Source organism: Pseudoxanthomonas sacheonensis (assembly GCF_031455975.1).
GTDB lineage: Bacteria > Pseudomonadota > Gammaproteobacteria > Xanthomonadales > Xanthomonadaceae > Pseudoxanthomonas_A > Pseudoxanthomonas_A sacheonensis_A.
Genome location: NZ_JAVDTT010000003.1, coordinates 338,163 through 391,849 on the forward strand (window position 1 = coordinate 338,163; position 53,687 = coordinate 391,849).

At 63.6% G+C, this 53,687-nt stretch carries 61 protein-coding genes (2 of these 61 cut by a window edge); 27 read left to right on the forward strand and 34 right to left on the reverse strand.

Annotated features, from left to right (window positions below):
• Positions 1-448 carry the 3' end of a M4 family metallopeptidase gene (locus J2W94_RS13770; RefSeq protein ID WP_310094887.1) on the forward strand. The gene continues 1,151 nt to the left of window position 1, outside the view, so only the last 448 of its 1,599 coding nucleotides appear in the window; its start codon lies beyond the left edge, outside the window; the stop codon is at positions 446-448.
• Positions 449-550: 102 nt separating this feature from the next.
• Here J2W94_RS13770 and J2W94_RS13775 read toward each other — a convergent pair whose 3' ends face one another.
• A complete protein-coding gene (locus J2W94_RS13775) occupies positions 551-1,804 on the reverse strand; it encodes a DUF418 domain-containing protein (protein WP_310094889.1) in 1,254 nt (417 codons plus the stop codon).
• A gap of 122 nt (positions 1,805-1,926) precedes the next feature.
• Positions 1,927-2,406, reverse strand: a complete 480-nt coding sequence (locus tag J2W94_RS13780; RefSeq protein WP_310094491.1) for an FKBP-type peptidyl-prolyl cis-trans isomerase — start codon at positions 2,404-2,406, stop codon at positions 1,927-1,929.
• Positions 2,407-2,501: 95 nt separating this feature from the next.
• Between J2W94_RS13780 and J2W94_RS13785 the strand changes: the two genes are divergently transcribed.
• Positions 2,502-3,083: a C40 family peptidase gene (locus J2W94_RS13785; RefSeq protein ID WP_310094493.1), complete on the forward strand. Its 582-nt coding sequence runs from the start codon at positions 2,502-2,504 to the stop codon at positions 3,081-3,083.
• Positions 3,084-3,191: 108 nt separating this feature from the next.
• Complete coding sequence (locus tag J2W94_RS13790) at positions 3,192-4,022, forward strand: C40 family peptidase (RefSeq protein WP_430540610.1); 831 nt, start codon at positions 3,192-3,194, stop codon at positions 4,020-4,022.
• 37 nt (positions 4,023-4,059) lie between these two features.
• Here the strand turns inward: J2W94_RS13790 and J2W94_RS13795 are convergent, their stop codons facing one another.
• Entirely contained in the window at positions 4,060-4,575 is a 516-nt protein-coding gene (locus tag J2W94_RS13795; RefSeq protein WP_310094495.1) for an acyl-CoA thioesterase, read from the reverse strand.
• Between the two features lie 94 nt (positions 4,576-4,669).
• Between J2W94_RS13795 and J2W94_RS13800 the strand changes: the two genes are divergently transcribed.
• From J2W94_RS13800 to J2W94_RS13810, 3 genes are all read left to right on the forward strand, one after another.
• Complete coding sequence (locus tag J2W94_RS13800; protein WP_310094497.1) at positions 4,670-5,092, forward strand: hypothetical protein; 423 nt, start codon at positions 4,670-4,672, stop codon at positions 5,090-5,092.
• Between the two features lie 55 nt (positions 5,093-5,147).
• Positions 5,148-6,014, forward strand: a complete 867-nt coding sequence (locus tag J2W94_RS13805) for a bile acid:sodium symporter family protein (protein WP_310094500.1) — start codon at positions 5,148-5,150, stop codon at positions 6,012-6,014.
• Between the two features lie 78 nt (positions 6,015-6,092).
• Positions 6,093-6,500 (forward strand): hypothetical protein, encoded by a 408-nt coding sequence (locus tag J2W94_RS13810; RefSeq protein ID WP_310094502.1) that lies wholly within the window; start codon positions 6,093-6,095, stop codon positions 6,498-6,500.
• 34 nt (positions 6,501-6,534) lie between these two features.
• Here the strand turns inward: J2W94_RS13810 and J2W94_RS13815 are convergent, their stop codons facing one another.
• Both J2W94_RS13815 and J2W94_RS13820 read right to left on the reverse strand, forming a co-directional pair.
• Positions 6,535-6,957, reverse strand: a complete 423-nt coding sequence (locus tag J2W94_RS13815) for a GNAT family N-acetyltransferase (protein ID WP_310094504.1) — start codon at positions 6,955-6,957, stop codon at positions 6,535-6,537.
• Positions 6,954-8,294, reverse strand: a complete 1,341-nt coding sequence (locus J2W94_RS13820; protein ID WP_310094507.1) for a dicarboxylate/amino acid:cation symporter — start codon at positions 8,292-8,294, stop codon at positions 6,954-6,956. Before J2W94_RS13820 ends, J2W94_RS13815 begins: the two co-directional genes overlap by 4 nt.
• A 138-nt stretch (positions 8,295-8,432) precedes the next feature.
• On the opposite strand from J2W94_RS13820, the gene J2W94_RS13825 reads away from it, so the two are divergent.
• Positions 8,433-10,121, forward strand: coding sequence for an alkaline phosphatase (locus J2W94_RS13825; RefSeq protein WP_310094508.1), 1,689 nt, complete (start codon positions 8,433-8,435; stop codon positions 10,119-10,121).
• A 136-nt stretch (positions 10,122-10,257) separates the two neighbouring features.
• Here the strand turns inward: J2W94_RS13825 and J2W94_RS13830 are convergent, their stop codons facing one another.
• Entirely contained in the window at positions 10,258-10,674 is a 417-nt protein-coding gene (locus J2W94_RS13830; protein WP_310094510.1) for a CopD family protein, read from the reverse strand.
• Positions 10,675-10,780: 106 nt separating this feature from the next.
• On the opposite strand from J2W94_RS13830, the gene J2W94_RS13835 reads away from it, so the two are divergent.
• The gene (locus J2W94_RS13835; protein ID WP_310094512.1) at positions 10,781-11,374 is read left to right on the forward strand and encodes a class I SAM-dependent DNA methyltransferase; all 594 of its coding nucleotides are present in this window, start codon (positions 10,781-10,783) and stop codon (positions 11,372-11,374) included.
• 70 nt (positions 11,375-11,444) lie between these two features.
• Complete coding sequence (locus J2W94_RS13840; RefSeq protein WP_310094892.1) at positions 11,445-12,689, forward strand: polyhydroxyalkanoate depolymerase; 1,245 nt, start codon at positions 11,445-11,447, stop codon at positions 12,687-12,689.
• Between the two features lie 92 nt (positions 12,690-12,781).
• On the opposite strand, the gene J2W94_RS13845 is transcribed toward J2W94_RS13840, so the two are convergent.
• The 3 genes from J2W94_RS13845 to J2W94_RS13855 all read right to left on the reverse strand — a co-directional run bounded on the left by J2W94_RS13845 (position 12,782) and on the right by J2W94_RS13855 (position 14,691).
• Positions 12,782-13,000 (reverse strand): DUF6289 family protein, encoded by a 219-nt coding sequence (locus J2W94_RS13845; protein WP_310094514.1) that lies wholly within the window; start codon positions 12,998-13,000, stop codon positions 12,782-12,784.
• Positions 13,001-13,420: 420 nt separating this feature from the next.
• Entirely contained in the window at positions 13,421-14,329 is a 909-nt protein-coding gene (locus J2W94_RS13850; protein WP_310094516.1) for a sensor domain-containing protein, read from the reverse strand.
• A complete protein-coding gene (locus J2W94_RS13855; protein ID WP_310094518.1) occupies positions 14,326-14,691 on the reverse strand; it encodes a PadR family transcriptional regulator in 366 nt (121 codons plus the stop codon). Before J2W94_RS13855 ends, J2W94_RS13850 begins: the two co-directional genes overlap by 4 nt.
• 147 nt (positions 14,692-14,838) lie before the next feature.
• Here J2W94_RS13855 and J2W94_RS13860 point away from each other — a divergent pair, with 147 nt between their 5' ends.
• Complete coding sequence (locus J2W94_RS13860) at positions 14,839-15,765, forward strand: peptidylprolyl isomerase (RefSeq protein ID WP_310094520.1); 927 nt, start codon at positions 14,839-14,841, stop codon at positions 15,763-15,765.
• Positions 15,766-15,878: 113 nt separating this feature from the next.
• On the opposite strand, the gene J2W94_RS13865 is transcribed toward J2W94_RS13860, so the two are convergent.
• Together J2W94_RS13865 and J2W94_RS13870 are read right to left on the reverse strand one after the other, a co-directional pair.
• Entirely contained in the window at positions 15,879-16,109 is a 231-nt protein-coding gene (locus J2W94_RS13865) for a cyclase (RefSeq protein ID WP_310094522.1), read from the reverse strand.
• Positions 16,106-17,011 (reverse strand): DMT family transporter, encoded by a 906-nt coding sequence (locus tag J2W94_RS13870; protein ID WP_310094524.1) that lies wholly within the window; start codon positions 17,009-17,011, stop codon positions 16,106-16,108. The genes J2W94_RS13865 and J2W94_RS13870 overlap by 4 nt, the downstream gene beginning before the upstream one ends.
• 112 nt (positions 17,012-17,123) lie before the next feature.
• Here J2W94_RS13870 and J2W94_RS13875 point away from each other — a divergent pair, with 112 nt between their 5' ends.
• Positions 17,124-18,050 carry a LysR substrate-binding domain-containing protein gene (locus J2W94_RS13875; RefSeq protein WP_310094526.1) on the forward strand — a complete coding sequence of 309 codons (927 nt, stop codon included), beginning with the start codon at positions 17,124-17,126 and terminating at the stop codon, positions 18,048-18,050.
• A 56-nt stretch (positions 18,051-18,106) separates the two neighbouring features.
• Here the strand turns inward: J2W94_RS13875 and J2W94_RS13880 are convergent, their stop codons facing one another.
• Entirely contained in the window at positions 18,107-19,027 is a 921-nt protein-coding gene (locus tag J2W94_RS13880) for a DUF2785 domain-containing protein (RefSeq protein ID WP_310094528.1), read from the reverse strand.
• Positions 19,024-19,374 carry a GFA family protein gene (locus J2W94_RS13885; RefSeq protein WP_310094530.1) on the reverse strand — a complete coding sequence of 117 codons (351 nt, stop codon included), beginning with the start codon at positions 19,372-19,374 and terminating at the stop codon, positions 19,024-19,026. Before J2W94_RS13885 ends, J2W94_RS13880 begins: the two co-directional genes overlap by 4 nt.
• A 120-nt stretch (positions 19,375-19,494) precedes the next feature.
• Here J2W94_RS13885 and J2W94_RS13890 point away from each other — a divergent pair, with 120 nt between their 5' ends.
• Complete coding sequence (locus tag J2W94_RS13890; RefSeq protein ID WP_310094532.1) at positions 19,495-21,306, forward strand: DUF885 domain-containing protein; 1,812 nt, start codon at positions 19,495-19,497, stop codon at positions 21,304-21,306.
• 146 nt (positions 21,307-21,452) lie between these two features.
• On the opposite strand, the gene J2W94_RS13895 is transcribed toward J2W94_RS13890, so the two are convergent.
• The 3 genes from J2W94_RS13895 to J2W94_RS13905 form a co-directional block, all read right to left on the reverse strand.
• Positions 21,453-23,285, reverse strand: coding sequence for an ABC transporter ATP-binding protein (locus J2W94_RS13895; RefSeq protein WP_310094893.1), 1,833 nt, complete (start codon positions 23,283-23,285; stop codon positions 21,453-21,455).
• A 115-nt stretch (positions 23,286-23,400) separates the two neighbouring features.
• Positions 23,401-23,880, reverse strand: coding sequence for a ribonuclease E activity regulator RraA (rraA, locus tag J2W94_RS13900; RefSeq protein ID WP_310094534.1), 480 nt, complete (start codon positions 23,878-23,880; stop codon positions 23,401-23,403).
• A gap of 30 nt (positions 23,881-23,910) precedes the next feature.
• On the reverse strand, positions 23,911-24,942 hold the full coding sequence (locus tag J2W94_RS13905; RefSeq protein WP_310094538.1) for a lipid A deacylase LpxR family protein: 1,032 nt from the start codon (positions 24,940-24,942) through the stop codon (positions 23,911-23,913).
• Positions 24,943-25,125: 183 nt separating this feature from the next.
• Here J2W94_RS13905 and J2W94_RS13910 point away from each other — a divergent pair, with 183 nt between their 5' ends.
• The 3 genes from J2W94_RS13910 (at position 25,126) to J2W94_RS13920 (ending at position 27,307) form a co-directional block, all read left to right on the forward strand.
• Positions 25,126-25,935: a helix-turn-helix domain-containing protein gene (locus J2W94_RS13910; RefSeq protein WP_310094539.1), complete on the forward strand. Its 810-nt coding sequence runs from the start codon at positions 25,126-25,128 to the stop codon at positions 25,933-25,935.
• A gap of 74 nt (positions 25,936-26,009) precedes the next feature.
• Positions 26,010-26,438: a VOC family protein gene (locus J2W94_RS13915; RefSeq protein ID WP_310094542.1), complete on the forward strand. Its 429-nt coding sequence runs from the start codon at positions 26,010-26,012 to the stop codon at positions 26,436-26,438.
• Positions 26,435-27,307 carry a DUF72 domain-containing protein gene (locus tag J2W94_RS13920; RefSeq protein ID WP_310094544.1) on the forward strand — a complete coding sequence of 291 codons (873 nt, stop codon included), beginning with the start codon at positions 26,435-26,437 and terminating at the stop codon, positions 27,305-27,307. Before J2W94_RS13915 ends, J2W94_RS13920 begins: the two co-directional genes overlap by 4 nt.
• On the opposite strand, the gene J2W94_RS13925 is transcribed toward J2W94_RS13920, so the two are convergent.
• Positions 27,304-27,705: a TfoX/Sxy family protein gene (locus tag J2W94_RS13925; RefSeq protein WP_310094546.1), complete on the reverse strand. Its 402-nt coding sequence runs from the start codon at positions 27,703-27,705 to the stop codon at positions 27,304-27,306. The genes J2W94_RS13920 and J2W94_RS13925 overlap by 4 nt on opposite strands.
• Before the next feature lie 57 nt (positions 27,706-27,762).
• Here J2W94_RS13925 and J2W94_RS13930 point away from each other — a divergent pair, with 57 nt between their 5' ends.
• Positions 27,763-28,710, forward strand: a complete 948-nt coding sequence (locus J2W94_RS13930; protein WP_310094548.1) for a DMT family transporter — start codon at positions 27,763-27,765, stop codon at positions 28,708-28,710.
• A 7-nt stretch (positions 28,711-28,717) separates the two neighbouring features.
• Here the strand turns inward: J2W94_RS13930 and J2W94_RS13935 are convergent, their stop codons facing one another.
• The 6 genes from J2W94_RS13935 to J2W94_RS13960 all read right to left on the reverse strand — a co-directional run bounded on the left by J2W94_RS13935 (position 28,718) and on the right by J2W94_RS13960 (position 34,327).
• Entirely contained in the window at positions 28,718-29,440 is a 723-nt protein-coding gene (locus tag J2W94_RS13935) for a pseudouridine synthase (protein WP_310094552.1), read from the reverse strand.
• Positions 29,441-29,488: 48 nt separating this feature from the next.
• The gene (locus J2W94_RS13940; protein ID WP_310094555.1) at positions 29,489-29,803 is read right to left on the reverse strand and encodes a metalloregulator ArsR/SmtB family transcription factor; all 315 of its coding nucleotides are present in this window, start codon (positions 29,801-29,803) and stop codon (positions 29,489-29,491) included.
• Entirely contained in the window at positions 29,800-30,384 is a 585-nt protein-coding gene (locus J2W94_RS13945) for a hypothetical protein (protein ID WP_310094557.1), read from the reverse strand. Before J2W94_RS13945 ends, J2W94_RS13940 begins: the two co-directional genes overlap by 4 nt.
• A gap of 15 nt (positions 30,385-30,399) precedes the next feature.
• Complete coding sequence (locus J2W94_RS13950) at positions 30,400-30,816, reverse strand: hypothetical protein (RefSeq protein ID WP_310094559.1); 417 nt, start codon at positions 30,814-30,816, stop codon at positions 30,400-30,402.
• A gap of 267 nt (positions 30,817-31,083) precedes the next feature.
• The gene (locus tag J2W94_RS13955) at positions 31,084-33,102 is read right to left on the reverse strand and encodes a DEAD/DEAH box helicase (protein WP_310094562.1); all 2,019 of its coding nucleotides are present in this window, start codon (positions 33,100-33,102) and stop codon (positions 31,084-31,086) included.
• A gap of 199 nt (positions 33,103-33,301) precedes the next feature.
• The gene (locus J2W94_RS13960) at positions 33,302-34,327 is read right to left on the reverse strand and encodes a fatty acid desaturase (RefSeq protein WP_310094565.1); all 1,026 of its coding nucleotides are present in this window, start codon (positions 34,325-34,327) and stop codon (positions 33,302-33,304) included.
• A gap of 206 nt (positions 34,328-34,533) precedes the next feature.
• Between J2W94_RS13960 and J2W94_RS13965 the strand changes: the two genes are divergently transcribed.
• From J2W94_RS13965 to J2W94_RS13990, 6 genes are all read left to right on the forward strand, one after another.
• Complete coding sequence (locus J2W94_RS13965; protein ID WP_310094567.1) at positions 34,534-35,034, forward strand: RNA polymerase sigma factor; 501 nt, start codon at positions 34,534-34,536, stop codon at positions 35,032-35,034.
• A gap of 27 nt (positions 35,035-35,061) precedes the next feature.
• The gene (locus J2W94_RS13970) at positions 35,062-35,718 is read left to right on the forward strand and encodes a hypothetical protein (protein WP_310094570.1); all 657 of its coding nucleotides are present in this window, start codon (positions 35,062-35,064) and stop codon (positions 35,716-35,718) included.
• A 135-nt stretch (positions 35,719-35,853) separates the two neighbouring features.
• Positions 35,854-36,078 (forward strand): RNA-binding S4 domain-containing protein, encoded by a 225-nt coding sequence (locus J2W94_RS13975; protein ID WP_310094573.1) that lies wholly within the window; start codon positions 35,854-35,856, stop codon positions 36,076-36,078.
• Positions 36,079-36,164: 86 nt separating this feature from the next.
• Positions 36,165-36,725 carry a LemA family protein gene (locus tag J2W94_RS13980; RefSeq protein WP_310094576.1) on the forward strand — a complete coding sequence of 187 codons (561 nt, stop codon included), beginning with the start codon at positions 36,165-36,167 and terminating at the stop codon, positions 36,723-36,725.
• The gene (locus J2W94_RS13985) at positions 36,722-38,440 is read left to right on the forward strand and encodes a DUF2207 domain-containing protein (RefSeq protein ID WP_310094579.1); all 1,719 of its coding nucleotides are present in this window, start codon (positions 36,722-36,724) and stop codon (positions 38,438-38,440) included. The genes J2W94_RS13980 and J2W94_RS13985 overlap by 4 nt, the downstream gene beginning before the upstream one ends.
• On the forward strand, positions 38,437-38,748 hold the full coding sequence (locus J2W94_RS13990; protein WP_310094581.1) for a GIY-YIG nuclease family protein: 312 nt from the start codon (positions 38,437-38,439) through the stop codon (positions 38,746-38,748). Before J2W94_RS13985 ends, J2W94_RS13990 begins: the two co-directional genes overlap by 4 nt.
• 28 nt (positions 38,749-38,776) lie before the next feature.
• Here the strand turns inward: J2W94_RS13990 and J2W94_RS13995 are convergent, their stop codons facing one another.
• A complete protein-coding gene (locus tag J2W94_RS13995) occupies positions 38,777-39,844 on the reverse strand; it encodes a hypothetical protein (protein WP_310094583.1) in 1,068 nt (355 codons plus the stop codon).
• A gap of 282 nt (positions 39,845-40,126) precedes the next feature.
• A complete protein-coding gene (locus J2W94_RS14000) occupies positions 40,127-40,636 on the reverse strand; it encodes a DUF1697 domain-containing protein (RefSeq protein ID WP_310094586.1) in 510 nt (169 codons plus the stop codon).
• A gap of 86 nt (positions 40,637-40,722) precedes the next feature.
• Between J2W94_RS14000 and J2W94_RS14005 the strand changes: the two genes are divergently transcribed.
• A complete protein-coding gene (locus J2W94_RS14005) occupies positions 40,723-41,394 on the forward strand; it encodes an NAD-dependent epimerase/dehydratase family protein (RefSeq protein ID WP_310094590.1) in 672 nt (223 codons plus the stop codon).
• Between the two features lie 16 nt (positions 41,395-41,410).
• On the opposite strand, the gene J2W94_RS14010 is transcribed toward J2W94_RS14005, so the two are convergent.
• The 4 genes from J2W94_RS14010 to J2W94_RS14025 all read right to left on the reverse strand — a co-directional run bounded on the left by J2W94_RS14010 (position 41,411) and on the right by J2W94_RS14025 (position 44,525).
• Positions 41,411-42,100, reverse strand: a complete 690-nt coding sequence (locus tag J2W94_RS14010) for a GNAT family N-acetyltransferase (RefSeq protein WP_310094593.1) — start codon at positions 42,098-42,100, stop codon at positions 41,411-41,413.
• A 62-nt stretch (positions 42,101-42,162) separates the two neighbouring features.
• Positions 42,163-43,047, reverse strand: a complete 885-nt coding sequence (bla, locus tag J2W94_RS14015) for a class A beta-lactamase (RefSeq protein ID WP_310094596.1) — start codon at positions 43,045-43,047, stop codon at positions 42,163-42,165.
• An 82-nt stretch (positions 43,048-43,129) separates the two neighbouring features.
• Positions 43,130-43,564, reverse strand: a complete 435-nt coding sequence (locus tag J2W94_RS14020; protein WP_310094599.1) for a VOC family protein — start codon at positions 43,562-43,564, stop codon at positions 43,130-43,132.
• Between the two features lie 166 nt (positions 43,565-43,730).
• Positions 43,731-44,525, reverse strand: coding sequence for an MOSC domain-containing protein (locus J2W94_RS14025; RefSeq protein WP_310094602.1), 795 nt, complete (start codon positions 44,523-44,525; stop codon positions 43,731-43,733).
• A gap of 212 nt (positions 44,526-44,737) precedes the next feature.
• Here J2W94_RS14025 and J2W94_RS14030 point away from each other — a divergent pair, with 212 nt between their 5' ends.
• Complete coding sequence (locus J2W94_RS14030) at positions 44,738-45,112, forward strand: DUF1428 domain-containing protein (RefSeq protein WP_310094605.1); 375 nt, start codon at positions 44,738-44,740, stop codon at positions 45,110-45,112.
• A gap of 52 nt (positions 45,113-45,164) precedes the next feature.
• On the opposite strand, the gene J2W94_RS14035 is transcribed toward J2W94_RS14030, so the two are convergent.
• The 3 genes from J2W94_RS14035 to J2W94_RS14045 form a co-directional block, all read right to left on the reverse strand.
• Complete coding sequence (locus tag J2W94_RS14035) at positions 45,165-46,034, reverse strand: glycoside hydrolase family 16 protein (RefSeq protein ID WP_310094607.1); 870 nt, start codon at positions 46,032-46,034, stop codon at positions 45,165-45,167.
• Between the two features lie 88 nt (positions 46,035-46,122).
• Positions 46,123-46,722, reverse strand: a complete 600-nt coding sequence (locus tag J2W94_RS14040) for a hypothetical protein (protein ID WP_310094610.1) — start codon at positions 46,720-46,722, stop codon at positions 46,123-46,125.
• 348 nt (positions 46,723-47,070) lie between these two features.
• On the reverse strand, positions 47,071-47,928 hold the full coding sequence (locus tag J2W94_RS14045; RefSeq protein WP_310094613.1) for a TolB family protein: 858 nt from the start codon (positions 47,926-47,928) through the stop codon (positions 47,071-47,073).
• 187 nt (positions 47,929-48,115) lie between these two features.
• Between J2W94_RS14045 and J2W94_RS14050 the strand changes: the two genes are divergently transcribed.
• Both J2W94_RS14050 and J2W94_RS14055 read left to right on the forward strand, forming a co-directional pair.
• Positions 48,116-48,562 carry an SRPBCC family protein gene (locus J2W94_RS14050; protein WP_310094617.1) on the forward strand — a complete coding sequence of 149 codons (447 nt, stop codon included), beginning with the start codon at positions 48,116-48,118 and terminating at the stop codon, positions 48,560-48,562.
• A 75-nt stretch (positions 48,563-48,637) separates the two neighbouring features.
• Entirely contained in the window at positions 48,638-49,798 is a 1,161-nt protein-coding gene (locus tag J2W94_RS14055) for a DUF1615 domain-containing protein (protein ID WP_310094619.1), read from the forward strand.
• A gap of 13 nt (positions 49,799-49,811) precedes the next feature.
• Here J2W94_RS14055 and J2W94_RS14060 read toward each other — a convergent pair whose 3' ends face one another.
• The gene (locus J2W94_RS14060) at positions 49,812-51,260 is read right to left on the reverse strand and encodes an MATE family efflux transporter (RefSeq protein ID WP_310094621.1); all 1,449 of its coding nucleotides are present in this window, start codon (positions 51,258-51,260) and stop codon (positions 49,812-49,814) included.
• 320 nt (positions 51,261-51,580) lie between these two features.
• Here J2W94_RS14060 and J2W94_RS14065 point away from each other — a divergent pair, with 320 nt between their 5' ends.
• Positions 51,581-53,218, forward strand: coding sequence for a trehalase family glycosidase (locus J2W94_RS14065; protein ID WP_310094623.1), 1,638 nt, complete (start codon positions 51,581-51,583; stop codon positions 53,216-53,218).
• A 74-nt stretch (positions 53,219-53,292) separates the two neighbouring features.
• On the opposite strand, the gene J2W94_RS14070 is transcribed toward J2W94_RS14065, so the two are convergent.
• Positions 53,293-53,687, reverse strand: the 3' portion of a protein-coding gene (locus J2W94_RS14070) for an SDR family oxidoreductase (protein ID WP_310094624.1). 349 nt of this gene lie beyond the right edge of the window; only the last 395 of its 744 coding nucleotides appear in the window; its start codon lies beyond the right edge, outside the window; the stop codon is at positions 53,293-53,295.

Below are 53,687 nucleotides of genomic sequence, written 5' to 3' on the forward strand. Positions count from 1 at the left end.
CGGCGACTATCTGATTGGCGAGAAGATCTACCGTAGCAATCCCGACGGCAAAAAAGCGTTGCGCTACATGTTCCGTCCGGGCGATGCCGATGCGGGCAAATCCTACAACTGCTATCCGGCCGCCGGGTTCGCCGGTGTGGATCCGCATTACTCGTCCGGCCCGGGCAACCACTTCTACTACCTGCTCGCCGAAGGTGCGGTTTCCCCCGCCGGCTTCGCCTACACACCCAGCCAATTGGTCTGCAATGGCGACACCGGCGTGACCGGCATCGGCCGCGACGCCGCCCAGAAGATCTGGTACCGCGCATTGACCGTGTACATGACCTCCAGCACGACCTATCCGCAGGCCCGCACGGCGACGTTGAACGCAGCGACCGACCTGTACGGCAGCGGCTCGGCGCAGTACAACGCCGTGGCGCGCGCGTGGAGTGCGGTTTCGGTCAACTGATCCGAACCATCTGTAGACCCACAACGGCCCGTATTCGGGCCGTTGTGTTTTCCCCCGCTTTTCAGTTCACCGGAGGCCGAGATGGGGATACCAGCGGACGGCTCAGGCGCTACGTAGTCGCATGGGCTGCGGCTTGAGATAGGTCAGCGAACGCCACAGCCATTCCATCGGACCGAAGCGGAAGCGCCGCAACCACCAACGGCTCAGCAACACCTGCACGCAAAACAACGCCAACACGAAGGGAATCTGCCAGGCCCGCGGCAGTTGTTCGAAGTAACCCAGTCCGTAGCCGTAAAAGACCAACGTGCAGACCAGCGACTGCATCAGATAATTGGTCAGGGCCATGCGGCCGGCCGGTGCCAGCCAAGCCAGCTTGGCCGCCCACGCCGGCGACTGCATGCCGCGTACCACCCACCCGGCATAACCCAGGCACATCAGCGCGCTGCCCGCCATGCTCAGGCAGAACGCGGTCGAAGCGGTCAGGCTGATTTCGGCGGGATCCTGCGTGGGATGCCGGACGAATGAGGTCAGTACCATCGCCAGACCCACCGGCAAGGCCAGCCAGCGCATGCTGCGGAACAGTCGAGGATGGTTTTCCGGATGCGCGATCGCCCCGGTCTTCACGAACCAGGAACCGAGCAGGAACATGCCGAATACCAACGGCCCGATCATCATCAGGTTCGTCAGCGAAAAGCCGAGATCCTTCGCGCGCTGCAGCGTCGCCTGCAGATAGCTGCCGGCGCCGAACGCCTGGCGCTGCCCTTCCAACATGGCCGCGATCATTTTGTCCTGCTTGCCCATGGTCAGCTCCCAGGCCGCCGCCTGCTCGGGCGTCGACTGCATCAGCGACCCCATCAGACCCAGCAACATCATCAGGCCCAGCGGAGCGAGAAACGAGGCGATGGCCAACCACGGCAGCCAACGCCCGGAAACCTCGCGGAACGCCAGCAGCAGCATCGAGAGCAAGGCATAAGTCACCAGGATGTCGCCGGACCAGATCAGCAGCGCGTGCACCAGGCCTATTCCCAGCAGGGTCAGGCTGCGTCGCCAATAAATACCCGCGAACGGACGGTGCGCGGCCTGCGCTCGCTGCGACATCACCGCAAAACCCATGCCGAACAACAGCGAAAACAGGGTGAAGAATTTGCCCTGCACGAAGATATAGATCAGCGCATCGGCCCAGCGGTCGGCGCCGGTCAAGGCCGGATCCAAACCGGTCGTCGCCGAAATCAACGGGCCGACCATGGCCTCGATGTTCATCAGCACGATGCCCAGCAGCGCGAAGCCGCGCACCACGTCCAAGGTATGGATGCGCTCGGCGACAGGAATCGGATTCATAGCCAGCGAGGGCGGCATCGTGCTCATCTTGCTCCTTGGGCGATACGGGTCGGGACCTTGCTTACAGGACGCCGGATACGAAGACGGCCCGCCTGAGCGAGCCGTCCGTATCGATCCGGAGCCTGCATCGACGGCCGGGATCAGTGGTGGTGACCGCCGTCGCCGTGCACGTGGCCGTGTTCCAGTTCCTCGGCGCTGGCTTCGCGCACTTCCACGATTTCCACGTCGAAATGCAGATCCTTGCCGGCCATCGGATGGTTCAGGTCGACGTCGACCACGCTCATGCCGACCTTCTGGATGGTCACCGCGCGCGGACCGAAGTTGGTCTGCAGCACCACCTGCATGCCGGGCTCGAGCTTCTGCGCGCCGAAATGCTTCTTGGGCACGCGCTGGCTAAGGCCGTCGCGCTTTTCGCCGTAGGCATCGGCGGCGGGTACGTCGACGCTGAAGCTGGCGCCGGCTTCGCGGTCCAGCATGGCCGTTTCCAGGCCCGGGATGATGTTGCCGTGGCCGTACAGGATGGCCAGCGGTTCGCGGTCTTTGGAACTTTCCAGCGATTCCTGGCCCACCTCCGATACGGTGTAGTGGAAACGGACCACGCTGTCTTTTGCGATTTTCATGTTCGGCTCTGGCAGGGCTGCATCGCGTTTGGTTAAGCGATCGCAGACGGGAGCGGCTTGTGGGCCACGGGGGATTGCGGTCAATATTGGCCGCAATGAAGGCCGCGCATTATCCCGGCTTGCCGGGTCCCACGCCAGTTGCCGCGCCTAGCGCGGGTGGTCGCGGCGTGGCCTTCCCTTGCGCGGCGTTGATGCTCCTCGCCTTGCTGCTGACCGGCTGCGGCAAGGAGCAAGTGCGTCCGACCCGGCCGGCTGGGGCGACGCAGCGACATTGGCCGCAGGTAATACCGGCCGACCCCGATGCCGCCAATGCGGTGCTGATGCGGGCCATCGGCCTGGTAGGCACGCCCTACACATACGGCGGAAATACCCCGCAATCGGGCTTCGACTGCAGCGGTCTGGTCGCTTATGTCTACCGAGATATGCTGGACCTGCGCCTGCCGCGCACCTCGCGCGAGCTCGCCGGCATTCAGGGGCCGCGCATCGCCCCGGAAAAGCTGGCCGCCGCCGACCTGGTCTTCTTCGGCAGCAAGGGCAGCGTGAGCCATGTGGGGATTTACGTCGGCGAAGGACGCTTCGTGCATGCCCCCAGCACCGGCGGCACGGTTCGGCTGGACTACCTAGATGGTCCTTACTGGCGCGATCACTACTCCGGCGCCAAACGCGTACTGAATTGAAAATGTGACAGGTATCTCGCTGTATTCACGCGACACTAACGAAATTTGAACCATATGAAGGACTTATGACGGCATGATCGGTCCCTGATCCACTCCACAGATTCCCGCGTGACGACCGACGACCTGCAAAAAGGCCTGCCCGCCGCCCGCCGCCCCCTTCGGGGTGTGACCCTTACTCTCTTCAGCACCGCCGCGCTTTGCCTGGCCAGTATTTCGGCCCAGGCCCAGAACGCGCCCGTCGCAGCCCCGCTCGAGGCTGCCCAGCTCAAGCAGGCGTCCTCCCAGTCCCTAGTAGCCGCTACCGCGGATGCCGTAGTGGCCGATGCGCTGGCCTCGACCGCCGTAACGACCACCGACAAGGTCTCTTCTAACAGCGTCCGCGACAAGGCCGCACAGGCCGCCGCCGCTACCCTGACCGCCCTGTTGCCGCGACTCGCCGCCAGCGACACGATGCCGATGCTGGACCGCTCGGCGATGTTCGCCGGCGACTTAAGCCGCCTGCTGGCCAATTACGATCTCAGCCGCACCGGCGTGCTCACGCAACAGGATTCCGGCGGCAAGGTGCAAACCGTACTCCAGCGCGCGTTGACCCTGCTCGGTACGCCCTACCGCTGGGGCGGCACTTCGCCCGACAGCGGTTTCGACTGCAGCGGGCTGGTCGGTTATGTGTTCCGCACCGCGCTGGGCATCGATCTGCCGCGCGTCTCGCGCGACATGGCCCGCAAGTCCGACGCCGAACTGATCAAGAACCGCGAAGACCTGCAGCAAGGCGACCTGGTGTTCTTCGGCCGCAGGGGCCGCGTCAGCCATGTGGGCATTTACGTCGGCGAAGGCCGTTTCCTGCATTCGCCCAGCACCGGCAAGGACGTGCGCGTGGACAGCCTGATCACCGGTTACTGGAGCGCGAAGTTCATGCAGGCCCGCCGCGTGGCGATGTGAACCGCACTGTCCTACGCCAGCACGATCCGAAGGCCGCCTAATCCGCGGCCTTCTTCGTTGTGGGCTGCTGGTAGTGCGCGATGGTCTGCTCGATGCCTTTGCTCAGTTCCATCACCTTGGTCGCGTACTCGGACATGCGGCGGTCGTCGTCGGTTTCGGGCGTCCATGACGGCACCGGCATGGGCTTGCCTTCCACGCCGTCCAACGCCACGAACACGATGATGCAGTGGGTGCACAGGCGGTTCTCGGCCTGGCTGGAATCCAGTCCGGGATCGCGCGCGCGTACGTCGACGGCGAAATGCATGCTGCTGGTGCCGGTATAGACCAAGGTCGCCGTCACCGTGACCAGATCGCTGATGCGGATGGGCGCGACGAAACGGATGCCGCCCACCGCCACAGTCACGCTGTAGTGGCCGCTCCAGCCCACCGCAGCCGCGTAGCCCACCTGGTCGATCCACTTCATCACCACGCCGCCGTGCACCTTGCCCCCGTAGTTCACGTCCGTGGGTTCGGCCAGGAAACGGAAAGTCAGCTCGCGTTGTTCGCCGCTCATGCATCGATCTCCTCTGTCGGGCAGCAGCTTATCCGGTTGCGGCGCGCAAGGCTTGGCGTCATCCTGCGGACAACGGCCGGCAAGGGGAAGGGCAATGCTGCGCAGCGTATCGGGCGTCATCGCGGGGGTGCTGGTGATGTGGCTGGTGGTGGCCGGCATCGAGTTCGCCAGTCACGTGATCTTTCCGCCGCCTGCCGGACTGGATCCGATGCAACCTGCCGACCTGGAGAAGATACTCGCCGCATCGCCCGCTGCCGCACTGGCCATGGTGGTCGCGGCCTGGACGCTGGGCGCTTTCGCCGGCGGCTGGATCGCCGCGAAAATCGCCAGCCATCCTCGCGTGGCGGCGATCCTGGTGGCATTGGCAGTGATGGGCGGTGTGGCGGGAATGATCGCCATGATGCCCCACCATCCCGTGTGGATGAGCACGTTGGGTCTGCTCTTGCCGATCCCGGCGGCGCTGTTGGCTGCGCGCCTGGCCAGACCACGCATGCCTCCGTTGCTGAAGGCGGCTTGATCGGGGTCGCGCCGCTGGTGCGGAGCGCATCGCAGCCGCCGCCAGGAATGCAGTAATGCAGGCTTCATTGCTGACCAACCTGCTGTTGCCGCTGGCGCTGGGCGTGATCATGCTCGGCCTGGGCATGGGGCTGGGCCTGGACGATTTCCGCCGCGTCGCACGCTATCCGCGGGCGGTGCTGACGGGCCTGATCCTGCAGGTAGTGATATTGCCGGCGGTGGCTTTCGCGCTGACACTGGCGTTCGGCCTGCCGCCGGAACTGGCGGTGGGGCTGATGCTGTTGGCCGCATCGCCGGGCGGCGCCACCGCGAATATCTACAGTCACCTGGCGCGCGGCGATGTAGCGCTGAATATCACCCTGACTGCGATCAACAGCCTGCTGTGCCTGCTGACCCTGCCGGTGATCCTCAACCTGTCGCTGGAATATTTCCTGGGCGCTGGCCAGTACGTGCCGCCGCCCGTGCGCAAGGTGATCGAAGTGGCGGCGATCATCGTGCTGCCGGTGGTCATCGACATGGTGGCGCGCGCACAGGCGCCGCGATTGGCGGCGCGCGTGGAGAAACCCCTGCGGCTGCTGTCGGTGCTGGTGCTGGCCTTGCTGGTGGCGGTCGCAGTGGCGCAGGAACGCGACACCCTGGTCGAGTTCTTCGCGGTGGTGGGGCTGGCATGCCTGTCCTTCAACCTGATCAGCATGGGCGTGGGCTACACAGCGCCCATCGCGCTTAAATTGCCGCAGCGTCAGGCGATTGCCATCGCCATGGAGATCGGAATCCACAACGGCACCCTGGCTATCTTCATAGCGCTCAACGTGCTGGGCAACGCCAGGATTTCGGTGCCGGCGGCCGTCTACAGCCTGCTGATGTTCGCGACCGCGGCGGTGTTCGCGTTGCTGCTGAACCGGCGGGCGCGGGAACCGGCATAGCGACCTGCCGGACCGATGGGTTGCGACTTCGTTTTAGTCGCGCCATGCTTGCGACTCGATCCATAGGAGAACAACGCGATGGTACGCACGGTTTTAGGGACTTTTTCTGGCGCGCTGATCGCCAGCCTGGTGCTGATCGGCAGCTGGTATGGCATCGCGCAGATCTATCCGCTGCCGACGAGTACCGATTTCGCCACCCCCGAGTCTCTGTCGGCCTACGCCGCGGCGACTCCCTCCTCCGCTCAGGCTTGCATTCTCGGTGCCTGGGCGCTGGCTGGACTGCTGGGTGGCTGGACTGCAGCCAGCATCTCGAAAGCTCGTCGTGGCGCCGCTGCGCTGGTGATCGGGGGTTTGCTTACCGCGACCGTGATCGTCTACGCCACGCTCATCCCCAATCAGGAATGGATGACCGTGGTCGGCGTGCTGCTGCCGATTCCGTGCGCGGTCCTGGCCGCGCTAGTGGCGATGCCTCGCAACGAAATCTGAAGGCGCGCTGCGGCGAGGGCCGTTGCTATTGTCTTCAGCGCCTGACGGTGTAATCCATCCCCACCGAAACCGGACCGGTCTCGACGAAGCCGTATTGGGCGTAGAGATACCGCGCGTCGCCATCGGCGAACAGCGAGACATTGGAGGAATCCGGGGCATTGGCGCGCAGCCACGCATCGAGTGCGCCCATGATGCGTTTGCCGAGCCCGCGCCGCTGATATTCGGGCTGCACCGCGATATCGACCACCACGAAGAAACAACCGCCGTCGCCGATGATCCGGCCCATGCCGATGGTGTCGTCGCCCAGCACCAGGCTGACTCCATACAGCGTGTTCGCCAGCCCCCGCACGGCGGCCTCCGCCGATTTCGGCGACAAGCCGGCGACGCTGCGCAGGCGACGGTAATCGTCCACGCCGGGAAACTGTTCCACCAGAGCGATCTCGGCAACCGTGCTCACGAAATCTTCTCCGGTACCTTCAAGTCCTCTTCTTCGATGCCGACGTTGGTCGGCGCCGCTTCGTAGATCGCGCGGTCGAGCATTCCGGTCTCCTTCGCCACCAGCACCGGCACCAGCATCTGTCCGGTGACATTGGTCATGGTGCGCATCATGTCCAGCACCCGGTCGATGGCGTACAGATAGCCGATGGTTTCCAGCGGCAGGCCCGCGGCGCTCAGCACCACCGTGGCCATCACCACCGCCGTGCCCGGCACGCCGGCGGTGCCGAAACTTCCCAGCACCGAAGCGATCATCACGATGAAGTATTGGTCCGCACTCAGCGGGTGGCCGGTGTACTGGGAAATGAACACCGCGCACAAAGCCGGATAGATGGCCCCGCAACCGTCCATCTTGATGCTCGCGCCCAACGGCACGGCGAACGAGGCGTAGTCCTTGTTGACGCCCAGGTTGTGGGTGACGCTGCGGATCGCGGCCGGCATCGCCGCGAAACTGGAAGAGCTGACGAACGCGACCTGCATGCCGGCCGCGGCGCCGCGGAAGAACTTGATCGGATTAAGTCCGTGCGCCAGCAGCAGGCCGCTGTAGACGATGACGATGTGCAAGGCGCAAGCGAGATACAGCGCGCCGACGAAACTCAGCAGCGGAAGCAGCTTCTCGAAACCGTAGGCGCCCACCAGCGCCGCGATCAGGCCGAAGGTGCCGATGGGGGTGACCTCCAGCACGAAGCGGGTAACTTGGATCATCACCTCGCTGGCCTCGCCCGCCAGCTTGCGCGCACCGGCCACGCGTTCGCCCAGCTTCACCATGGCGAAGCCCAGCAGCATGGCGAAGAAGATCACCGGCAGGATCGAGCCCTTGCCGGCGGCCAGCACGGTTTCGCCCGCCGCGTTCTTCACCGCACCGATGCCCGTGAGCGCCTGGAACGGATTGGAAGGCACCACATTCAACAGCACCTGGATCGGGCTGGGGACGTCCTTGGGCACATAGTTGGGATCGACCTGCAGCGTGGTCACACCCACGCCCGGCTGCACCACGATGCCCACCGCAAGACCCACGCCCACCGCCAGCACGGCGGTGATCACGAACCACAGGAAGGTGCGCCCGCCCAGCGCGGCGACCGATTTCTGGCCGTGCAGGCTGGATACCGCATTGATCACCGCGAAGAACACCAGCGGTATCGCGATCATCTTGATCAGGGTGACGTAGAGATCGCCCAGCGGACCGAACCAGGTCTCCGCCGAAGGCCCGAACGCCCAGCCTGCCAGCGCGCCCAGCACGAAGCCGGCAACCACGCGTTGCCAGAACGGGATCTTGAACCAGGCTGCCACTAATTTCATTTCATCGACCCAGCATTGCGTGCACGCACGATAGCCCAGTCGGCAAAGGGACGCGACGGCACGACTGGAATTGCGTCATGTCATCGGCAGGACACTGTACTCGCGGCATAATCCGGGATTGCCCGCAAGGACCCCACGATGCTTCGACCGGCCCCCGCTCTGCTCTGCTCTTCCCTGGTTTTGCTTGCCGCCTGCACCGCAGCGCCCACGCGCCACGACAGGCCGGCGACATACTCGATCGAGGTTCCCGAGGTCGCGCATCCCGCAGCCGAAACTCCCGCCTGGTGGTACCGCAGCGGCGCAGCGCGCGCCGCGGGCAATGGCGCGATGAAGGGACGGGCGAAGAACGTGATCCTGTTCCTGGGCGATGGCATGAGTCTGACCACCGTGGCCGCCGCCCGCATCCTGGAAGGCCAGCGCAAAGGCGGCCCGGGCGAAGAGAACCAGCTGTCTTGGGAAACCTTTCCCAACACCGCATTGAGCAAAACCTACAATACCGATTCGCAGACGCCCGACTCTGCCGGCACCATGACCGCCATCACCACCGGCGTGAAGACGCACATGGGCGCGATCGGCGTTACCGCCGGCTCGCGGGGCGACTGCGCCGACAGTCTGCATAAATCCGCGCTTACCTGGCTAGAACTTGCCGACAGCGCAGGCATGGCCACCGGCATCGTTACCACCACCCGTCTTACCCATGCCACGCCCGCGGCGACGTACGCCCATTCCCCCGAACGCAATTGGGAAAACGACACCGACGTGCCAGCGGAGGCGAAGACGCAGGGTTGCAAAGACATAGCGCAGCAGTTGATGACCTCGCGTTTCGGCAAGGGTCCGACGGTGGCGCTGGGCGGGGGTCGCGGCGAATACACCACGGTCGAAGAACGCGACCCCGAATACGATGACAAGGTCGGCCAGCGCCTGGATGGACGCGATCTGGTCGAGGAATGGCGCCGTGCCCATCCACAGGGCGCCTATGCGTGGAACAAGCGCCAACTCGAAGCGGCCGGCGACGCACCGGCGCTGCTCGGGCTGTTCGAACCCGACCACATGCAGTTCGACCACGACCGCGCCAAGGGTCCCGACGGCGAACCCTCGCTGACGGAGATGACCATCGCAGCAATACGCACGCTATCCCGCAATCCGGACGGTTACGTATTGATGGTGGAAGGCGGGCGCATAGACCATGCCAACCACTATGGGAACGCGTTCCGTGCGCTGGACGAAACCATCGCGCTTTCCGACGCGGTGAGAGCCGCGGCCGCGGCCACATCGCCAGAGGACACCCTGATTCTGGTGACCGCGGACCATTCGCATACGCTCAACTTCGTGGGCTACCCGGTACGCGGCAATCCCATGCTGGGCAAGGTCCGCGGAGTGGGCGGCGAAGACGGCAACCGCGACGATTACGCGCGCGACCTCAATGGTTTGCCGTACACCACGCTCAACTATGCCAACGGCCCGGGCTATGTCGGCGCTAGCAACGCGCAGGAAGCCGGTCCGAAAAAGTTCTTGCACGAACCCAGCAGCTCCGAGGCCGCCGATGGCCGTCCCGATCTGACCAGGGTGAATACCGAGGATCCGGATTACCTGCAAGAAGCGACGACGCCCTTGAGGGCCGAAACCCATGGCGGCGAAGACGTCGGCATCTGGGCGCGCGGCCCCGGCAGCGACGCGGTGCGCGGCACGGTGGAACAGAACACCCTCTACCATTTCATCGTGCAGGCCACGCCCCGCTTGCGCGAGCGTCTGTGCGCGGCGAAGACCTGCGATGCCAACGGCGTGCCGGTGGAGTTGCCTAAGCCCAGCGACTTCCAGAAGAAATAGCGCTGGTCGATGTGTCGTAGGAGCGACGTGAGTCGCGAAGGGCCTCGCCGCATAATCCAACGTACTGGAATGAGCGGCACCACGCTGGGTCGCGTTTTCAGTCGCGACTCACGTCGCTCCTACGGCGATTCCGGCGTCAGAACGGCTTGGCCAGCACCAGGTAGACGATTACCACCAGCAGCAGCACCGGCAATTCGTTGAACCAGCGTAAAGCCTTCGACGACGGTAGCGCACGGCCTTTTTCGACGCCCTTCAACCAGCGGCCCGCGACGATGAAATGCGCCAGCATCAGCCCCACCAGGGTCAGCTTGACGTGCAGCCAGCCGCCGCTGATGTGGAAGTAGAACCACAGCACCAGACCCAGGATCAGCGCCAGTCCGAACATGATGTGGCCGAAGCGATAAAGCTTCTTCCCCATCATCAGCAAACGCGCCTGCACGTCGGGCTGGCCACCGCTCTCGGTGAGGTTCACCAGGATCCGCGGCAGATAGAAAACGCCGCCCATCCAGGCCATGACAAAGACGAGATGCGCGGTCTTGACCCAGAAATACATGTGTTTGGCTCCGATTGGCTGACAATAGGATAGCGGAGCGCGCATCGCGGCATCGAATGCGCCTTGCTCCGGTCGCATATCAACTTCCGATTCCGGCGCCACCAACATGACCAAACAATACGACCAGGCCTACTTCCAGCATTGGTACCGCCGCAGCGACATCGGCGGCCCGCAACGGCTTGCGCGCAAGGTCGCGTTGGCGGTGGCCTGCGCCGAGTACTACCTGGAGCGCCCCATCCGCACGGTGCTGGATATCGGCTGCGGGGAAGGCGCGTGGCGCGCGCCCTTGCTGAAATTGCGGCCGAGACTGCGCTATCTGGGATTCGATAGCAGCGAGTTCGCGGTCTCGAAATACGGCCCGCGACGCAATCTGCACTACGCGCATTTCGGCGATTTCTCCCAGCTGCGTCCCTGCCCGCCGGTCGATCTGCTGGTCTGCGCGGATGTGCTGCACTATCTGCCCGCGCGCGAACTGCAACGCGGCTTGCCCGGACTGGCGGAGCTCTGCGGAGGCGTCGCCTTCCTGGAAACCTTCACCCGCGAAGACGAGTTCGAAGGCGACCACATCGGCTTCCAGCCCCGCGCCGCAGGCTGGTACCGCAAGCAGTTCGGCGCTCATGGCCTGCAATCGGTGGGATCGCATTGCTGGCTGTCTCCGGCCCTCAGAGACGAGGCCGCAGCCCTGGAAAAAGCGGATTAAGCCTACCCCTGCCGGATTGCGGTATGCTGCGGCGCAGCAACCCGCTAACCGCCGGACTCCGTACCCGATGATGCTTTACCAATGGCATGAACTGAGCCGCAACTGGATGGCTCCCTGGATCCACCAGGCCGAAGCCAACGCCAAGCTCTTCTCCGATCCCAACAGCTGGCTGTCCACCCTGCCCGGCGCCGACCGCATCTCCGCCGGCAACGAGCTGGTGCACCGTCTGGGCAAGGACTACGAAAAGCCGCCGTGGAATATCCACCAGGTGGAAGTCAACGGTGCCAAGATTCCGGTGGTGGAACAGGAAATCATCGCCACGCCGTTCTGTCGCCTGCTTCGCTTCAAGCGCTACACCGATGAAGTGAAAAGCATCGCGGCGATGAAGAAGGAACCGGCCGTGCTGGTGGTCGCCCCCCTGTCCGGCCATCACGCGACCCTGCTGCGCGATACCGTGCGCACGCTGCTTCAGGACCACAAGGTCTACGTCACCGAATGGATCGATGCGCGTCTGGTGCCGGCGGAAGAAGGCGAGTTCGGCCTGGACGACTACGTCGCCACGATAGAGGACTTCATCCGCCACATCGGCGCCGACAGCCTGCACGTGATCAGCGTCTGCCAGCCGACCGTGCCGGTGCTGGCTGCGGTGTCGCTGATGGCCGCGCGCGGGGAAGCCACGCCGCGTTCGCTGGTGATGATGGGCGGACCTATCGATGCGCGCCACAGCCCGACCCAGGTCAACGATCTGGCTACGAAGAATCCGCTGTCCTGGTTCAAGAACAACGTCATCCACACGGTGCCTTCTGCGTATCCCGGTCATGGGCGTTCGGTGTATCCCGGCTTCCTGCAGCACGCCGGCTTCATCGCCATGAACCCCAGCCGGCATTTCATGTCGCATTGGGATTTCTACGCCGATCTGGTCAAGGGCGACCTGGAGGATGCCGACTCGCACCGCAGGTTCTACGACGAATACAACGCGGTGCTGGACATGCCGGCCGAGTACTACTTGGACACCATTCGCACGGTATTCCAGGAATTCCTGCTGCCGCGCGGCAAGTGGAAGATCAAGGGCGAATTGGTGAACCCTGCGGCGATCAAGAAGACCGCGCTATTGAGCATCGAAGGCGAACTGGACGATATCTCCGGCTTGGGCCAGACCGCCGCCGCGCACGATCTGTGCACCGGCATTCCGAAAGCTAAGCACCAGCACATCACGGTGAAAGGCGCCGGCCATTACGGCATCTTCAGCGGCCGTCGCTGGCGTGAAGTGGTTTATCCGGACGTGCGAGATTTCATTTCCAAATATGCGGTCTAGCTCGCTCACAGAAGCATCGTTAGAGCAAACAAAAAGCCCCGCCTAACGCGGGGCTTTTTTTGCCGTGCTCGATCGACATCGGCGGCCGACGCTCAGCTGGCGTCGCGGCAACCCTGGATGAAGACCTTATGGTCGGTCGCTATACCCCAGCGGCCGTCCGCGGCTCCGCAACCCGCAGTCCAAGAACCCACCAATGCGCCTTCCTCATCGTAATACATGAACGTGCCTTGCCAGTTTGCCGAAGCATTGAACGAGGCCAGTGCCAACAAGATCAATGATAGGGCCGCTGCGAAGTTCCGTGTGCGACGCATGTGCATTCTCCTTTGAGGGTGCGGACCGTTCCGCACCCCGAAAATAGGCTTGCCTGCGTGGCGTTTTCGTTAACGCGTGACCTTGTAGTTCTTCCCTGTGACACCGGTCACGATCGAAGGTGATTGGACGATATCTCCCGCTTGGACCAGACCGCCGCCGCGCACGATCTGTGTACCGGCATTCCGAAAGCCAAGCACCAGCACATCACGGTGAAAGGCGCGGGCAATATGGCGTCTTACGCGGCATGGCGCTTATCCCCTCTCCCCTTTGCGGGAGAGGGTGGCCGAAGGCCGGGAGAGGGTTCGGCTTTTCGCTTGGAACCCGAAGCCACGCAACGGCAAGCTTCGCTTCGCTCGCCTTCCCCTCTCCTGCCCTTCGGGCATCCTCTCCCACAAGGGGAGAGGAGAAACAATCCTCGCCTACACCACCGGATTGCGCACCAGCAGATGCTTGGCCAGCAAGCCGTGCAGCTTGCCGATACCGCGCGCCAGATGCAGGGTGGCGAACAGCAGCAGGACACCGGCCACGCATATCAGCGGCAACAACCAGGGCGCATTGGCGATCACGTTGTAATTGTCGATAGTGAAGGCATAGTGTTCGCCGGCGAAGAAATACCCCAGCGGCGCGGCGATGAAGCCCAGCGACACGCTCAACAAGGTCACCGCCACCGTGAAATAAGCGGTGCCCAGCGGCAGCATCAACAAGAAGTACAGCATCGCCGTCCAGGTGCGGCCATCGGTGAACATCTCCTTGATGCGCTCCAGCCAACCCTTGCCGCGCTGCGTGTAAAGAGGCCTGCGCGGCATGCGTTCGCCCAGCAAAACTTCCACGATGCGTCCTTCCACCAGCGACAGCACCCGGATCAGACCCAGGAACAGCACCAGCAACGGGATGCCGATGATCAGGATCATCAGCCCGGCCGACAGACTTACGCCGGTCACCACGAAGGTGAAGTAGACGATGCCGGTAGCCAGCGACAGCAACATGTAGAACAGCGCGCCGTAAGTATGCGGGTCGGCGATGACGCCGAAGAACTTGCCGATCGCGGACTTGCGTTTTTGCGGGACCGGTGCGCGCAAGGCGCGATTCACCGTCACCTCGGTGTCGCGATAGATCTCAGCCACTTCTTCCGGCGCGCCGTAACTACCGGCGACCGAAGCGATGACTTCGGCTTCGCTCTTGCCGCTTTGTTCGGCGAGTTCCGAGCGCAGGTATTCCTCCGCGTCGTAGACCGCGTCCTGGATCATGGCCGGATCGGCGCCGCGCAACGCGGCGCGCAATTGCTCCAGGTATTCGGGAATCGTGGTGGGCAGGTTTTGAGCGTTCATTCGAGTATCCCCAACAGGACGGAATCTACGGAGTCGCGGGTGGCGCGCCAGGCGCTTACCCATTCGCGCAGGGTGTGCCGCCCTGCTTCGGTGATGCGGTAGTAACGACGCGGCGGACCGGACATGGAAGGTTCGACGAAGCTGTCCAGCAGCCCCGCTCCTTCCAGGTTGCGCAAGACCGGGTACAGCGCGCTCTGCTTGCCGCTGAGCACGCCTTCCCCCACGCGCTCCAGCTGTTTGGCGATCAGATAACCGTACATAGGCTCCTCCGCTTTCGATAGCACCGCCAGCAGAGCCAGCGACACGGTGCCGGCGCTGAGCTCTTTCTGGAACTTCTTCAGGTGGACGTCGGAATCGTTCATGGCCTCCCCCTTTCGGCGAAGGCCGCTAGGTTGGAGGGAATACTAGTATTGAGTTAGGTATAGCGAATGTGCCATTAGTCACCGGGCGATTGGTCATACGCCCTGAGTCCGGCGAGAATCGGGGCCACCTTCCTTCCGGCCATCCCTATGTCCCTGCGTCCCGCCCTGCTCGCCTGCGCCATCGCCCTGCTTTCGTCGCCGCTGGCGGCTGCGGAACAATCCAAAGGCGAGCCGCCCAAGTACAAGAGCGCGCAGGAAATCATCGACGCCTCGCCCGCCGATGCCTGGCGCACGCTGGATCCCGCCAACACCCTGTATCTCGAATTGGAAACGGGCCGCGTGATCATCGAACTGGCGCCGCAGTTCGCGCCCGAGCATGTGGCCAATATCCGCACGATGGCTCGCGAGCATTTCTGGGATGGGCTGAGCATTTATCGCTCGCAAGACAATTTCGTCGTGCAGTTCGGCGATCCGGACGGAGACGACCCGGCCAAGGCCCGTTCACTGGGAACGGCGAAGAAAAAACTTCCGGCCGAATTCCATCGCGCTTCCGCTGGCCTGAAATTCGACCGCCTACCCGACCCCGACGGCTGGGCGCCGCAGGTCGGATTCGTCGATGGCTTTCCTGTCGGACACGATCCCAAGGCCGGCACGACCTGGCTGGCGCACTGCTATGGAACCTTGGGCGCGGGCCGCAACAACGACGCCGACAGCAGCGTCGGCGCGGAACTCTACGTGGTCGACGGGCAATCGCCGCGCCAACTGGACGACAACATCACCGTGGTGGGCCGTGTGGTCCAGGGTATGGAATTGCTCAGCGTCATTCCGCGCGGACCGGCGCCGATGGGCTTCTACGAGAAGCCCGAGCTGCGCACCACCATCAAGTCGATCAAGCTGGCCAGCGAGCTGCCAGAAGCCGAACGCGTGCCGCTGCAACTGCTGCGCACCGACAGCAAGACCTTCGTGGAAGCCACCGAAGCGCGTCGCAACCGGCGCGACGATTTCTACAAGCGCCCCGCCGGGCATATCGACCTGTGCAATGTGCCGTTGCCGGTGCGCGCGCCGAAGAACTGAGTCGCACATTTGGAGTTCGTCATCCCCGCGAAGGCGGGAACCCAGCGACTTGAATCACGCAAAAGAACAAAGTCACTGGGTCCCCGCCTCCGCGGGGATGACGACTGAGGGTTTTATGCAGTCCGCTTGTGCGCTTCTTCGATGATGCGCTTGTTGAGGATGCGGACCGCGCCCACCATCAACAGGCGCATGTCGTCGACGATGTAATCGGCCAGCTCGGCATCGGAGATGTCGGCGCCTTCAATATCCAGGCGGAACTCCTGGCCTTGCAAGCCGCCGCCATTGCTGAAGTCGATCTCGAAATCGAACACCACGCGTTTCTGTGTATCGGTGGAGTCGCTCATTTCGCAGTCGCACGCTGGCTGACCGCCACGCTGCCCAGAATCAACAGACCCGCCGCGATCATGGTCGGCGTCACCGGCTCGTTGAGGAATAGCCAAGCAAAAGCCGCGCCGAACAGGGGCACCAGATAAGTCACCACGGCCGTGCGGGTCGGGCCGATGCGCTGGATCAGGCGGTAATACATCAGGAAGGCCAGGCCGGTGCAAAGCACGCCCAGTGCGATGGCGCTGAACCACGCCGCTGCCGGAATAGCAGCGGTGGGCCAATGGGTGGCCGCGAACGGCGCCAGCAACAAGGCCGAGCAACTCAAAGTGCTGCCTGCAGCCGCCGCGGGTGGCAGGTGCGCCATGTGCCGGCGCACCAGATTCAGGCCCACGCCGTACAGCAAGGCGGCGGAAGCACCGGCCACCACGGCCCAGCCCACGCTCAGACCGGCTACCTTGCTGGTCGCCAGCAACACCACGCCGGCGAATCCGGCCAGCAGGGCCAGCGCACGGCGCACGCCGATCTTTTCGCCGAAGAACAGGAACGCCACCAATGCCGCGAACAGCACGGTCATGGCATTGCAGATGGCGCCGATCGCCGCCGGCGCACGCTGTGCGGCCCAGGCGAACAGCAGGAAAGGAATCGCCGAATTGATCAAAGCGATCAAGGCCAGCTTCGGCCAGATCCCACGAGTGAAGGCTGCGCGGTCGCGCCAGAGAAACGGCAGCATCACCAGCGCACCCAACGCCAAGCGAATATCGACCAACGCGAACGCGCCAAACGGTTTGGCCGCCACCCGCATAAATAGGAACGAGCCACCCCAGATAGCCCCCAGCACCAACAGTTCCACCGGAGTCCGCCAGTCGCGCGCGGCCACTGCCCCGCTCCCTGCCGCTAACGCCGCACCATTGGCTGCCATTGCACCGCTCCCGATTTTGTCTGTCGCTCATTTTCCCGGAACCGCACAAGCCCACAAGCGCGTACTATCCGGGCCAGTCACAAATCTGGCTTGTGCCTCACGGGTATCCACCATGAATCTCCGCCCCGCCCTGTTGCCCGCCCTCGGCGTCTTCGCCGCCGCCGCCCGCCACCAGAACTTCGCCCACGCCGCCGAGGAACTGCATTTGACCGCCAGCGCCGTCAGCCACCATGTGCGCAAGCTCGAAGCCAGTCTTGGCGTCGTCCTGTTCCAGCGCAATGCGCGGGGCGTGACATTGACCGCCGAGGGCCGCCAGCTCGCCGACGCCGCCACCGCGGCGATGACCGACATCGCCGCCGTCGCCGCCAACCTGCACCACAGCGGCAGCATCACCTCGCTGCGGATTTCCACTCTGCATTCGCTGACCTACTGCTGGCTGTTGCCGCGCCTTCCGCGTTTCTGCGCTGCGCATCCGAATATCCGCGTCAACATCGAAGCCAACATCGCCCTGACCCGTTTCGACGACGACGGTCCCGATCTGGCCATCCGCCATGGCGCTGGGCAATGGGCAGGCCTGACTTCGCATCACCTGATGGACGACGAACTATTCCCCGTGGCCTCGCCCGCGCTGGCAGGCGTCGACAAGATCAGTGAACCGCGCCAGATCGCCACACTACCGCTGGTGAGCGACATGGCCCTGCAAGGCTGGCGCGACTGGTTCCGCGCGGCCGGCGTACGCGGACTCAACCTGCCGCCCATGCACATCTTCAGCGACAGCACCGACGCCATGCGCGCCGCGGTGTACGGCATCGGCGCGGCCTTGGCGCGCAAGCAGATCGTCATGCCCTACCTGCAACGCTACGAATTGATCCGCTTGCCGGGGCCGGCCTTGAAAGCGCGCTTCGCCTACTACGCGGTGTATCCCACCCACCGCCCGCTGAATCCAGCGGCCGCACTCTTCATCGACTGGATGAAGCAGGAAGCGCCGGACGAACGCACCCCGATGCCGGCCATTCCTGCCGAGTTGCTGGGAAGATAAGGCCTGCACGGCCGCTGTAGAGCCGAGCTTGCCCGGCCCTACAGAAGCGAGGGTAATCAGGGAATGATCTTCAGCGCCAACACCGCCGGCGCTTTCAACGCCTTGATCTGAGCGTCGGCGGACTGGTCGGCCTCCAGATAAACACTGGTCAGAAACGCGAGCAGATCGTGTCGGCGCGCCAGCCAGGCGGTGTCGGAATAGGCTTTTTCGCGCTCGCCGATGCGTTCTGGCAAACCCAGGAACCAGGCCGACCAGTCGGAGTCGGCCAGCACGCCGCGCTTGGCGATGTACAGCACCGGCCGGGCCAGCCGGCCCGGTTCGCCGAACACATAGGCGTGCGCGCTTTCCGGCACAGCCTGGGCGGCGATCGCAGTGAGCATGCTCTCCAATTGCGGACGTTCCAACGCGGGATTGAGCGCCAGTTGCATCAACCAGTCGCTGCCGTGCGCCACGCCGTGGCGCCAGCCCTGCGCATTGTCGAAACCGCGGTAGTCCTGCACCGAACGCAGGTAGGCCACCGCGTGGTCCACCATGGCCACGCGTTCGGCTGGCGTCATCCAGGGAGCGATGCGGTCGGTGCGCGCGACTTCGGAGAGCACGAGCGCCGCGAAGGGCCGCGCGAAGCCTTCCGCATCGGGAGCCTGCAACATGGTGTAAAGATCATCGCGCAATCGCACCCGCGTGTCGGCTTCCAATCCATTGCCGCGCAGCCACGCGGTGATCGCCTCGTAGGCGATGCCATCGCGCAGCGTCGGGTCCGGGCTGGACAGGCAACCGAGCAGCCTTATCGCAAGGGTGTTGCGTGTGGCCGCATCATCGACCACGAAATCCTGCTGCTTCAGCAACTGCAGCGAACCGGCATCGGTACCCTCCGGCGGACAGGCGTCTTCGGCCCAGGCCGACAACGGCGACAACAATGCGAAACCGAGCAGCGCGCGCGGCAGCCACCGACCCTGATCGACGCGCCCGGTACTCACAGGCTGGCGCCATCGAATTCGTTCACCTTGAGCGTCTTCAATTCCACGTCCGGCAGGCAGCGCACGTTGACCGCGAGCATCTTCGTGCCGGTCTTGGGATGGTCGGCTTCACCGAACACGGCAACGCCACAGGTCGCGCAGAAACGATGCTGGATGTGGTGCTTGTTGAAGGTGTAGGTGGACAGGTCGGATTCGGGCGTCTTCAGCGTCAACGCCTCGCGCGGGCCGAACCACAGCAATCCGCCGCGGCGCCGGCATAGAGAGCAGTTGCAGTCGGTGACTTCCTGGATATCGCCTTCGACGTCGAAGGCGACTTTGCCGCAATGGCAGCTTCCGAAGTGCTTCATGGATGTCTTCCCCTCGCTGGTGTGGACGCGAGCATAAGCCATAGGCACATGCATCGGCTGGCGGGATTGCCTATGCTTTCGGCCTTCGTGCGATGCCGCACTGCAACGGGAATCCTAGGAATGCGCCACAGCCTGCTCGCCCTCGCCCTGCTCTCCTCCCTCGCCGCCTGCCAGAAAGCCGAAGCGCCCGCCGCCCCGGCAACGACCGAAGCGGCCGCTGTCGCAACCGACACCGCCGAGGCCGACGCGAAGTTCGCCGACCTGTCCAAGCGCGCGTTGGACGGCTGGTTCCAGCTGTCGCCGGTTAGCGCCACCCAGATCGGCGAACACAAATACGACAGCGAGATCGATGACCTGAGTGCGGCCGGAAGACAGAGGGCGCTCGACTTCGGCAAGAAGACCCTGGCCGAACTCGACACGCTCGACGTCAGCAAACTGTCGCGCGAGAACCAGGTGGACGCGGCGATCCTGCGCAACCAATTGCAGTACGACATCTGGGGCAGCGAAACCCTGCAGAGCTGGGCCTGGGATCCGCAGGTGTACAGCGGTCTGACCGGCGGCGCCATCTACAACCTGATGGCGCGCGAGTTCGCTCCGTTGCCCGACCGCATCCGTTCCGCCACCGCTCGCATGGAGAAGATCCCGGCCTTGTTAGCGCAGGCGCGCGAGAACCTGGATCCGGCGCGCGTTCCGAAGATCCATGCCGAAACCGTGGCCAAGCAGAACCAGGGCGTGCTGAGCATCGTCGGGACGTTCATCACTCCGCATTTGAAGGACCTGCCCGAAGCCGATCGTGTGCGCGCCGAGAAGGCCACCGCGACTCTCGAAAAGGCCATCGCCGAGCATCAGCAATGGCTGGATAAGACCCTGGTGCCGAACGCCAAGGGCGACTTCCGCATCGGCCAGAAACTCTATGACCAGAAACTGCAATTCGCGCTGCTGTCCTCATTATCGCGCGCCGACATCAAGCAGCGCGCCGAAGCCGAGCTCAAGCGCGTGCGGGGGGAAATGTACGGCATCGCCCGTACCGTGCTGAAGGACAAGGCCGGCGCGCCGCAGATGCCGGATGCGCCCAGCGACGACCAGCAGCAGAAAGCGATCGAGGCTGCGCTGGAACTGGCCTACGCCGACAAGCCGGCGCGCGACAAGGTGGTGGAAGCCGCCGAGACCGCACTGAAATCGGCCACCGACTTCGTCCGCGAGAAGGATCTGGTCACCCTGCCCGATGCCCCGGTCAAGATCATCCTGATGCCGGAATTCCAGCGCGGCGTCGCCGTGGCTTACTGCGACTCTCCCGGTCCGCTGGACAAAGGCCTGGATACTTTTTATGCGGTGTCGCCGATTCCCGACGAATGGGACGCCAAGCAGGTCGATTCGTTCCTGCGCGAATACAACACCCGCATGATCCACTTGCTCAGCATCCATGAAGGCACGCCGGGCCACTACCTGGAAGGTTGGCATTCGGCCAAATTCCCCTCGACCCTGCGCGGCGTGCTGCGCTCGGGCATGTTCGCCGAGGGCTGGGCGGTGTACACCGAGAAAATGATGACCGACGCCGGTTACATGAATAACGATCCGCTGTTCCACCTGGTGCAGTTGAAGTTCTACCTGCGCGCGATCTCCAACGCGATCCTGGACCAGGGCGTGCATGTGGATAACTGGACCAAGGAACAGGCCATGGACCTGATGGTGCGCCAGACCTTCCAGCAGGAGCGCGAGGCCGATGGAAAATGGAAACGCGTGCAGCTGACCTCGGCGCAGTTGCCCACTTACTTCGTCGGCGTGCAGGAGCACTTCGACACGCGCAAGGCGGTGGAAGCCAAGCTTGGCGACAAGTTCAATCTGAAGGCCTACCACGACCAGATCCTGTCGTATGGCGCGCCGCCGGTGCGCTTCGCGCGCGAGCTGATGCTGGATCAACCGATCCAGTAACGCTTTTCCCTTCTCCCACCGGGAGAAGGTGGCGCGCAGCGACGGATGAGGGCATGAGAATGACGTGCTAGCAAAAGATTGCTAGCACCGATTTTCCATTCCCTCATCCGCCCTTCGGGCACCTTCTCCCGGTGGGAGAAGGAACATCACACGTCGGCCGCGACAAACCCACCCGTCTGCCGCTTCCACAACCGAGCATAGAGGCCATCGCGCGCGATCAGCTCGGCATGCGTGCCGGTCTCCACCACTTCGCCTCGATCCATCACCACCAGCCGGTCCATCCGCGCGATGGTGGACAGGCGATGGGCGATGGCGATCACCGTTTTTCCCTGCATCAGCGTATCCAGGCTGTCCTGGATGGCCGCCTCCACTTCCGAGTCCAGCGCGGAAGTCGCCTCGTCGAGCACCAGGATCGGCGCGTCCTTCAGCAACACGCGCGCGATGGCGATGCGCTGCCGTTGCCCGCCGGAAAGTTTCACGCCGCGCTCCCCGACCTGGGCGTCGTAGCCGCGTCGCCCCTGTCCATCCACCAGGTCGGCGATGAATCCATCCGCGCGCGCGCTGCGCACCGCGGCGATCACTTCGTCCTCGGTCGCTTCGGGGCGTCCGTACAGCAGGTTCTCGCGGATGGACCGATGCAGCAGCGAAGTGTCTTGGGTGACCACGCCGATCTGCCCGCGCAGGCTTTCCTGGCTGACTGTCGCGATGTCCTGCCCATCGATGAGGATGCGTCCCGACTCCAGATCGTACAGACGCAGCAGCACGTTCACTAACGTCGACTTTCCTGCGCCCGAGGGACCGATCAGGCCGATCTTCTCGCCCGGCCGCACCTGCAGGTTCAATCCTGCGATCACGCCTCCGCGCTTGCCGTAATGGAAATGGATGTCCTGGAACTCCACCTCGCCACGGGTTATCGCCAGCTTGCCTGCCTCGGGCGCGTCCATGACCGCATTCGGCTTGGCCACGGTCTCCATGCCGTCCTGCACCGTTCCTATGTCCTCGAAGATGCCGTTCACCACCCACATGATCCAGCCGGACATGTTCTCGATGCGGATCACCAGGCCGGTGGACAGCGCGATGTCGCCCACCGTGATCAGCCCCTTCTGCCACAACCACAGCCCCAGGCCAGCAGTGATGACCACCAGCAGTCCGTTGAGCACGGTCAACGTCACGTCCATGCCGGTGGTCATGCGGGTCATGATGCGTACCTTGGCCACGTTCTCCTGCACGGCCTCGGCCACGTACGCGTCTTCCTGGCGCGTATGCGCGAACAGCTTCAAAGTGGAGATGTTCGTATAGCCGTCGACGATGCGGCCCATCAGTTGCGAACGCGCTTCCGAGGCTTTCCAGGAACGCTCCTTCACCCTCGGCACGAAGAACGCCAGCGCACCGATATACAGGAACACCCAGACGATCAGCGGCAGAGTCAAGCGCCAGTCCGCCTGCGCGAACAGGATCAGCGCGCTACCGGTGTAGACGCTGACGTACCACAGCGCGTCCACGATCTGCACCGCCGATTCGCGCAGCGAAGCGCCTGTCTGCATGATGCGGTTGGCGATACGGCCGGCGTAGTCGTTCTGGAAGAACGAGAGGCTTTGACGCACCACGTACTGGTGCTGCTGCCAGCGGATGCGCGCGGTCAGCCCCGGGGTAACGGCCTGATGCATCAACAGGTCGCTCAGCGCGATCAGCACGGGTCTGGCGATCAGCGCGACGAAGGCCATGAACAGCAGTTCGCGCCCGTGGCGTGCGAAGAAATCGGGCGCGGGCACATCCTTGGTCAGGTCCACCAGCCGGCCGAGGAAATCGAACAGCGCCACTTCCACCAGCGCGACCACGAAACCCAGCGCGCACATCACCCCCAGCACCGGCCACGCCTGGCGCAGGTAATGCACATAGAAACGCCACACCCCGCGCGGCGGCATGCGCAGGTCCGGTTTCCCGAACACCTCGATCAGCGATTCGAACCAGCGGAAGATCATGCGCGCATTATGACCTGGCCCTGCGTAGGAGCTGCGTAAGCTGCGACCGGAGATTCGGCATTGCGCAAGTTTTCGCTCATCCGACGGTCCATATCCGCAGCTTACGCAGCTCCTACGGAAGCAGATCCCCGTCCGCCACGATCACGCCATTGTCGTCGGCGTACAACCACTGTCCCGGCGTGAATGTGATGCCGGCGAAGCTCACTTCGACATCCACCTCACCCGCGCCGAGCTTCTCAGTCTTCACCGGACAGGCCGCCAGCGCCTTCACGCCCAGCGGCAGTTTCGCCAACGCCTCGACGTCGCGTACGCAGCCATTGATCACAAAACCGTTCCAGCCATTGGCGACGGCTTTTTCGGCCAGCATGTCGCCCAGCAGCGAACGCCGCAACGAACCACCGCCTTGCACCACCAGCACCTTGCCCCGCCCATCGACGCCGACCAGGTCGCGTACCCGCGAGTTGTCCTCGAAACAGTCGATCGTGACGATGCGTCCGCAGAACGCCGGCTTGCCGCCGTAATCGCGGAAAACCGGCGCGGCGACGGCGACTTCAGGGTGGGCGTCGCACAGGTCGGGCGTGGTCCAGCTCATCGCGATTCCAAGGAATGGGGCTACGGCATTCTAGAGTGCCCGGCTGATGGTGAAGCTGCCGAACACCGGCGCCTCCACCTGGCCTTCGAATTCACGGCTGCGGTTGTAACGGGCCAATGCGAACTTCCAGCGCCCCTTGGTCACCGCGAAACCGTAGCCCACCTCGCCCACCAGCGCCTCCTTGTCCACGCTGTGGCTGTGCCTGAAGGTGTTGCCGTCCAGGGTGATGTCGCGCAGCACCCAGCGTGCATCGAAGGTCAAGAACATGTGGATGCCGAAAGGACCTCCCACCTGCCGGCTATGCGTGGGCGCGGTGTTTTCGCCGGCCGGGCGCAGCGGCGTACTGCCGAAGTCGTCGGGCAGGTGGCGGCCGAAGCGCACTTCCGCGCCGGCGTTGGCGTAGGTGGCCAGGTTTCCCAAGCTGCCGCCATAGTGGGTGATGGCGTCCCAGCCCCAATCTCCGTTTTCGGGCGAAAAGCGACGCATGCGTTCGTGCACGAGTCGGATCACCGGTTCGTCGTGGAGCTGATTGTCCCAACCTTCGAACCGCGGATCGCCAAGGATGCGATGCACTTCGTTCTGGACCTGCTCGCCCAATGCCGAAGGACCCACAATGCCGAACTGCAGCTGGGTGGTGCGCAGGTGGTCGCCGTTGCGGGCGTTGTAGCCCAGGCCGACCAGCAAAGCCGCGGCATAGGGCCGATCCTCCACGATCAAGTCGCTGCGCGTGTAGTCGGTCGGGGTGAAGATGCCCTGAGCGAAGGTCACCACCATGTTCTGCTGCTCGAAACCTTCCGGGGTCAAGGCATCCAGATGGCGGTTCATCCAGCGCGCCAGTCGCGGCAGGCAGGGATCGTCGGTGTAGTCGACCAGATTGGGCGACACCAGGGTCAGCTGCACGCCGTTGCTGTAGCCCTGGTCCTGTTTGCCGAACAGGTCGTTGTCGATACGGAAATTGACCGTGGGCGGCAAGTCGGTGCGTTTCTCGCATCTCTCTGCATCGGCGGCCAGCGCGTTGCCGCAGGCGAGCGCAGCCAGGAACAGCCATCCTGTTCTCAGCATCGTATTTTCCATGGGGTTGTGGGGGGTGCCGCCTACATGTAGATGCATGCGGTTAAAAACAATGTGAAGGGCCACGCTTTTTCCCGTTTACGCATGCGCGATCGCAAGCTCTGCGACCTGGGCCACGCAAGATGGCAGCGGCCGGCGTCCTGGACTATCCTGCCGAAACCAAGGGAGAAACCCGTGCAGTTCCTGTCGCTGGTCCCGCAAGCGCCGCTTAGCCACCTGATCGAAACGATCTGGGATTGGGAAGCTGCGTTCCAACCACACCGCCTGGAACGGGTGCTGCCGGTCGCCAATGCCGGGCTCATCATCAATCTCGCCGAGGACCAGACCCGCGTCTACGACGAACAGTATCGCTGCACCCGCTTCAGCGGTTCGACGCTCGACGGCCCCCGCACCCGCAGCAACATCATCGATACCGAGGAACAGGTCGCGGTCATGGGCGTGGTGTTCCGTCCCGGCGGTGCGGCGATGTTCTTCCGCGAAAGAATGGACCGGCTGGCCAACGACAGCGTCGATCTGGAAGACCTTGTCGGCAACAGCGTTGTTCTGCTCCGCGAGCGATTGCTGGAAGCCGGTAGCCCGCGCCGCAGGTTGGCGCTGCTCCTGCAATGGCTGGAAAAACGTGCATCGCCGACCGCATCGACCAACCCCCTCCGATACGCACTGGCTGCGCTCGATTCGGATCCGCGCATCGGCGCATTGACTGCCGCGGCGCGCGATCTGGGCTGGTCGCCACGCCAGCTCGGCGAACGTTTCCGCCAGCAGGTCGGCATCACTCCCAAGCGCTATCTGCGCCTCAGGCGTTTCCATCGGGTCATCGCGACGACTGAAGCTCGGGAGCGCATCGACTGGGCCGGCCTGTCGCTGGACTGCGGCTACCACGACCAGGCCCACATGGCCCACGAATTCCGCGAATTCTCGGGACTCAGCCCTGCCACCTATAGCCGCCAGCGCGGCCCGTGGAGCAACCATATCGCTTTGCCATGACCGCGGAAATCTACAAGACCCGCGCCGCCGGATGACCCCAGCATGCCCGCACACCAGAACCAGGAAGAAATCCGATGCCACTCGCCGCCGATACCACCAGCACCATCATCCCTTGCCTGCGCTACCGCGATGCGCATGCCGCCATCGACTGGCTGTGCAAGGCCTTCGGCTTCAGTCGTAATGCGGTCTACGCCGACGGCGACACCGTGCATCATGCGCAGCTGACCTTCGGCAACGGCATGATCATGCTGGGTTCGGCCGACAACCAAAGCGAATGGGGAAAACAGATAGCGCAACCGCAGGACATCGGCCTGCGCGAAACCCAAAGTCCCTGCGTGATCGTCACCGACGCCGATGCGCACTACGCGCAAGCCAAGGCCGCCGGCGCGGTCGTCGTCATGGAGATCGCCGATCAGGGTTACGGCGGGCGCGGTTATTCTTGCCGCGATCCGGAAGGACATCTCTGGTGGTTCGGCAGCTACGACCCTTGGAAGGCAGAATGAGTCCCCGCAGAGACAAACCCACGACCGATCTTTTTTCCCCCTCGCCGCCGCCGATGCCGTCGCGCATACGCGTCGGCATCGGCGGCTGGACTTACGCTCCTTGGCGCGGCGGTAGGTTCTATCCGGTGGGACTGGTGCAGCGGCGCGAGTTGGAATACGCCAGCAGGCAGCTCACTTCCATCGAGGTCAACGGCACCTATTACGGCGCGCAGAAGCCCGCCACCTACGCCAAATGGCGCGATGAAACGCCGGAGGGTTTCGTTTTCTCCGCCAAAGCACCGCAGCGGATCATGGAATCGAAAGCGCTGTCGAAGACCGGCCATCAGATCGAGGATTTCATCGACGGGATCGTCGAGCTCGGCGGAAAACTGGGGCCGTTGGTCTGGCAGTTCGACAAGGGCAAGCGCATCGACGCCGCGGAGTTCGAGGCATTCGTCGGACTGCTGCCCACCGAACAGGCCGGCCGCAAGCTGCGGCATGTGCTGGATGTGCGGGATCCGACATTCGTGGGCAAGGACTATTTAGCCTTGGCGCGAAAACACGGCATGGCGACGGTATTCACCGACTCCGAAGAGCATCCTTCCTTCGCCGATCTCACCGCAGATTTCGTCTATGCGCGGCTGATGCGTTCGCAGGCCGGCATCGAGACCGGTTATCCGAACGCGGAACTCGGCCGATGGGCCGAGCGCGCCGTGCTTTGGTCGGAAGGCGGCGATCCCGCCGATCTGCCGCACCTAGAGACCGGCACCCCAGCGAAGCGTACACGCGACGTCTTCCTCTATTTCATCAGCAGCGCCAAGGAGCGCAATCCGGCTGCCGCGATGGCTTTGCTCGAGCGCCTGGGCGCTATCGCCAAGTCGGGAGGTTAACTCTTGCGCTTCGGCGCGACCGCTTTCTTCGCGGTCGTTTTCTTCGCGGGTTTCTTGCTTACGGGCTTTTTCTCGGAATTCTTCCGCACCGCCGCTTCATAGGCCAGCTTCGCCCAGGGGCGCATCGCCTGCGCGGACTCCATCGCCTCGGCAGGCGGCAACCAGTAACTCATTGTCACCGGCTTGCCCTTGCCCTGATAGACGAAGGGATGCCCGCCTGCCTGCTCGAAGGCGCCGACGGTGGCCGCATCGGTCTTGAGGTAAAGCTCCTCGCCGATAACAAGCCCGATGATCAGACCGTCGTGATAAAGCCCTTGTCCGCCGAACATCTTGCGCAGGACTACAGGGCCCAGCTCCGAAAACAGGTCGCGCAGATAGCCGGTGAAGGATTCGCTCATTGCGGCTCTCGTGGTTTCGTATCGCCAGCGCGTGCCGGCTTCGGCGACAATAATGGCATGCCTCTATCGCCTACCGCCAAAGCTCAGCTGCAGATCCACTTCTGCGTGCTGTTGTGGGGCTTCACCGCCATCCTGGGAAAGATGATCACGCTGCCTGCGTTGCCGCTGGTGTGGTGGCGCATGTTGCTGGTGGTGGCGGCGCTGGCCGTGCTGCCCGCCGTCTGGCGCGGCCTGCGGGCCATGCCCGCCAGGACGATGCTGGCGTACGCCGGCATTGGCGCGTTGGTGGCGCTGCATTGGCTGACTTTCTATGGCGCGGTCAAGCTGGCCAATGCTTCGGTGGCCGCCACCTGCATCGCCCTGGCCCCCGCGTTCACCGCGGTGATCGAACCCTGGCTGGCGCGACGGCCGTTCTCGCTACGCGAACTCGCCTTCGGACTGGCGGTGCTGCCGGGCGTCGCCCTGGTCGTGGGCGGCGTGCCCGACGGCATGCGCACCGGCATCGCGGTCGGCGCGCTCTCCGCGCTGCTGGTCGCCTTGTTCGGCTCCTTGAACAAACGCATGGTCGATGGCGGCGATCCGCTGACCGTCACCGGGCTTGAGCTGGGTGCGGGCACCCTGCTGCTGACCCTGCTTGCTCCGTTCATGCCAGTGCTGTTCCCCGCCTTCGCCGGCGACTTGCTGATCGTCCCCAGCTTGCACGATGGCTTGCTGCTGTTGACGCTGTCGTTGGCTTGCACGCTGCTGCCCTTCGCCTTATCGCTGGTCGCGCTGCGGCACCTCAGCGCGTACGCGGTGCAACTGGTGACCAACCTGGAACCGGTCTACGCCATCATCCTGGCGATCGTGCTGCTGGGCGAACAACGCGAACTCACCTCGCTGTTCTATCTGGGCGTGGCGATCATCCTGGTAGCGGTATTCCTGCATCCGCTATTGGACCGCAACAAGCGCGTCCAGCACCCCGAGGTGATCGCCATCTCCGAGGCCAAGGGCATCGTCGAATGAGCGCCGCTCACCACTCGGTGCGTTGAGGCAGCAGTCCCCGCAATTCGATCTCAGTGAGGTTGCGCCACTGGCCGGGCTTCAAAACGCCGAGTTTCAGGTTGTCGATGCGCACCCGGCGCAGTTGCTTGACCCGGTAGTCGAACGCCGCCGACATCAGCCGGATCTGCCGGTTCAACCCCTGGGTCAGCACGATGCGGAAGCCGAATTTCGCGAGCTTCGCGGTCTTGCACGGCAGCGTGGTCTGATTGTGCACGCGCACGCCGCGCGCCATGCCGCGCAGGAATTCGTCGGTAACCGGCTTGTTCACCGCGACGTGGTATTCCTTCTCGTGCTTGTTTTCCGCACGCAGGATCTCGTTGACGATATCGCCATTACTGGTCAGCAGGATCAGGCCTTCGGACTCCTTGTCCAGGCGGCCGATCGGGAAGATGCGTTCCTGGTGGTCGATGAAGTCGATGATGTTGCCTTCCACCGCCTGCTCGGTGGTGCAGGTGACCCCCACCGGCTTGTTCAACATGATGTACACGTGCTTGCGGCCGCCGGCCTTCTTTTGACGCACGCGTAGTTCCTGCCCATCCACCTTGACCTCGTCGCCCTCGCCCACCACCGCGCCCATGCCGGCGGGCATGCCGTTGACGGTGACGCGACGGTCCGCGATCAGGCGATCCGCTTCGCGACGCGAGCAGAAGCCGGTTTCGGCGATGTGTTTGTTGAGGCGGGTGGTGGTCATAGCGTCATTATCCCGGATAAATCCCGGGGCGCGGCCGGCAAAGACCGATCAGGGCGCCGCTTTCTTCGCTTTCTTGCTTTCGCGCTTGATCGGACCCGCCACCGGGCAGATCTCGAAGGCGAACTGGGTCAACGTGTTGACCAGATTGTCCGGAATCAGCTTGTAGACCACGAATTGGCCGCGCCTCTCGCCGATTATCAGGCCCGCATTCTCAAGTACCGCCAGATGGCGCGAGATGGCCGGCGAGCTCATGTCGAAGCGCGCGGCGATGTCGCCCGCGGGCAATTCCTGCTCGGAGAGATAGGCCAGTATCTGGCGCCTTGGCATGGAGGCCAGGGCTTCGAAGATCTTGTCGGTGCTCATTTCACTTGGTCAAGAGTAGGCGTTTTCGATCCATCGCCCGATAAGCCGCCAGCCGGTTCAGGCCGACGGCTGAAGTATACCCAGACGTACCAGAACGTCGTCGCACTGATCGCTCCCATCACACCGATTACCGCTACTTCCTCAAGATAGCTGAGCCATCCGTACAGCGTCGGCACACCGTCCTTCACCATATCGACGAACTGGCCGTGCCAACTCGTTGAAAAGGAGGATCGGGAGCCAGTATCCAGTGGCCATCCCAGTATGGCCAAAGGCAAGCCACCGGTAACGAAGCCCGCCGCCAGCAAAGTGGTTATCCGTTCCCTGTGCAGGAACCTGAGCAGAAAGAATGCCGGCAAACCCAGCATCACCACCCATGCCAGAGAAAACAGCAAGGAGATATAGAAGACAGACAACTCCTCTTTGACGTCTTGCCAATCCACGATCGCCAACGATACGCAAAGCAAAATGACGGGCACCACCGAAGCGGACAAGAACGTGGCGACAGCGACCGCGAACCATTGGTTTCCTGTCTTCGCAGAACCGCGCCCTCCTGAGAGGACGCGGGATAGGTTGGCATTCATCGCACGAGCCCTGGATCAACGATACGAACGCGGAATCGGCGGAATGCCCAGCGCAACGTCGGCCTGTGCAGCGCGGTTGTCCGCGGCCCAGGCGGCGACCGTACGGCCATAACGGGCGATCATCATCATGTTGAAGAAGTGCATCGCACCCAGCACCAGCACCGACAGCCCTACCTTGCTGCCGACGTAGGGAATCATCGACACCACGGCCTTCTGCGCATCCCAGCCATCCAGGCGCAGGGCGATGAAACCTATGTTGATGAGATAGAAGCCCACCACCAGCAGATGGTTGGTCGATTTGGCCAGCACTTCGTTCTGTCCGAAGCACATCACCAGGAAGACTTCCCCGTTCTTGGACAGCGTGCGCGCCACCCAGATCGTCATGGCGATGGAAATGCCCAGATAAAGCAGATAGCTCAGTTGCAGCGTCATGGCCCTACTCCTTCAGTCAAGATAAGTAATATGCTTATTTAACTAATATCTTAAATATAGGAGAGGTCAAGTCAAGCCTCAAGCCGGCCCGGTCCGACGAACGGTAGCGATGGCGGTTCTGCCAGAATCTTCCGGCAGGCGAGTTCTACAGAACCCTGAACAACTCGAATGTCATCCCGAGCGTAGCGAGGGATCTGCTGTTTTGCAGGGAAAAACAGATCCCTCGCTGCGCTCGGGATGACAGGAAAAGGGTTGTTCGGATCTTCCCTAGGCGCGCGGCTTGGGCGGTCCCTTGCGGTGCAGCTTGCCCGGAGGACCCGGCTTGAAGCCCGAAGGCTTACCGGTACGCGCCGCCGCGGGCTTGAACTTGCGCGGCGCCGCATCGCCGCCGGCATCGCCCTCGCCCACCTTGTGGATGCGGAGCTGCTGGCCGGACACCCACACCTTCTTCAGGTGCATCAACAGCTCCTTGGGCATGCCCTCGGGCAGATCCAGCACGGTGTAGTCGTCCTGGATGTCGATACGGCCGATGTACTTGCTGTCCAGGCCCGCCTCGTTGGCGATGGCGCCGACGATGTTGGCCGGCTTCACGCCGTGCGCGTGGCCCACTTCGATGCGGAACGATTCCATGCCCACGTCGGGTTTCTCGCGCGGCGCTTTGTCGAAGCGCGGACGTTCGCTGGCCGGGGCATCGAAGCTGGGACGCTCGATGCGCGAAGTCTCGCGTGCGGGTTTGTCGAAACTGCGTGGCGCGGGACGCTCGAACGGAGTTGCGCTTTCCTCGCGACGGGGCGCCGAACGCTCCTCACGCACAGGGCGCGCCGCCGGTGCAGGCCGCTCCGCGTAGGCCGGACGATCGCCATGCGAAGAGCGTTCGCTGCGCTGCGGACGCGCGGGACGCTCGCTGCGTTCATGGCGCTCGTTGCGTTCGTACGCCTGCGGCGCCGCCGGCGTGCGGTCCGGGCCCAGCAGCAAAGGCGTATCGCCCTGCAGCAAGCGCGCCAGCGCGGCGGCGATGTCGACCATCGGCACGTTGTTTTCCTGCTCGTAGCGCTCCACCAGGGAACGGTATTCGCCGGGTTCGCCGGTCGCCAAGGAATCAGTGATGCGACCCAGGAAGCGCTCCACCCGCTTGTCGTTGACCGCTTCCACGCTGGGCAGCTTCATTTCGTCGATCGGCTGGCGGGTGGCGCGTTCTATCGAACGCAACATGCCCTTCTCGCGCGGAGTGACGAACAGGATCGCGTCGCCGCTGCGGCCGGCGCGGCCGGTGCGGCCGATCCGGTGCACGTAGCTTTCGGTGTCGTAGGGAATGTCGTAGTTCAGCACGTGGCTGATGCGCTCCACGTCCAGTCCGCGGGCGGCCACGTCGGTAGCGACCAGGATGTCCAGCTTGCCGTCCTTCAACTGCTGGATGGTGCGCTCGCGCTGCTGCTGCTGGATGTCGCCGTTGATGGCGGCGGCAGCCAGTCCGCGCGCCTGCAGCTTCTGCGCAAGCTCTTCGGTGCCCAGCTTGGTGCGGGCGAACACGATCATGGCTTCGTAGGGTTCGGCTTCCAGGATCCGGGTCAGCGCGTCCAGCTTGTGCATGCCGCTGACGAACCAGTAACGCTGGCGGATATTGGTCGCCGTGGTGGTCTTGGAAGTGATGGTGACTTCCTGCGGATCGCGCAGATAGGTCTGGGCGATGCGGCGGATGACCGCCGGCATGGTCGCCGAGAACAACGCGACCTGGCGCTGGGGCGGAGTCTTCTTGAGCACGGCTTCGACGTCGTCGATGAAGCCCATGCGCAGCATTTCATCGGCTTCGTCCAGCACTAGCGTGGTCAGCTCGGACAGGTCCAGGGTGCCGCGGTCCAGATGGTCGATGACCCGGCCCGGCGTTCCCACCACCACATGCACGCCGCGCTTCAGTGCGGTCAACTGCGGCGCATAGCCCTGTCCGCCGTAGATCGGCAGCACGACGAAGCCGGGAATCTTGTTGGCATAGCGCTGGAAGGCCTCGGCCACCTGGATGGCCAGTTCGCGGGTCGGCGCCAGCACCAGCGCCTGCGGCTTCTTCTGGTCCAGCTTGAGCCGGGACAGGATCGGCAACGCGAAGGCCGCGGTCTTGCCGGTGCCGGTCTGGGCCTGGCCCAGCACGTCCTTGCCGGCCAACAACGCCGGAATAGTAGCCGCCTGGATGGGCGAAGGGGTCTCGTAACCCACCTCGGTGACCGACGCCATGACGGGCGCGGAAAGACCGAGATCGGCGAAAAGCAGTGGGGTATCGGATTCGTTAGACATGCAGAAAACTCCGGCGCGCCAAGGAAAATGGCCTACGCAAGGCGATATTGTGCGCTCTGCGGTAAGAGCTGTCGCCCTAAAACCGTGGCACGGGAACGGAATCGGCGCGAATCCGCTCGCTAAGACCGCACTTGTGCGGCCGCTTTCGCGCCCTAGCCCGGAACCGGCCTAGCGAGGCCGGAGTCTACAAAAGCAGAGGTTATGCGAGCGCCTTGCCGCGATAGCCGAAGCCGACCATACGCCGGGACTGCTCGTCCCACAGCTTGAGGCGGGCGCACTTCAGGCTGGACCACAAAGTCAGGCGCGGGGCCGATTGCAGCAGCTCGCTGGACTCGAACGCCTCGCGCAAGCGGTAGTTGGGAATGCGGCTGGCCAGGTGGTGGATGTGGTGATAGCCGATATTGCCGGTGAACCAATGCAGCACGGCAGGCAGGTCGAAGTACGAACTGCCGGACACCGCGGCCTTGCCGGCATCCCACTCTTCCTTGTTGGTCCAGTAGGCGCCTTCGAAGGTGTGCTGCACATAGAACAGCCATACGCCCATGGCGCCGGCCATCAGCACGATGGGCAGGTGCACCATCAGCACCGTGTGCCAGCCGATGGCGAAACCCAACGCGCCACCCACAAGCAGCAGCATCAGGTTGTTGAGCATCACGCTGGCCCATTCCTTCTTCCAGCTGAAAGGAAGATCGAACGGGAAACGATGTTTGATGACGAACTGGTACAGCGGGCCGATGCCCAGCAGCACCGGCGTACTGCGGTAGAAGCGGTAGCAGAAGCGGCCGAACCACGAGCGCGATTCGTACTCGGCCACGGTCAGCGTTTCGATGTCGCCCATCTCGCGGCGATCCAAATTGCCGGAAGTGCCGTGATGGATCGCGTGGGTCTTCTTCCAGTAGCCGAATGGGAACAGGGTGATCAGTCCCAAGCTCGCGCCGACGATATGGTTGGCGCGCTCGCTGGCGAAGAAGGAACCATGCCCGCAGTCGTGCTGGATGATGAAGAGGCGCACATAGAAGCCGGCGGCGGGAACGGCCATCAGCAACGTCCAGCCATAGCCCCATTGATCGACCACGCTCCACGCCATCAACGCCCAGATCGCCAGCAACGGCGGCAGGGTATTGAGCAACTGCCAGATGGCGCGGCTGAGGCGCGGCTTGGCGAAATGCGAGCACAGCTTTCGTAGTTGGGCAGCCGTGGCGGATGCCTGAAGGTCGGAACTCAAGAAATATCTCCCATGGGAGTCACGATTGTCAGGGACAGGTGAAGTCAACGCAATGACATGCGCCGGCGTATGGCCGGTTTTGTTCATCCCCGCCCACTTTCCGTGCGGATTGGGCACACCGAGCCGTGATTATTCCCGCGCCGGTGCGAATCATGAGGGCAGACAAGCACAATTGCGCAGGCAGCTGAATGGGGCACACGGCAACCATGGCAAGGGGCACCCAACCGCAGGAGCGCTTCGGCGAGCTGCTGGAACAGCACCGCGGGATCGTATTCAAGGTCGCCAACACCTACGGTTTCCATGCGGACGACCGCGCCGACCTTGCCCAGGAGATCGCTGCCCAGCTATGGCGCGCCTTTCCAGGTTACGACGCCGAAAGGCCGTTCTCGACCTGGATGTACCGGATCGCGCTGAACGTGGCGATCTCGCATGTGCGCAGTACCGCGCATCGGGGCAGGCACTCGATTCCGCTGGACGAAACGCTGCACGACATCGCCGACGACAACGGCGCCAACCACGAAACCGACCAGCAGGTGCGCACCCTGCACCGCTTCATCGCGCAGCTGGACAAGCTCAATCGCGCCTTGCTGCTCCTGTACCTGGAAGACCAGAGCTACCGCCAGATCGCCGAAATCCTGGGAATCAGCGAAACCAACGTGGCCACCAAGATCAGCCGCCTCAAGCAACGCATCCGCAACGAAATCTGACCCGCACAGACAATCATGGAAAACATCATGGAACTCGACGAACTGAAAGCCACCTGGCAGGCACTCGACCGCAAGCTGCAGCAAAGCAACGCGATCCAGCTGCAACTGTTCAAGGATGGAAGGATGAAGAACATGCGCGCCGGTCTTCGACCGCTGTTCTGGGGACAGATTGTGCAAATCCTGTTCGGCGTGGCGACCGTCCTGATCGGGATAGCTTTCTGGTCGCAAAATCGCGATGCCGCGCATTTATTCTGCACCGGACTGATCCTGCATATCTACGGAGTGCTCACGATCATCGCGGCCGGCTTTACGCTGGGCAGAATCCGCATCATCGACTATGCCGCACCGGTGCTGAGTATCCAGAAGCAGCTCGCTTCAGTGCGCCGTGCATACGTGGGCAGTGGCATTGTCGTGGGCTATTCCTGGTGGTTCCTGTGGATTCCGTTCGCCGTGGTCGTGTTCGATTTTTTGGGAGTCGACATTGTCACGGTTGCGCCCGGATTCGTGCTGCTCAGTATCGTCATTGGCATCGTCGGACTGCTGGCGATGTGGGGGTTCCATGGCTGGGCGAGCAGTTCGCGCCGCGGGAAGTTCGCTCAGCGCTATGCAGAAAACCTGAGTGGCGGCAGCTTGCGAAGGGCACAGCGTGTTCTGGACGAGGTGAAGCGGTTCGAGACAGAGTGAGCCAGGGACTCGGTGGGTGGGCCGCGCACTTGGTCTGTTTCGAGCAACACATTGGCAAAATTTGATCAATAGGGTTCGAAACGCTTCGTCACGCGGTACTCTGGCCGCGACCCCACTGCGTGAAACACCCGGAACATGCCCGTCCTCGAATTCGAACTGGATCGCGATCATGTCGAACTCAACCAGCTGCTCAAGCTGGTAGGCATCTGCGACAGCGGCGGTGCCGGCAAGGCACTGGTGGCGAGCGGCGCGGTGTCAGTGGATGGCGTCATCGAACTCCGCAAGACCTGCAAGATCCGCGCCGGCAGCACGGTGGAACTGGAAGGCGTGACCATCCGGGTGATCGACCCGCGCCACTGAGCTTTCCTGGCACGACACGCATGGCGACTCGCGACGATCATGGTCGAGGCATAATCGAGGCTTTCCGTGATTTCAGGAGCCTGGCCTTGACCATTCTTGCGGCAATCATCCTGGTGGCGGTGCTGGCCGTGCTCGCATGGGCCGTGTTCGCCTTCAACCGCCTGGTGCGTCTGCGCAATCAGGTGCGTACCGCCTGGGCCGATATCGACGTGCAGCTGATCCGCCGCCACGACTTGGTTCCTTCACTGGTATCGGCGGTGCAGGCATACGCGGGTCACGAACAGGCGGTTCTGGCCACGGTGACTGAACTGCGCGGCCAAGCGATGGCGGCGCGGGCGCCGGGGAGACTGGGCGCTATCGAATCGGCGTTGGAGCAGGGCATCGGCCGGCTGCTCGCGCTCAAGGAAGCCTACCCCGACCTCAAGGCCAGCGAGAACTTCGCGCAGCTGCAACGCGATCTGGTGCAGGTGGAGGAACAGCTGCAATACGCGCGCCGCTTCTACAACGGCGCGGTCCGCGACCTGAACGATGCTGTGCAACGGGTGCCGGATCTGTTTGTCGCCCGCGTTGGCGGATTCGACAATGCCGAGTTCTTCCAGGCCGACGACGCCGGCCGCGCGGCGGTGAAAGTGGAGCTTTCCCGATGAAGCGGATTTTCTTCGCATTGCTGCTACTGCTTGCGGCGCCGCTGGCCGCCCAGGAACGCATCCTTTCCTACGACAGCGAAGTGCAGGTCGGCACCGACGGCAGCCTCGACGTCACTGAACGCATCGCGGTGCGCGCCGAAGGCAACAACATCCGCCGTGGCATCTACCGCGACTTCCCCACACGCTACAAGGACCGCTACGGCAATCGGGTCGTGGTCGATCTGCAGGTGATCGACGTACAGCGAGATGGAAAGCCCGAGCCGTGGTTCACCGAAAAGAAATCCAACGGCGTGCGCATCAATACCGGCAACGACGATTTCCTGCCGACCCCAGCCGACTTCGTTTACACCCTGCGCTACCGCACCACCCGCCAGCTGGGTTTCTTCGCCGACCACGACGAGCTGTACTGGAACGCCATCGGCACCGGCTGGGAATTCCCCATCGAACGCGGCAGCGTGGAAGTGCGCCTGCCCTCCCCCGTTCCCATGGACCGCATCCAAGTAGAGGCCTACACCGGCGCGCAAGGTCAGAAGGGCGATGCCTACGACGCGAAGGTCACAGCCCCCGGCATAGCGCGCTGGTTGCTGACCCAACCGCTGGCGCCGCGCGAAGGCTTCACCATCGTGATGAGCTTTCCGAAGGGATTGGTGGCACAAGCCAGCTCCATGCAGCGCTGGATGTGGTTGTTGAAGGACAACCGTGGCGTGCTGATCGCGCTGGCGGCGCTGATCGCGCTGCTGGTCTTCTGTTTCCGTCGCTGGCACCGGCTGGGCCGCGACCCAAAGCCAGGCGTGATCATCGTCCAGTACGATCCGCCTCCGGGCTACTCTCCCGCCGGCTTGCGCTTCATGCAGCGCATGGCCTACGACACCCGATGCTTCTCGGCGGATCTACTGTCCCTGGCAGTGGCCGGCAACGTGCGCATCCATCGCGAGAAGGGCTTCCTGAGCGACGACTGGGAGCTGGAGAAGACGGCCGACGCGGCGCCGGCGGGGATCGAAGAGCAGAGAATCCTGCAATCGCACCTGTTTAAGAACGGCAACCAGAAACTGGAATTGAAGAACACCAATGCCAGCACGGTCTCTGGCGCTCAGTCCGCCCATTCCGCGGCGCTGGAGAAGCGCTTCAAGCCCGCCTTGTTCGCGCGCAACGGCGGCAGCATCGCCATCGCCGCGGTCATCGCCTTGGTAGGCGCTGCCGCATCGCTGGCCCTGAGCGGCGGCGGCGGCATTCCTTTCATCCTCATCGTCGTGGGGTTGATGCTGATCGGGGTGGTCGTCTTCGGTGTGCTGATCAAGGCGCCGACGCTCGCCGGACGCAAACTTCTGGATGAGATAGAAGGTTTGAAACGCTACCTCAGCGTCGCCGAGCGCGATGAACTGAAAAATATTCCCGGCCCCGATGCGCCGCCGGCACTGGACGCCAAGCGTTACGAAATGCTGCTGCCGTACGCGGTAGCGCTGGAGGTCGAGGACGCATGGACCAGGAAGTTCACCGTGGCTGCAGGCGCTGCCGCGGTAGCCGCGGCGACGGCAGGCATTTCCTGGTACCACGGCAGCAACATCGGCGACCTGGGCAGCTTCACCAAGGCAGTGGGCAGCAGCCTGAGTTCGCAGATCGCTTCTTCTTCGAGCGTGCCCGGCAGTTCCTCGGGTGGCGGAGGCGGCGGCTCCTCCGGCGGCGGCGGCGGCGGCGGTGGGGGTGGCGGCCGTTGAAACCGCCCTCGTCCTGGTACGTCTACCTGATCGAATGCCGCGATGGCAGCCTGTACACCGGTATCGCGGTCGACGTAGCTCTGCGCTACGCAAAGCACGTCGCGGGGAAGGGCGCGCGGTATACCCGTTCGCATCCACCGCTGCGGTTGTTGGGGCAATGCGCTTATCCCGGTCGCTCCGAAGCCAGCCGCGCCGAATACCTTATCAAGCAGCTTTCAGCCGCACAAAAACGCCAGTTATGTGAGAGCTGGGGACTGGGAACGCCCAAAGAAACTGAAACAGAGCAATCCGACGCTGTTGGCGTTTAACGAAGCCGATCCTCCGCGATAGGATCTCTTACTCGCCTCCTGTCCGGCCCGCAGCACGCACGCCATCGGCATCATGGGCGGACAACGGGCTTTCGATCGGGCACTTCCGGTCGGGAAAACCGTAGCTTTCCCTCAGCGTCAGTCCGCAAGCATCCACCGCCTCGGTGCTGCTGTCGGGCAGCTGGCATTCGCGTTCGAAAGCGCGCATGAACTCGTCCTTGCGCCGCACGAAATCTTCGCCGCACTTGCGGGTCAGGCCGATGCGTTCCAGGTCGTCCTGCACGGCGTTGGTGCCATCCAGCCCGTATTCCACCAGCTCGTCCGCGGAAAGCAGCCGCAGCTTGCGGTTGGGCACGGTCATCATCAGGTCGGCCACGGCCACCGATGCGCCATTGCGTTCCAGATACTCCTTCATCTTCTCGTAGACCTCGCGCAGCTCCTGGCTGAGCTCGGCGCGCGTGGTCGCGGTCGAATCCACACGGATCATCCGGTGGATGCCGACCTTGCCGGCGATCTGGCGGTCATCGCCTGCAGCCAGGATCAGCACGCAGGCGCTGTGACAGATGGCCTGATCTCCCACGCGGATGGTCCATTTCGAAGCACCGATGGCGTCGCCCGCCTTCATGGCGTCTTCCACGTGGCCGCCGCTGGAATCCAGATCTAGGATGCGTTGCTCGATCTTCAGGCGCTCAGCGACATTGCCCACTCGCTCCACCAGCGCGGTGAAATCGGTGGCGATCTTGCCTTCGTAGTTCAGCCGCAGCATTCCGGCTTGCTTGCACTTCTCGACTGCCGCATTCACTCCGGCGTACGACAGATCGGTCAGCGGTTCGCCTCCCCTTGCCGCGATCGGATCGGATTCGCAGCTGATCGCGGCCTCTCCGGAAGTCAGCTCGACCCCCGGCCAATTCGTGCCTTTCAATACATCGGCCTTGGATGCTACCGGCACGGGTGTCTGAGAGCCGCCGCTGAGCGCGCCGCTCTGTCCCGCGCTGGCGGGCACATCGACGATGGTGATCGGGGGCTCGACCGGCGCCTTTTGCTGACAGGCAGCAAGGCAGGCAACAAGTACGAACAGAAACCGTTGTTTGGACATGCCGCGTCGTTATCCGGAATGAGGAAGCACTGCATCGCGACGTGCGACGAGCAGTCCTCAGTCTAGTGTGTGACCGGGGAACGAACCAAACGAAGCGTGAATATAGCCGCCGGAGGCGCGCAGGCCCGGGCTGTCGTCGCAACCCGGCCTGCGTCACGCCGCTGGAAGCCGCTACAGCGAGGCAAAGGCCTCGGGCGCGGCAGCAGTCCCTGTGCCTGCGTAAATGAATTTTTCGTGCCCGCGCATTTCACGAAACCGAACGCGCCGACAGAAGCGCCGCGCTTACTCCGCCGCCATTGCCGCCAGCCGGACGACGGTATTCATGTTGCGCCCGGTCCCGCTCTTCGCCGCGGGAATGACCAGCTTCGAATCGGCCATGCCTTCCCCGTAATGCACGTAGATCTCGCGCTTTCCCGGCACGATCCGTTCGTCCTTGAGGTGCCTGACCGTTTCCAGCGTATCCGCAGGCGGAGCGCCATCGAGGAAGATCGTTACCACGCGGTTGGGCGCAGCCTTGGGAAAGGGATTGGCGGCAATGACCGCGGCCATCTCGGCGCCGGTGCGCACCAACACGCCCACCGGCTTGCCCGCATACCGCGCCAGCGCCTCCTCCAGCGCCGCTTTCACCTGCACCGCGCTGGAATCGCTGCGCAACAGCACATTGCCGCTGGCGATATAGGTACGCACAGCTTGAAAGCCGGCGGATTCGCACAGGGCACGCAATTCGGCCATGGGCAATTTTCCGGTTCCGCCGACATTCACGGCGCGCAGCAGGGCGATGTAGGTGTTCATGCGAACCTGGTTGGTCGAATCGACGCAGCGTCGGATCGGCAGGTTACCCTTTCCCATCACTGGGAAGCGGCACCGAGGAAGCGGCAATGAAAATAATCCTGTTGGGCGCCAGTGGAATGGTGGGACAAGGCGTACTGATCGAATGCCTGCGCGATCCGCGGGTCGAACGCGTGCTCGCCGTCGGCCGCTCCGCCAGCGGACGCCAGGATGCCAAGCTGCAGGATCTCATCCATGCAGATCTGTACGACCTGTCGGCAGTCGAGGGTCAGCTGCGAGGTTACGACGCCTGCTTCTATTGCCTGGGCGTGTCGTCGGTAGGCATGGCCGAAGCGGAGTACACGCGCATCACCTACGACATGACCCTGGTCGTGGCCAACGTGCTGGCCAGGCTCAACCCCGGCATGACTTTCATCTATGTCAGTGGCGCGAATACGGATTCCAGCGAACAGGGACGATCGATGTGGGCCAGGGTCAAGGGCCGCACCGAGAACGCGCTGCTGCGCCTGCCATTCAAGGCCGTCTACCTATTCAGGCCCGGCGGAATTCAGCCGCTGCATGGCGTGCAGCCGAAGGTGGGTTGGATACGCGCCATCTATGCGATGACCGCGCCGCTGCTGTCGCTGGCGGTGCGTTACGCGCCGAGCGCAATGACGACTTCGGAACGTGTGGGCCTGGCCATGATCAACGCGACCGCGCGCGGCACACCCAGCCGGATACTGGAAAGTCGCGACATCAATAACGAAGCGCGGCTGGACTAGGACGCGCGAGTCGGTTTCAGGCGTGGCTATCGTCGCGCCGCAACGACCAGAAGGGGATGTCGCGACGGAGACGGTAGCCGTTTTGCGCGTACAACTCTTTGGCCCTGCGGTTCTCGTGACTCACGTGCAGGAACGGTGTCAGTCCGCGGCTAAGAATGTCGTTGGACAACCAGATCAACAAGTGCCGTGCGTAACCGCGGCCGTTGAAATCGGGATGCGTGCAGACCGCGCTGATTTCCGTGTACTCGTCCATGCCCATGCGCTCGCCGATCATCGCCGCTAGCCGGCCCTCCTGGTAAATGCCGAAATAGCAGCCCAATTCCACGGTGCGCGGCCGGAAGTAATGCGGATAGACCAGCGCCGTCAGCGCCAGCACATCGGCTCGATGGATTTCCGTCAGTTCGATGAGATCCGGACCACCCACTTCGGGAATCGGAGCGGAACAGACCATTTGCGCCAGCAAGGCCAGCTGCCGCATTCGCCAGCCTTCGGACTCCGCCGGCGCCCGTCCCAGCAGCAATACGGTGTCGTCGCGCGGCACCAGCGATTCCAGCGATATTGCCGCGTCGACGCCGTCGGCTGGTACGCCCAGGAAGGGCGCGACGTCCGGCGGATAGCGCGCCGCATCGCCGTCGCGCAAGGCCAGCGAACGATGCCGGCTGGCCAGGGATTCCCAGATGGGATTGTCGAGGGGATGCGGACTCATGGGAGCCCGAAGTCTGCCATCGCTAGCAACAGAAGCGCATAACGCATACGACTCTCCGATTCCTAAAGGCTTGCGGCGATACGCCCAACCTCGGCGATGACCGAATTGTTCGTTTCCTGCGATGCGGTGGATTCGGCGTGATATGCCGTCACCAACAAAGGCGCGCGGCCAGGCGGCCAAACGATGGCGATATCGTTGGTCTCGCCCTTGCCGCTGGTGCCGGTCTTGTCACCCGCCCGCCAGCCCTTTGGCAAGCCGCCGCGAATACGCTGGCCGCCGGTGGTGGTGGCGACCAGCCAGTCGGCAAGCTGCTTGCGCGAGGCGGGCAACAGCGTATCGCCCAGCAGCAGCAAGCGCATGTCGTCGAGCATTGCGGCCGGAGAAGTGGTGTCGCGCGGATCTCCGGGAATCGCTTCGTTGAGTTCGGTTTCCCAACGATCCAGCCGAGTCACGTCGTCTCCCAGCGATCGCGCGAACGCGGTCAGTCCGGCCGGTCCGCCAAAGCTGGCCAGCAACAGGTTGCCGGCGGTGTTGTCGCTGAGGGTAATGGTGGCGTGGCACAGCTCGGCCAGGCTCATGCCAGGTTCGCCGACGTGTTTCTCGGTGACCGGCGAATACGCGACCAGATCATCCTTGGAGTAGACGATGCGACGGTCCAGCCGCTCCTCGCCACGATCCACCCGTGCAAGTACCTGCGCCGCGGCAAGAAACTTGAAGGTGCTGCACATCGGGAAGCGCTCATCGGCGCGATGGCCGACGCGCTTGCCGGTGCCCGTGTCGAGGAGGGAGACGCCAAGACGACCTCCGTGTCGGCGCTCCAGTGCTTCGAGTTGGTCTTGCGCTTCGGCGTCGCGCTTTCCCGCCGCGAACGCGCCTCCGAAGGGCGCGAGCGTAGCGCTACAGGCGATGGCGAGCAGCAGCGAGCGGCGTGAAGGATCTAGGGTCACGTATTTCCATTCGCATCGGGAGGGCAGGAGAAAATATCACTTCGTCCCGCCGCTCTCTACCGGCGACCGTTCCCTTCAAGACTCAAGGCGTGTCCTTGCTCGGCACCCACACCATCCACGACACACCGAAGCGATCGTTGACCATACCGAAGCTGGAGGCGAAGAATGTGGCCAGCAACGGCTGTACGACTTCGCCCTCCTGAGCCAGTCCCTCGAAGAGCCGCTTGGCCTCTACATCGTCGGCCGCCGCCAGCGAGAGGCTGACGCTCTTGAATTCGGGTTTGCCGGCACTGAATCCATCCGACAGCAGCAACTGCGTCTGTCCGACCTGCAGGCTGGCGTGCATCACCTTGTCTGCGGGCGGTGTGGGGCCGCTCCCGTCCCCGCATTGCGAATCTTGTTCGGGGCTCTCGCCGAAGCGCATCAACATGACCACCTCGGCGCCGATCGCCTGGCGGTAGAAAGCGATGGCCTCGTCGCAACGGCCATCGAAAAAAAGATAAGGCTGGATGTACATGAAGCGCTCCTCTTGGCGGTTTTATGGGGATGAAAGCGGACTTTCACGCATACGACGAGCCAGAGAGACCAAAATCGACATCGCTGGTCACGCGGCACCTCACTTCGCTTACCACTTTTCACAGCCGGGTCGCACGCCACGCGCGATCGCAGGCGATACCGATGCCTCAGGCCAGCACTTCCACCGCATCGCCGACGCGTACGCTGCCCGCGGAGCGCGGGATGAGGTTCTGGCCGAAAGTCACGCCACCGGCGGTGCGGCGGTAGCCGATCAGGGTGCGCAAGGGCTCACCGTCGGGATCGCGCTCGCCGCTCATCGGATCGACGGTGGTGAAGACGCAGCGCGTACAGGCCTTGGCCACCTCGAACTCCACCTCGCCGATGCGGATGCGTTTCCAGCCATCCTCCGCATGCGCGGCCACGCCGTCCACCACCAGGTTGGGGCGGAACCGCAGCATGGAAACGGGCTTGGCCAGGCGGGCGTTCAGGCCGTCCAGCGCGGCGCGCGAGATCAGCAATAACGGAAAGGCATCGGCAAAGCTGACTTCGTCGCCCGCTTGCGAATGCGGGTCGCTTATCGCCCGACTGACGCCGGCATCCATGTGCACCAACCGCGCGGGCTGTTGCAGGAATTCGCTCAGCCAGGCCTCGGCCGCCGCGCCTGCGGGCTTCGCGGCGACCTCGTTCTTCCATACGTTGACCGATACGGTCGCGTCGGTTTGCGGAAACGGCACGGACAGCGACGGCATGCCGGGCGCGTTCAGCGAAAGCCCTGTGGGCACGGGCTGCGCGCGCACCAGGGTCAGCCGCGGCAGCTCCCTACCGGTACGGAAGCGATTCTCGGCATCCACCACCATCCAGCGCCGGTCGTGCTGCAGGCCGCGCGGCTCCACCATCGCCATTTGCGTCTCGAGCGGAGCGGAAGATTTGATCGGGTAAAGGTAAAGGTCGGAAAGGCGCATGCGCGGTCAGTCTGAAGGCCGGTGCGTGCATGGTAGTGCAAGCCAAGGAGACGAACAGCCGGCGGTTTGGTCGGTGATTCTCGCCGCTGCCAGCGACGCTCCGCTTCGTCGCATCAAAGAACACGAAGCGAATGCCTTTGTGACCGGACATTAACCTCGGCGGGCGCATCGTGGGCGTTGCGGATCCCTTGACCGCGCGATGGAGACCAACGATGTCCTATATCGACGGATTTGTAATTGCGGTACCTACCGCCAACAAACAGAAATTCATTCAGCATGCCAACGACGGCGACTCGGTCTTCGTCGAGCATGGCGCCACCCGCATCCTCGAATGCTGGGGCGACGACGTCCAGAACGGCAAGCAAACCGATTTCCGTCGCGCCGTGAATGCGAAAGACGACGAAACGGTGGTTTTCTCCTGGATCGAATGGCCCGACAAGGCAACACGCGATGTGGGTATGGAAAAAGCCATGAAAGATCCCAGACTCTCGCCGCAGTCGAACCCCATGCCGTTCGACGGCATGCGCATGATCTTCGGCGGCTTCGCGCCGGTGGTCGAACTCGGCAAGAACAATCTGAATTCCTGATCGAACGTTTGCGGCATGCGTACGGCGGGCCATGCCCGCCGTACATGCGCAGTCAACGATCGACCAACTTGTATACCCGGACGTAATCGACCTGCATGCTTGCGGGGAAGATCGTTTCGTCCACGCCTTCCTTTCCGCCCCAGTCGCCGCCGACCGCGATGTTCAACAGCAGGTGGAAACGCTGGTCGAAGGGCCAGACCTTGTGGCCCTTGCCTTCGTTAGGGAACTCCAGCACCAGCGCATCGTCGATGTAGCCGCGGATCGCGTCGGGCGTCCAGTCCACACGGTAGAGGTGGAACTGGCTCATGGCGCGGTCGATCACTTTTGTGGCGGTCTTCTGCGTGTTGATCTGGAAGTAGTAGGCCTCGGTGTGCATGGTGATATGCACCCGGTTAGGGTCGTAGCCGACATGCTCCATGATGTCGATCTCGCCCGACTTCGGCCAGCCGCCGTATGCCTGGTCGGTGGGCAGCATCCACAACGCAGGCCAGGTGCCTTTCCCCGAGGGAAGCTTGGCCCTGATCTCGAAGCGGCCGTAAAGGAAATCGCCTTTCCCCTTCGAGATCACCCGGGCGGAAGTGTAATCGCGACCTTCCTTCTTTTCTTTCCGCGCGGTGATAGTCAGCACGCCGTCGGCGACGGATGCGTTGTCGGTGCTGTCGGTGTAGTACTGCAGCTCGTTGTTGCCCCACCCGTGCCCGCCGATGTCGTAGCCCCACCTGGCGGGGTCGGGAGCGCCCGTGTAGTCGAACTCGTCCTGCCATGCAGGCGTCGCTTCGAAGGTCCAGTCTTTGTCCACAGCTATCTTCGGCAACGCCACGGCAGGAGCATCGGAACCGCTTTTCTGCAGCGCAAGGCAAGGCATCGCTTGCACTGCAATCAGCACAATCAATCCATCGAGCATTTGACGTGTTCGCTTCATCGTGCGGCTCTTAGATTCTCGGCAAACGGCTGGACGAGTCGATGGCAAGGTTATCCCCAATCCGGGCCGATGGCGACCGCGATCTTGGTCAGAACGATCCCGGGTGTTTGGGACGCCAGTTCATGCCTTTGTAGTCGACTTCCTTGGCCGCAGGGGACGCAGGCTGGCCTGGCCTTGTCGCGGAAGAGGTAAGCGTCGCGCTTTTCAGCTTGGCCGCGATCCTTCCGAAGGCCTCGATGTCGCGGGAAGTGAAAGCGTATTCGTCGCGGCAAACTCTGTAGCGCACCTCCTGCCCGTCGGCAACCGCGGCCGCCCATTCCAGAGTGACGTCTTGTTCGATCAGCTCGATCATTTCGCCATCGACGACGCTGCCGCGATGCGACGCGGGTCGGACCGCCAGGGATCGGCCATCCACGAACCAGTCGATGTTGTGGCATGCGGCGAAACGCGGCGCCGGCACGCCCCCGCCCTCGCTCGCCGAAACGAAGGCCAGACTGATCGCCGCGGAAGACGCATCGCCAACGAAACTGCCCTCGAAGGTGAACACCGGCCTGGTCGTATCCATGCTGCCATCGGCGGTATAGGCGATGGTGCGCTCGCCGCTGATCCGGTCGAAGGTCTCGCTGACGGTCTGAGCGGAAACAGGCGCAGCCATTGCCAGCGCGATCGCGAAGAAAGCGATGCGCATCAGCCAGCTGCCTGAGCAGCGGCCGGTTTATCCAATCCTGGTTTCATCACACTCCCCAGTGTGTTGCGACGTCGAACGCTAGGCCCTTCCGGCTTCCCCGCCCTGGCTTCGCATGCGCAGCTTGCCATTCCTGGCGCGTCGGCGCACCTACACGACGCTCCGCTTGGCCCGATTGTGCGGCCCGTCACGCTGGCGGCAGAGTCCGGCTGCGCTATTCGCGTCCCGGACTTCCTTTATCAGGATCGTGCAGCGAGCGATCGCCGCGGTTATGGCTACGCCTATCCGGCGAGATCTACAGACCGGCGCCGCCAACTCGCGAACCGCTGCCAGGCCGATGCGGCCCCCGCCTCAGTCGCAGGCAGGCGGCCAAGCCGGATCCGCGCCGGCTTCCAGATCCACCAGGAACAGCTCGCCCGAGCGCTCACCGTCGGCCTGCGCAAATAGCAGACGCTTGCCGTCGGGCGACAACAAGGGCCCGACCTGGAACACGTCCTGCCGCGCCGGCACCTGGCCGCGCTCGCGCCACGCGCCGTTGACCCGCTCGTAGCGGTACAGATGCGAACGTTCGCCGCGGTTGGCCACCACCACCATCACCCGGCCATCGCGCGAGATGTCGGCCTCGTATTCGTCTCCTGCGGTGTTCGCTTCCCCCGGCAAGGGTTGCACCTGCCATTCGCCGTTTTCTTGCGGCGTCGCCACATACAGATCGCGACCGCCCGGTCCGCCCGGCCGATTCGATCCGAACAGCAGGCGTCCATCGGCCAGTTCGCGAGGCAACAGCTCGCTGTAGGTGGAATTGACCGGTTCCGGCAAACGCGTCGGTACGCCCCACTCGCCGGCGGCATCGCGCTCCACCTTCCAGATGTCCAGATCGTCCTTGCGATGCCGCGATGTGCCGTAATAGAGAACCCGGCCATCGGGGCTGAAGGCCGGATCGGTCTCCAGCACGCCAGGCGCGGCGGCGAACGAGGGCTCGACCGGCGCCGACCAGCGTCCGTCCACGCAGCGCGTGGACAGCAGGCGATAATTGTCGAACTGGCGGTCGGCGCGGAAGAAGAAAAGTTCGCGGCCGTCGGGCGACAGCGTAGGCGAGGACTCGTACTGGTCCGTCGAAATCGCGACCGGCGTCCAGCGTTCGGGCGTCGCCGTCGCCGCCAGCAGCAATCCCAGGGCCATGAACGAAGCAGACATCGATTGCAACGCCATGCGCCCACTCCATCGACGATCGGAACGGCGATACTGGACATGCGCATGAAACCTGGAAAGTGAATTTTCCACAAACCAGTGTTGAACGAAAATCAAGGCGGCGACGCCGAAGCGCTTCGATGTCGATTCCAGGCGCGCCTGTTCGTCATAAAGACAGAGGGCCGTCCTCTGCCAACGAGATCCCATCATGTCCAGCAATACCGTACGGCTTCACCGGGTCATCCGCACCACTCCGGAGCGGCTCTATCGCGCCTTCCTCGATGCCGATGCGATAGCCAAGTGGCTTCCGCCGAATGGCTTCACCTGCAAGGTCCATCAACTGGATGCCCGGGTCGGCGGCACCCACAAGATGTCGTTCACCAATTTCTCCACAGGTCACAGCCATTCCTTCGGCGGAACCTACCTGGAGCTGACGCCCCACGAACGCATCCGCTATACCGACGGTTTCGACGATCCCAACCTTCCCGGCGAAATGCAGACCACCCTCTCGCTGACCAAGGTGTCCTGCGGCACCGAACTGCACATCGTCCAGGAAGGCATACCTGAGGTTATTCCGGCTGAACAGTGCTATCTGGGTTGGCAGGAATCGCTGGCGCTGCTCATCAAACTGGTGGAGGCCGATATTCCGGATTGACGATGAACATACGGGCTTAAAATCGTACAGTCACACCGACTAGTACGAGCGCGGTGCCGTCCGTATGCTGGCGGCATGACCCGCAATCGCCCGATCACGCAATCGTTCCCACTCTCCACGCGCTCGGCGTCCGCGCCACAGCGCCTGCGGGGACTTTTCCTTTCGCAGCGCCTGGCCTGGCTGCTGCCCGCGTTGTTGGCCGCTTGCGCCACGCAAGGGCCGTTGGAACCAGGCCAACGCCCGACCGACGTGCGCGCCGAGATAGTGCGGCGGATGCCGGCGAGCACCGACCGGGCCGGCTGGGCGGCCGATGTCCAGGCGGCCTTCGCCGCCCAGCGCATCGAGCCCAGCACAGAAAACATTTGCGCGGTGCTTGCGGTCGCCGAACAGGAATCCGGCTATCATGCCGACCCCGTCGTGGCCGGCCTGCCGAGAATCGCGCGGGGAGAGATCGACCGCCGGGCCGCTTCCAAGCACATTCCGAAGTTCCTGGTCGACGCCGCACTCAATATCAAATCGTCGGACGGCAGGTCGTATGCGCAGCGCCTGCAGGGGGCGCGCAGCGAACGCCAACTCAGCGAAATCTATGAAGACATGATCGGCCGCGTGCCGCTGGGCAAGCGCCTGTTCGCCGACATGAATCCGGTGCAGACCGCCGGGCCCATGCAGGTCAGCATCGCGTTCGCCGAATCCCATGCCGGCAATTATCCCTACCCCATCGCGGGCTCGGTTCGCGACGAAGCGTTCACCCGCCGCGGCGGCCTGTATTTCGGCATCGCCCATCTGCTGGGCTATCGCACGCCGTACACGCGCAAGCTGCACCGTTTCGCCGACTACAACGCCGGCTGGTACGCCAGCCGCAATGCCGCGTTCCAGAACGCGGTCAGCCTGGCTTCGGGGATTCCGCTGGCGCTGGATGGCGATCTGCTGCGACCAGGAGCGCGCATGGACAAACCCGGCAAGACCGAGCTGGCGGTGCGGGCATTGGGCGGGCAACTCGGATTGGACGATAGCGCCATCCGCGATGCGCTGGAACGCGGCGACCGGCTGGATTTCGACGACACCGGTCTCTACGCGAAGGTGTTCGCCCTGGCGGAAGCCCACGAGCGCAAGCCGCTACCGCGCGCGATGATCCCGGGCATCAAACTGGAAAGCCCCAAGATCACCCGCGAACTGACCACCGCATGGTTCGCCACGCGGGTGGATGAGCGTTACCAGCGCTGCATGCGGCGGTAGCGGGATCCACGGCCTACACCTGCGCCGCCTTCCACTTGCCGCGCGAGAACAGCCACAGGGTGAACAACCCCACCGACGTTTCGGAAACGAACACAGCCCAGAACACGCCCGAGTGCTGCCAGTCCAGACTAATGGCCAGGACGTACGACAACGGAATCTGGATCAGCCAGAAGAACACCAGGTTGATCTTGGTCGGCGTGACCGTGTCGCCGGCGCCGTTGAAGGCCTGTACCGAGACCATCCACCAGCCGTAGACGAAATAGGAATACGACAGGATCCGCAGCCATTCGCCGCCGATCGCGATCACCGCCGGATCGTCGGTGAAGATGGCGATCAAACCGTCGTGGAAGAAGAAGAACAGCACCGAGATCAGCACGGTGAACGCCATGTTGTACCAGCCGATCCGCCAGACCGACGCTTCCGCGCGGCCCGGCTCGCCGGCGCCCAGGTTCTGCCCGACCAGCGTCGCCGCGGCGTTGGACATGCCCCAGGCCGGCATCAGCGTGAACATCATGATCCGGATCGCGATGGTCGCGGCGGCCACCGCCTCGCTGCCGAGATTGGCCAGAATGCGCATCAGGAAGATCCACGAGGTCATCGCCACGATCATCTGACCGACCCCACCCAGCGAAGTGCGCACGATGTTCCACATGATCGCGCCGTGCACGGCCAGCTGCGACGCCGCCACACGGATGTGCTGGCCGCCGCGGAACAGCGACCACAACTGGTACAGCACGCCGGTGCCGCGGCCGATGACGGTAGCCAGCGCCGCGCCTTCGATGCCCATCTCCGGGAACGGGCCGATGCCGAAGATCAGCAACGGGCACAGCACGATGTTCAGCCCGTTGGCCAGCCACAGCACACGCATGGCGATGGCCGCATCGCCCGCGCCGCGGAAGATCGCGTTGATCACGAACAGCAGCACGATCACCGCGTTGCAGCCCAGCATCCACTGCATGTAGGGATAGCCGTGCTCCAGCGTCCAAGCGTCCGCGCCCATCAGGCGCAACAGGTCCTGCGCGTAGACGATGCCGGCCACTGCGAACGGCACTGATACCAATAGCGCGACGAGAATCGCCTGCACCGCAGTGACTGCGGCCTCCTCGCGTTTGCCTTCGCCGATGCGCCGCGCGACGACCGCGGTCACCGCCATCGCCAGCCCCATGCCCAGCGCATAGAGCAGGAACAGCAGGCTCTCGGTCAGCCCTACCGTCGCCACCGCAGACGGCCCCAGCTTGGCGACGAAGAAGATGTCCACCACCGCGAACGTGGATTCCAGCACCAGTTCCAGCACCATCGGCACTGAGAGCAGAAACACCGCCTTGCGCAGCGGGATCTTGGTGTAGTCGGCACCGGTACCGCGGATGGCGTCGCGTAGCTCGGCCCAAAGCGATTGCGTGGGCGCAGGCATGATCGCCGCGTCTGCTTCGATCTGCTCGGTGGATTGCGGTTCGGTACTCATGCGCGCAGGCCTCCGTGGTGGGCGAAAACGCCGATGGTAACCGCAGAACGGGACTTGTTCCGCCAGTGTCTGCCGCTAGCGCGTGCTGCGCCGCAGCTGACTATCGACTCGACCAACGCGCGACTCTCGTTGTGGAACATGACTCCTCCTGTGGATCGGCGAGAACGGCCATTGCCCACCGCCTTTCTATCTGCGACGAACGAGCCGGCCCGGAATCGACACGACTCGAACAGCGCAGTCCGTCTTACAAGCGCCGCTGGCACATGGGTTACAGTCGAAACCCCGGCTTACACAGTCAGGATCTGATCATAGGAAATCCCATGCCCACCCTGCCTCACGCCACCGCGCTCTGTCTTTCGCTCGTCTTCGCCCTCGGCGCCAACGCCGCCGAACCTGATCCGGCGAAAACCCGCGCCTACATCGACCAGGCCTGGACCACGCTGACGCGTTCGATCGACGATTGTTCGTCGCTTCACGACGACAAGGTCGAGACCCGGCCGGTCCTCTATCTGCCCGCGGATCTGACCCGCACCGCCGATATCGATGCGATCGGCAAGCGCTGCAACGTCGATGTGCGCGTGCTGCCGCAGACCGTCCGCCAGATCGGCGAACTCGATCCCTCGCGGCTGCCGCAGCAAGGTCTGCTCTATCTGCCAAAACCCTATGTGGTTCCGGGCGGATTCTTCAACGAGATGTACGGCTGGGACAGTTATTTCATCGTGCTGGGCCTGGTCGCCGATAAGCGCGAAAGACTGGCCCGCGACATGGTCGACAACTTCCTGTTCGAGGTCGAACACTACGGCGGTGTGCTCAACGCCAACCGCACCTATTACCTCACCCGTTCGCAGCCGCCTTTCCTCGGCGAAATGATCCGCGAAGTGTTGGACGCGCCCGACAGTTTCGCCGACCCGCGCGACGCGGACGCCTGGCTGGCGCACGCGTATCCGCTGGCGCTGCGCGACTACGCGGTCTGGAACCGCCCGGACCATCAAGCTGGCGATACCGGCCTGGCGCGCTACTTCGACTACGGCGCCGGCCCGGTGCTGGAAATGCGCGACGCCAAGTATCTGCGCGGCGTCATCGAATGGCTGCTGGCCCACCCGAAGCAGGATCCGGGCTATCTGCTGGAGGCGTCCGAGCATCCGGACGATGCCGAAGCGCAACGGTTGAAAACGACCAGTTGCGATGTGCGCGCTTCCGAGGTCTGCGCGCAGGCTTGGGCCAAAGGCCGCCGGCTCGGTGCCGACTATTATCTCGGTGACCGTGCGATGCGCGAGTCGGGCTTCGACATCAACTTCCACTTCGGCCCGTTCGCCGGTTCTACCCATCACTACGCACCGGTCTGTTTGAACAGCCTGCTCTACCGTTACGAAATCGCCCTGCGCGATTTCGCCCTGCGCCTGGGCGAGAAAGAAGACGCGCAGGGCTTCGCCGAAGCCGCCGCGGCGCGCAAGAAGGCGATGGACAAGTACTTGTGGCAGCCCGGCCCTGGCATGTACCAGGATTACGACTTTGTCTCCGGCAAATCCGCGCCCGATCCCTACATCACCACCTTCTACCCGCTATGGGCCGGCGCCGCCTCGCCGCAACAGGCGCAAGCGGTGCGCGAAAAACTGCCGTTGTTCGAACGCAAAGGCGGCCTGGCGATGAGCGCGAACGAAAGCGGCGCGCAATGGGACGCGCCCTTCGGCTGGGCGCCGACCAACTGGCTGGCGGTCGCCGGCCTGGACGCTTACGGCTTCCACCAAGACGCCAAGCGCGTCGGCGGCAAGTTCGCCGCCACCATCGACCGCAGCCTGGCCGACGACGGCACCATCCGCGAGAAATACAACATGGTCAGCGGCAACGCCGACGTGAAGGTCAGCGCCGGCTACAGCGAGAACGTGATCGGCTTCGGCTGGAGCAATGGTGTGTACCTGAAGCTGCGGGACCTGATTTCAGATAAAGAAACACCCTGAGCCTATTAGGGTATAGGGCGGGGGCTCAAGCCGCATTAGGGTTCGCCCTGTGTGGCTACGAGCCTTGCGAATTCTCAACCGGGTCGCGTCAACGCAAGGGCATCGGCCCCCGCCGGGAAATGAAGCTGGCCCTTGGTATCGGTCGCTGCGCGCCACACCGCTTCAGCCACGTCCGACTCCTTGGTCACTGCGGTGGTCTGCGTAAGCGAAGCGAAGACGCGTTGCGCGAACGGTGCGTACGCTTCGGGAATCAGGCCGCGCATTCGGGTTTCACCGTTGGTGGTGAAGCGCGTGGTGGGCGCGTAACCCGGTTCGACCAGCTTCACTTGCACGTCAAAGGCGCCGAGCTCGTGCGCGAGGGAGGCGGTGAATCCTTCGATGGCGGTCTTGCTGGCGGTGTAGGCAGCCACCAGCGGCATGGGCGCGAGCGTCGCACTGGAAGTCACGTTCACGATCGCGCCCGCGCGTC

What these genes read in the sequence shown, in the direction of transcription:
- J2W94_RS13775 (WP_310094889.1), bottom strand. Translation starts at nt 1,804, where the DNA reads ATGCCGCCCTCGCTGGCTATGAATCCGATTCCTGTCGCCGAGCGCATC.
- J2W94_RS13780 (WP_310094491.1), bottom strand. Translation starts at nt 2,406, where the DNA reads ATGAAAATCGCAAAAGACAGCGTGGTCCGTTTCCACTACACCGTATCG.
- J2W94_RS13785 (WP_310094493.1), top strand. Translation starts at nt 2,502, where the DNA reads ATGAAGGCCGCGCATTATCCCGGCTTGCCGGGTCCCACGCCAGTTGCC.
- J2W94_RS13795 (WP_310094495.1), bottom strand. Translation starts at nt 4,575, where the DNA reads ATGAGCGGCGAACAACGCGAGCTGACTTTCCGTTTCCTGGCCGAACCC.
- J2W94_RS13800 (WP_310094497.1), top strand. Translation starts at nt 4,670, where the DNA reads ATGCTGCGCAGCGTATCGGGCGTCATCGCGGGGGTGCTGGTGATGTGG.
- J2W94_RS13805 (WP_310094500.1), top strand. Translation starts at nt 5,148, where the DNA reads ATGCAGGCTTCATTGCTGACCAACCTGCTGTTGCCGCTGGCGCTGGGC.
- J2W94_RS13810 (WP_310094502.1), top strand. Translation starts at nt 6,093, where the DNA reads ATGGTACGCACGGTTTTAGGGACTTTTTCTGGCGCGCTGATCGCCAGC.
- J2W94_RS13820 (WP_310094507.1), bottom strand. Translation starts at nt 8,294, where the DNA reads ATGAAATTAGTGGCAGCCTGGTTCAAGATCCCGTTCTGGCAACGCGTG.
- J2W94_RS13825 (WP_310094508.1), top strand. Translation starts at nt 8,433, where the DNA reads ATGCTTCGACCGGCCCCCGCTCTGCTCTGCTCTTCCCTGGTTTTGCTT.
- J2W94_RS13830 (WP_310094510.1), bottom strand. Translation starts at nt 10,674, where the DNA reads ATGTATTTCTGGGTCAAGACCGCGCATCTCGTCTTTGTCATGGCCTGG.
- J2W94_RS13835 (WP_310094512.1), top strand. Translation starts at nt 10,781, where the DNA reads ATGACCAAACAATACGACCAGGCCTACTTCCAGCATTGGTACCGCCGC.
- J2W94_RS13840 (WP_310094892.1), top strand. Translation starts at nt 11,445, where the DNA reads ATGCTTTACCAATGGCATGAACTGAGCCGCAACTGGATGGCTCCCTGG.
- J2W94_RS13845 (WP_310094514.1), bottom strand. Translation starts at nt 13,000, where the DNA reads ATGCGTCGCACACGGAACTTCGCAGCGGCCCTATCATTGATCTTGTTG.
- J2W94_RS13850 (WP_310094516.1), bottom strand. Translation starts at nt 14,329, where the DNA reads ATGAACGCTCAAAACCTGCCCACCACGATTCCCGAATACCTGGAGCAA.
- J2W94_RS13855 (WP_310094518.1), bottom strand. Translation starts at nt 14,691, where the DNA reads ATGAACGATTCCGACGTCCACCTGAAGAAGTTCCAGAAAGAGCTCAGC.
- J2W94_RS13860 (WP_310094520.1), top strand. Translation starts at nt 14,839, where the DNA reads ATGTCCCTGCGTCCCGCCCTGCTCGCCTGCGCCATCGCCCTGCTTTCG.
- J2W94_RS13865 (WP_310094522.1), bottom strand. Translation starts at nt 16,109, where the DNA reads ATGAGCGACTCCACCGATACACAGAAACGCGTGGTGTTCGATTTCGAG.
- J2W94_RS13870 (WP_310094524.1), bottom strand. Translation starts at nt 17,011, where the DNA reads ATGGCAGCCAATGGTGCGGCGTTAGCGGCAGGGAGCGGGGCAGTGGCC.
- J2W94_RS13875 (WP_310094526.1), top strand. Translation starts at nt 17,124, where the DNA reads ATGAATCTCCGCCCCGCCCTGTTGCCCGCCCTCGGCGTCTTCGCCGCC.
- J2W94_RS13885 (WP_310094530.1), bottom strand. Translation starts at nt 19,374, where the DNA reads ATGAAGCACTTCGGAAGCTGCCATTGCGGCAAAGTCGCCTTCGACGTC.
- J2W94_RS13890 (WP_310094532.1), top strand. Translation starts at nt 19,495, where the DNA reads ATGCGCCACAGCCTGCTCGCCCTCGCCCTGCTCTCCTCCCTCGCCGCC.
- rraA (WP_310094534.1), bottom strand. Translation starts at nt 23,880, where the DNA reads ATGAGCTGGACCACGCCCGACCTGTGCGACGCCCACCCTGAAGTCGCC.
- J2W94_RS13905 (WP_310094538.1), bottom strand. Translation starts at nt 24,942, where the DNA reads ATGCTGAGAACAGGATGGCTGTTCCTGGCTGCGCTCGCCTGCGGCAAC.
- J2W94_RS13915 (WP_310094542.1), top strand. Translation starts at nt 26,010, where the DNA reads ATGCCACTCGCCGCCGATACCACCAGCACCATCATCCCTTGCCTGCGC.
- J2W94_RS13920 (WP_310094544.1), top strand. Translation starts at nt 26,435, where the DNA reads ATGAGTCCCCGCAGAGACAAACCCACGACCGATCTTTTTTCCCCCTCG.
- J2W94_RS13925 (WP_310094546.1), bottom strand. Translation starts at nt 27,705, where the DNA reads ATGAGCGAATCCTTCACCGGCTATCTGCGCGACCTGTTTTCGGAGCTG.
- J2W94_RS13930 (WP_310094548.1), top strand. Translation starts at nt 27,763, where the DNA reads ATGCCTCTATCGCCTACCGCCAAAGCTCAGCTGCAGATCCACTTCTGC.
- J2W94_RS13935 (WP_310094552.1), bottom strand. Translation starts at nt 29,440, where the DNA reads ATGACCACCACCCGCCTCAACAAACACATCGCCGAAACCGGCTTCTGC.
- J2W94_RS13940 (WP_310094555.1), bottom strand. Translation starts at nt 29,803, where the DNA reads ATGAGCACCGACAAGATCTTCGAAGCCCTGGCCTCCATGCCAAGGCGC.
- J2W94_RS13945 (WP_310094557.1), bottom strand. Translation starts at nt 30,384, where the DNA reads ATGAATGCCAACCTATCCCGCGTCCTCTCAGGAGGGCGCGGTTCTGCG.
- J2W94_RS13950 (WP_310094559.1), bottom strand. Translation starts at nt 30,816, where the DNA reads ATGACGCTGCAACTGAGCTATCTGCTTTATCTGGGCATTTCCATCGCC.
- J2W94_RS13955 (WP_310094562.1), bottom strand. Translation starts at nt 33,102, where the DNA reads ATGTCTAACGAATCCGATACCCCACTGCTTTTCGCCGATCTCGGTCTT.
- J2W94_RS13965 (WP_310094567.1), top strand. Translation starts at nt 34,534, where the DNA reads ATGGCAAGGGGCACCCAACCGCAGGAGCGCTTCGGCGAGCTGCTGGAA.
- J2W94_RS13970 (WP_310094570.1), top strand. Translation starts at nt 35,062, where the DNA reads ATGGAACTCGACGAACTGAAAGCCACCTGGCAGGCACTCGACCGCAAG.
- J2W94_RS13975 (WP_310094573.1), top strand. Translation starts at nt 35,854, where the DNA reads ATGCCCGTCCTCGAATTCGAACTGGATCGCGATCATGTCGAACTCAAC.
- J2W94_RS13985 (WP_310094579.1), top strand. Translation starts at nt 36,722, where the DNA reads ATGAAGCGGATTTTCTTCGCATTGCTGCTACTGCTTGCGGCGCCGCTG.
- J2W94_RS13995 (WP_310094583.1), bottom strand. Translation starts at nt 39,844, where the DNA reads ATGTCCAAACAACGGTTTCTGTTCGTACTTGTTGCCTGCCTTGCTGCC.
- J2W94_RS14000 (WP_310094586.1), bottom strand. Translation starts at nt 40,636, where the DNA reads ATGAACACCTACATCGCCCTGCTGCGCGCCGTGAATGTCGGCGGAACC.
- J2W94_RS14005 (WP_310094590.1), top strand. Translation starts at nt 40,723, where the DNA reads ATGAAAATAATCCTGTTGGGCGCCAGTGGAATGGTGGGACAAGGCGTA.
- J2W94_RS14010 (WP_310094593.1), bottom strand. Translation starts at nt 42,100, where the DNA reads ATGAGTCCGCATCCCCTCGACAATCCCATCTGGGAATCCCTGGCCAGC.
- J2W94_RS14020 (WP_310094599.1), bottom strand. Translation starts at nt 43,564, where the DNA reads ATGTACATCCAGCCTTATCTTTTTTTCGATGGCCGTTGCGACGAGGCC.
- J2W94_RS14025 (WP_310094602.1), bottom strand. Translation starts at nt 44,525, where the DNA reads ATGCGCCTTTCCGACCTTTACCTTTACCCGATCAAATCTTCCGCTCCG.
- J2W94_RS14030 (WP_310094605.1), top strand. Translation starts at nt 44,738, where the DNA reads ATGTCCTATATCGACGGATTTGTAATTGCGGTACCTACCGCCAACAAA.
- J2W94_RS14035 (WP_310094607.1), bottom strand. Translation starts at nt 46,034, where the DNA reads ATGAAGCGAACACGTCAAATGCTCGATGGATTGATTGTGCTGATTGCA.
- J2W94_RS14040 (WP_310094610.1), bottom strand. Translation starts at nt 46,722, where the DNA reads ATGCGCATCGCTTTCTTCGCGATCGCGCTGGCAATGGCTGCGCCTGTT.
- J2W94_RS14045 (WP_310094613.1), bottom strand. Translation starts at nt 47,928, where the DNA reads ATGGCGTTGCAATCGATGTCTGCTTCGTTCATGGCCCTGGGATTGCTG.
- J2W94_RS14050 (WP_310094617.1), top strand. Translation starts at nt 48,116, where the DNA reads ATGTCCAGCAATACCGTACGGCTTCACCGGGTCATCCGCACCACTCCG.
- J2W94_RS14055 (WP_310094619.1), top strand. Translation starts at nt 48,638, where the DNA reads ATGACCCGCAATCGCCCGATCACGCAATCGTTCCCACTCTCCACGCGC.
- J2W94_RS14060 (WP_310094621.1), bottom strand. Translation starts at nt 51,260, where the DNA reads ATGAGTACCGAACCGCAATCCACCGAGCAGATCGAAGCAGACGCGGCG.
- J2W94_RS14065 (WP_310094623.1), top strand. Translation starts at nt 51,581, where the DNA reads ATGCCCACCCTGCCTCACGCCACCGCGCTCTGTCTTTCGCTCGTCTTC.